Below are 57,671 nucleotides of genomic sequence, written 5' to 3'. Positions count from 1 at the left end.
ACTACCAAAACTGCTGACATCGGCAACCATACGTTTTGCTTTTAATTCCTCAACAGTGTCGAGTACTGTTGCTTCATCAAGTGACATAACAGGTTCACGGCTACTTTTTTGATTACATGCCGTGGTTAACGCATTAAGTGTCAATGGGTATTGATCTGGAGTTGTGATTTCTTTTTCAAGCATACAACCAATTACGCGAGCTTGATTTTGCGTTAAATTAATTTCCATGCCCATCTTTCACCCTTTATAAAACTAACTCATTAAAATTAGATAATATCGATATATTAACGACTACATTGAAGCTTTATTTTTGTTCTTAACAAGAGATTATCACGTTATATGCCAACAGCAAGCTGTAAAATTACAGTTTGTCTGCTTTTCAGACAACAATAACTTACTCTATTAACTCACAATATTAGTTTTCACTTTGATCAACAGGTAGATTAAGGTAATCCGCAGCAACATAATGATTACGCCCTTTTGCTTTCGCTTGATAAAGCAACTTATCTACTTCCTGATATAAATTCTCAATACTTTCTAAACCTGTAGGTATCCAAGAAATAGCACCTTGGCTCACGGTTAAAATTTTCGCTGTATCAGAATATTCATGTTTAATTGCTAAAGAGATAATCCCTTCTTTCAAGCGTTCACACTCTTTGATAGCTTGTTGACTATTACAATTACTTAGAAGGATAACGAACTCTTCACCACCATATCGTGCACAAATTTCTCCCGCACGGCTGAATTTAGTTTTCAACTGATATGCCAACAGCTTTAAGATAGTATCTCCTTCAATATGACCATAATGATCATTGAATGATTTGAAGTGATCGACATCAAGCATAATAATCGTTAACGGCAAACCATTTCGGCCATGTAGCGACACTAGCTCACTCAATTTTTGATCGAGATAACGACGATTGGCTAAAGTAGTAAGGCCATCTTCATTGACTTGCTGTGACAATAGATCATTTGCTTGCTGTAGCTGAATTGAGGTTTGTTTTAATTGGCGTCTCATGACCGATATACGTTGCATAGCTTTAATTTTAGCCGATAGCACCATGCTATTAACAGGCTTGATCAGATAATCATCACCACCTTTATCAATCGCCTCTGCGATGAGTTCAGGCTCTGAATGCGCACTGAGAAATATAATTGGTACCCATTCAGGAAAACACGCACGTATTTTCTGTGCAAGTTCAGTACCTTGCATATCTGGCATACAGATATCTAAAAGCACTAAATCGGGATCAAAGCTAGCATAACTGTTAAGTGCATCCTGTCCTGAAGAAAAAGCTTTAACCATATGACCCAGATTTTTCAACCTTAGTTCAAGATACAGTCGTTCAGATAAGACATCATCAACTAATAAAATGTTCATCGGCTTCATAAAGATACCTTAAGAGTATTTTTAGTCTAAGTTATTAAGCATTTTACATGCCTAATTTAATTTAGGCTTACAATGGATCAATAGTTGAGATGAAAACAAGCTTTTTAAGCATGATGGGACAATAATCACATCAAGGTAAAACATCGATTTATTACTGTTCTCTACATGATATATTGACATTTGACGTTAGAAATATAGGATTCTCCTCCTTAAACTTATGCTGTAGGAAAAAGCCATGTCTGAGATGAACAAAAACGATGATCAAATCGTTGAAGAAGAAACGTTAACGCTAGAAGACTGTTCACCAGAACTTCGTCAAGTTGTAAAATTTGAGAAAGTACCAGCAGAACTTATTGATATGCTAGTTAATGTCTACAAAGTTTCTGAGCCAAGTACACGCGAAGCATGGAATTCACTGCCTGCAAGTGCGCAAAATGTATTAGATAACTTCGAGCAATTTCATGCTCTAGTTGCACTAAGCCAAAGCTACTCAGGTGTTGATTTCCTAAGTGAAATGCAAGGTACAACGTTCCCTGAAGACATGAGTGCTGAAGAGCAAGCAGAATACAAAGCATCTGCACTTGATAAAGTTCTTCATAGCTGTGTGAAAGATATGTGTAAGCAACTTAAGAAAGCACGTCAAAATCCACCAATGAAACGTGAATTCAATATGATCTTTCAAAAGTAGTTATATTTTTATAACTATAGAACATAAGGAGTAGCATTTGCTGCTCCTTTTTTTGTTGGAAAAATGAAGTGCGAATGTAATCAAGATAACAAAGGAATAAGCATAACATCAATTTATAAAATGATATTCAACGCCTCAATTTGTCTTTTTGACTGCTGATATTGTTTTCATTTTACTAATCATACTCTACGGTTAAATCCCCTCTTAATTAAAAAGTTGCAACAATTTAAAATGCTCAATGCAAACTTAATGCAGCAGTTTTACATAACTTCGTGATATTATACAAAATTGAATGATTTCAATAGTTAGAGGTTCATGGATGCCAAATACTGAGCAGATAAGATTCCAGACAAATGTGTGTTATGTAGAGAGCCAAGGCGTTCTTAAAACACCAGAATCTACGCTCAAGTTAAACTTATCTGAGCAATACATTTTATCGTATCTCATAGATAATTATGGTAAACCCGTAACAAAAAATGAACTCTTAAATGTAGGTTGGCCCGATCGCATTGTAACTGAAGCTTCTTTATTTCAAGTCATTCGCGCTCTACGTGTGAAGCTGAATGAAGAAAAAAAAGGTGATGTAATAGAAACATTGCCACGTGTCGGTTATCAAATTCGAGAATTCACTCGAGAGACGGTTGATTTATCAGACTCTCAACGTTTATCTCCATTAAAGAAAATCGGAAAAAAAACAATCGCTCTTTCCGCCATTAGTTTAGTGGTGATCATAAGTGGAATCGCTTGGATGAAATATCCTTATTCTGGATCGCCAAAATACTATTTAATTGATAAAGATCGAGTTGGTAGCAATGATTTTACTTATATAGCGTCAAATGCTGAAGATCTCGCAGATCTACGGGGTAAAGTAAAAGAGATTATTAATCAACAAGTTAATAAGTTCGGTTCAATTACGACTAAAAATCAACGAGTCTACCTTTATAAGACAGATAGTTTTTATTCTGCGGCATGGTGCACTGTAGACAGCAATAAAGTTTGTAAAAAGAATAGTGATTTTAGCTATAAAATAGTACCAAATGAGTGGTCGACATTTGCTGATATTGTCGTTAACAATAAAAAGAACTATCACGGTACACCGATTATTCATACTGAGAATACGCAAGAACCAACGTCAATTGCCTATACGTCATATATTGATAAATCAGGTATTCAATCAAAGGTTACGCATCTCTTTCTTACTCCAACAAATAAAAACGGCATCTTTAATTATTCAATGATGTCTTTTATTCAAGAGAAAGAGAGTGGCATGTTTCACCCTCTCTCTATCAGCGCAGCCAAAGCAATATTGTATGATAAAGGTTCTCAGTTTTTGAAAACGGTAAAAATTGAACCTGAAATGTTTCACTGGTCTTATCAACCAAGTGTAAATTTTGATGAAAATAAATCACTCGCTTTAAAGCATAGTAGTTTAGTTGAACAAGGTTTTCAAAATAATAAACCTTTTTTTAGTTACTTAGTGTACGAGCAACCTCATCTAGTATTAATGCTTGATAATACAACAGGATTTGTCTGGAATAACACCAGTGAAGCAAATCCTTATGCGATTTTTTCATACTCTTCATCAAGCTCAACAAATAAATAATTAAATGCGCAGTACTCTGTACTGCGCATTTTTTATTATGAAGGTTTTACAATTAAGGTTATTCCTTCTACATCAACGACTACAACCTTCTGCCCTTCAACTAAATCAACGTCTGTTTTAACACTCCATGTGGTATCACCAAGTTGCAATCGGCCATTTCCAGCATTCATTGCTTTTTCTACTGTAATAATTTGACCAATCAATTGAGCGCCACGTTGATTTAATTTTGAAACAGAGGCATCCGTTTTGTCTTTTTTATGCTGGTATCTCCACCATAACCAAGTGGTAAATAGCGCAAATACTGCAAAACAAACCCACTGTAAGGGCCATGAAACAGGTAACATTATTAATAAGACGCCGACTAGAACAGCTGAAATACCAAGCCATAATAAATACCCAGCAGTGCCAAGTAGTTCAAGTAGCAATAACACTAAGCCTAATGCTATCCAATGCCAGAAATTCATTTGTTCTAGTAAGTCGATCATGCATTCCCACCTTTATCTGTTTTATTACCCCATAACTCGGCAATACCGGCAACAGAACCCATCAAGCCCGTGGTTTCTAATGGCATCATGATGACTTTACCATTCTCAGACTGCCCTATCGCTTTTAGTGCTTCCGTATAGCCTTGCGCGACAAAGTAATTAATTGCTTTAACATCACCATTCGCTATTGCATCTGATACCATTTTCGTTGCTTTGGCTTCAGCTTCGGCTTCACGTTCTCTCGCTTCTGCTTGCAGAATCACTGACTGTTTTTCACCTTCAGCTTTTAAAATTTCTGATTGCTTTTGTCCTTCAGCACGGAGAATTTGAGCTTGGCGCACACCTTCAGCTTCCAAAATTTCAGCACGTTTGTTTCGTTCAGCTTTCATCTGCGCGTTCATTGCTGCGGTTAAATCTGTAGGCGGTTGTACGTCTTTTATTTCAATACGAGTGATCTTAATACCCCACGGATTGGTTGCTTGATCGACAATTGTGAGTAGGCGGCTATTAATGGTATCTCGTTGCGATAACATTTCATCAAGCTCCATAGAGCCCAACACCGTACGCATATTCGTTAACGTTAGATTACGAATAGCGAGTTCAAGATCTGATACTTCATATGCTGCTTTTGCCGCATCGAACACTTGAATAAAACAAACTGCATCAATTGTTACTGAAGCATTATCACGAGAAATAACTTCTTGCGCAGGAATATCTAACACTCGCTCCATCATATTCACTTTATTACCGACTTTATCAATAAAAGGAATAATCAAATTTAGACCTGGACGAAGTGTTTTGGTATAGCGTCCAAAACGTTCTACTGTCCATTCAGATCCCTGAGTAACAGTTTTAACACAGGATGCAATAATGACTATCGCAACAAAAATAAATATAGCAATGGTGATTAACGAATCGTATGGCATAGCGTCTCTCCCTAATAAGCGTTAAAGCATTGTACCATCGGGGTAAGTAAATATGCATCAACACACAAGAAATGAGACATAGTTAAAACAGAACAGTAAATCGTAGTTGACCAGAAAAAGAAAACGCCAAATGAATAAACATTTGGCGTTTAATTAAGTACTTATTGTGTATTGGTGATTGCTACATAATTAGCATTTACGCATAGTTACATCTTCAAACTCACCATCAATCACTGTATGAGCTGATTGTTGACGGTAATCCGTGTCAACTTTGCGATCTCGTCCAGCAAAACCTTCACTAAAAGTACGCTCTTCAAATTGAACACCTTCTGATGCTAATTTGCGTTTAATAAATGGTTTTGCAATTAATGCCACGACGCCCATTAAAAGAGCCATTATCGCAGCAAAAGAAACAGTAAATAATCCAATAACTACAGCAACAAAACCAGTAAGTAAATTTTTCATGGCTAAGCCTCTCTCTATAAAATTTAGATAGAACAATAGTTAACTCACTTGTTACTATTTTCTTTCTAAACTGATCTGCACTCTCTCGTAGCAGTTATTTTTAGCTTACAACTAAATTAACTGACTGAAGATGAACCGAAGATGAACATATAACCTATTGTTCACAATCTACGTATTCTCTAACGAAAACTGAAACTTACAAAAGACCGTTAGTGATAATACAAACTATAAAGAGCCTGTTTCTATATAAGGTGGGAGGTAGGACTATGGAATACCTACAACAATGAGTCAGCTCCGATCTCATCGAACCTTAATCCCGCCATGTCGGCGATGTCCTAACTTAACGTCACCACAAGTTAGGTCAGCACAACCCGTGATAAGCCAGATTATAGTCGCTGATTACTATTATTCTCTGCACTCCCAGCTTCAAGCCGTCGCCTAGAACTTTAAAACTATAACACTTTAAAATTTATAAAAGCAATAATAAACAGCGAGTACGTGTTGTTTTACACAGCTTCCACTGATACTTCACACTGTATGCGGCTAATCTTATGATCTGCTAATAAAAAAAATGCATTTTGTGGTAAATCTTGCTCAAAGGTTTCACTGTAGCTCATGGCAGCATATACCCCTCTGAACACTGCACCTGTTAGACCATGTGAAACAACGATAAGATGATCAGGAATTAAGTCATCATGTAAAAAATCTTTAATTCGATGAACAACTGATTCATATGATTCACAATTTGGTGCTGAGAGATACCAATCACGATGATTCAATAGCTTCGGATTATTCTGAACTAAATCAGGAATAAAACATTTTTCCCAGTCACCTAAACTAAACTCTTTTAAGCGCTCATCAGTCGTTATTAAATTGCTATCTATTCCTAACTCTTCACAGACTATTTTGGCTGTTTCTATCGCTCTGCCAAGTGGACTGCAATAAACAGCCCAATGCTTTTTATTACCAATTTTTAGATTGATAGATGAGCCAATCATAGATGCTTGTTCTTTTCCTAATTCCGTCAAGCCTGAGTTACAATGTCCTTGTAAGCGTTGTTGAGCGTTAAACGTTGTTTGACCATGGCGTAATAGATAAATGCTTTTTGACATTGTATTCCCCTTGCGATAAGAAGAAATTACACCACTTACTACCTTACGACAAGTTGAATAGCCTTTTAATAGCAAAAAGGCATACATCAAGCCTTAACATAATGAACACAATGGGAATGGCTTGGTTTACAGGAACAAGAACGAATCAATAGTCTAACTGTTCTAAATTAAAAGTATCGTCTATATAGATCAAGACAACTCCTCCTTGAGGATAGTCACAACGCAGATTGCTAAATCGACTACGTGCATGTGTGCAGAAGGAGAAAGGAAAGAGAGGGAGAATAGTGAGTAAACCTTCTCCCATACATATGGTATAGCTATATATTTAGCGGCTCATCCAAATATCACTGAAGCGCTGTGTTGATATATGAAAAAACAAATCATCTTTTTGCTTATAAACATTAACAAATGTTTTTTCTATATCTACAAATTCTGTATTTCTAAATTGAGATACAACAAAGGTTAAATCATTATTAGTTTTAGGTGTATAAGCCCAGTAATTCAAATTGTCTTCATTTCTCTTACAATGCTTTTCCATCTCAATTTTCTTGCCATTAATGAGCATGGATACGGTACCATTAAGACCTTGAATATTGCATTGACTTAAAAAACGCTCAAAGCCATTATTGTTATACTTCGCTTTGTAGAGTTTAAAGAATAACTTTTTTCCACCGAGTTCTGGTGGCGTGATCAATGCAGATAAAACGTAATGTCCGTCAATACTTGATGAGTTCCAATCCTCTGCTTTCACATTTAATGAACACATCATCAGTAATAAAGATGCGATACATAACAGCTTACTCATATTATTCCTTTAACATCAATAACAGCCACAATAAAAGAAGAACGTTCTTTTTAATCAGTTTAACAGCAATGTTATGCGTCATCAAAAGAATCATTGGACCCATTAAAGCTAAACATGAAATTTTTATACATACTTTCTGTATTTTATTACCAACCTGTAAGGTAATTAATATTATGAATAGACATTGAACTGTATGAATCTGGGATTTATATCACTTTAATCTTCAGTTAATATTACCATTACATACTTAAATTTGCCCCTTATCGCAAAATGGTCAATTAAAATTTCATTTAATTTATGAGAGATTAACCGCACAAAATAACAACTAAGTAATCAAATTACTTGCTTAATTGTGAATCCTTTTCAGATTTCTCAATAGTATAACCCCATGTTAAGACTAGTAATATATTGACAAAGATAATACTAAATTCTCTATAAAAATAATTATTGTCAACTCCACTGCCTTTAAATGAAGGGATTTAATACCGCAGTTAAACCACTACTTGATGTTATATTTTTACATATATCCAATAAGTACCACGCCTGTCAATAAACTACATACTTAGCTTTTCCATTTTTTATGTCAATAGAATAAAAAAAGTACGTATTAAATATTATAAATACGTAGATTACTTGATATAACTTAATGATAGCGTTTGTATATACCGCGTATTCCAGTAATAGAAAACCAATATAATATATTAATAACTATCTTTCGGATTCGACTAACTAAAACCCTAAGTTATTTAAGTCTAAATACTGCTCTACTGCATCTGCAATTATGTTAATCCCATCTTCTTTCGTTTGTTGAAAATCAGAAGTTCGGATATCTGTTAAACCAGCCCAAGCTAAGATTTCATTACAAGCCGATTGCAGCTCAAAGATCCCATGTAAATACGTACCAAAAACTTGATTATCTACACCTAACATACCATCCACTCCATCGGTGAGTTTAATAGGCGCATCTTGCTCTGTTTCAACAGACGTAACCCCCGCATGGATCTCGTAGCCTGTGACAGCAACGGTATTATTCGCGGTTAATGTTAAAGAGCCAGAAACTTGCTTAAGTTGCTTATGCTGCTTAATTTCAGTCGTTATAGGTAAATACCCAAGCCCTTGTGTATTTCCACTTTTCCCTTCAATACCATAAGGATCTGAAATTGACTCTCCAAGCATTTGATAACCGCCACATATTCCCATCACTTTGCCACCGAAACGCAAATGACGTTGTATCTGTTTATCCCAATGTTGAGATCGTAGATAATCTAGATCGCTGCGCACACTTTTAGAACCCGGTAAAATAATTAAATCAGCAGGGGGGATCGCTTGTCCTTTACCAATAAATTGTAGGTTAACCTGTGGGTGCATCCGCAACGGATCAAAATCGGTATGATTACTTATACGTGGAAACACGGGCACTATAACCGTAATAGCATTATCTTCTGCATCGATTTGTTGAACGTTAATGGCATCTTCAGCCTCTAGCATTAGACCATGCAGATAAGGCAACACACCAATAACCGGTTTACCTGTTTTTTGCTCAAGCCAATCAAGCCCTGATTCTAATAATTTAATATCTCCTCTAAATCTATTTATAACAAAGCCTTTCACTCGCGCTTGTTCAGATTTAGATAACAGAGCTAATGTGCCATAGAGATGCGCAAATACTCCTCCTCTGTCTATATCAGCAACAATAATCACAGGGACATCCGCTTCTTCAGCAAAGCCCATGTTGGCAACATCATTTTCACGAAGATTTATTTCAGCAGGACTACCAGCGCCTTCTATGATTACCGCATCATATTCTTCCGTCAGCCGCTGGAAAGATTCTAATATAGGCTTCATAACAACTTTCTTATAGCTGTTATAGCCAATCGCATTCATATCTTCCAACACCTTACCCTGAACAATTACTTGGGCTCCAATATCCGTATTGGGTTTTAATAACACTGGATTCATATGAACGGTGGGCTCAATACCACAAGCGAAAGCTTGTACGGCTTGTGCTCGACCAATTTCGCCGCCATCTTTCGTTACAGCACTATTAAGCGCCATATTTTGTGATTTAAATGGCGCAACACGAATGCCTTTACGCGCAAGTACACGACATATTCCAGCGACAAGCACACTTTTCCCTGCATCTGATGTTGTGCCTTGAACCATTAATGTCCGTGTTGTATTCGCTATTTTATCCATGTTTTGTTTTATTAAATCCTGTAAAGATATTGCAATTAATCACAAAATGGCGGCCATTGTAGCTGAGGCCAATCTTGTTGATTATCATGATAGACAGTAATGCGCATTCTGGCGGCATAAGGTAAATGAATGCGATGAAGGTAGGTGTTATTACGTGGCATTTCTAGTAACAGACGTAACAGCTGACGCATAACGCCAGAATGCGTAACCAATAAGATTTTTTTTCCTTTATGCTGTGTTAATAAATCTTGCCAAGCTCGCTTTATCCGAATATCAAACTGCTCTAGCGTTTCGCCATTATGTGGCGCTGTTCCGTCTTCACAAACGTGCCAAGGATCGTGCCAATAATGGTCAATATTATCCCCAAGTTGTTCAACTAACTGCTGACGCGTTAACCCATCCCAATCTCCAAAATCCATTTCTCGCCAACTATCACTATGCAAAACATTAATCATGAATTTATGTGCCATAAAATCAGCAAATGAAGAGCAACGTTGTAATGAGGAGCTTACAATACAATCAAGGTCTTTGAGATTTTCGATGGCCACCTTCATTTGCTCAAAACCTTGTTCAGTTAGTACAAAATCAGTGTGGCCTCGTAAACAATTATCACCTTCAGGTAAACCATGCCGTAGAATATCTATTTGGGTTATCTTTGCCATTAGATCCTCACCCTTTTATACAACGCTTAACGTCGGGCCTTTTAATACTTGTGGTATACCAGCAGTTACAAATATTACCCGTGCAGATTGTTTCGCAATCGCTTGATGCAGCCAACCACTCTCATCGACAAATCGACGAGAAACTTCACCTAGCGGCACTATTCCTTGCCCTACTTCATTACTCACTAAAATGATATGCCCTTTTGCTTCACTAATAGCGTGTAGAAAGTCTGTTTTTGCCTGTTGCCATGAATGGTTACCAATAGGTTGAAATAAGCAGTTATTTAACCATAACGTTAAACAATCGATCAGTAAGCATGTCTGATTGTTACTATGTTCACGAATAATATTTGCCAAATCATAAGGCTCTTCAATCAGCATCCACTTAGAAGGACGTTGCTGTTTATGAATTAGAATGCGTTCAGCCATTTCATTATCACAAGCGGTTGCTGTTGCTACATATTTAACAACCAAGCCAGATTGTTCTGCGAGCTGTTCCGCTAAACGACTCTTACCAGAACGTGCACCACCCAAGATCAATTCTGTACCCAGCAACGGCTTTACATGCATAATAAACCTATTAATTATATAAAATACAGAATGTTAACTTATTAATACCATGCTGTATTGTGGCATTTCACAGTTATGAACATGGATAGAAAATATTTACAGTCACCAAATTTCAAACGGCAGCAATAGAAGCCAAAAGTGTCTTAATTTCAAGATTGCCTAGCAATAAAAATTCTCTTTCATTATGAGTAAATTTGATTTTTATTATTAAAGACTAATACTTAGACTATGAATTAAACAATCTATTAGGAAGAAATTATGGCTTCTCAACAAGTACGACTGGTTGATGTGTTGAGACTTCCAACGGTTTTGCTTTCCTTAGATTCAAGATCTCTCTACCAAATTATTACGGAAGCTCGATATTTATCATTACTAGGACAATTAAAAAAAACCTGTGAACGTAATGAAATTTGGCAAGATCTTCCTCTTTTCTTCCAGCAACAGCTAATTTCAGGCTTTCATAGTTATGAAAAACAAAAGCAATCATTAGAATTTGAACATCAGGAGTTAACCAAACAGTTTCAAGGTATATTACCGTCATGGCGCTATATTCGCGGTAGCGCATTACAACTTTCTGAAGTTGAGGCATTTTCAGGTAGGATTAAAAACAATATTGAGATATTAATTTCTAAGTCATTTGTAGAAGCTGTTTTACAACGGTTGTTAAATAATGGATGGCGTTATAAATATATAACCGACTACGAGGAAACTTTCTATTGTCGTTGGTCTCAGCAAACGACGCCGTTAGTTCATAAAGAAAGACGAACTGAGTTAGCTATTCATTATCATTTATTACCTAAAACACTAACCCATAAATTAAAAGAAGCACCTTTACTTCACCATCATATATCTCCCAGTATTGCCCTACCAGCAACGCTTTTATCTCCTGAGGCTATGGTACTTCATCAGGCTATTATGCTCTTTAATCAAGTTGATTTTCATCATGGCTTACGTGATATATACGACTTAAATTTACAATTTCAGCATTATGGACAACAGCGATTATTCTGGCATAACTTAATTCAACTTCACCAGCAAATTGGAAAAGATAACAGCCTGTATCTTGCACTTTCGTTATGTCAAAAATTATTCGATTTACCGATTCCTAGCAACATGCAAGAATATTTAAATCAATCACAATTCCAGCGTACAATTTTCTGGCTTTATAAAGATAGATTTACTGAAGTTATCAATCATGCTTTTCCAAAACACCAAAACTCTAATTACCATTTTGCAGTTAAATCATTACGCTTTCGTGGCCGTTTAAAACGTATGCCTATTTATGCAATTGTGCCGCACATTATTAAACGGAGTGTGCTTAATTTGATGCCACATGAGGAAGATGAAGAAATCATTTACTAATGCATTTCTCTTTAATCAAAAAACCTCTTAAGCACTTTCAACCAATAAGTAGCCTAGTGTGTTTAAGAGGCTTTATAGCGAAGATCTACTTTAGAACTTTAAGTATTTCTTCATTTTACCGACGCTTTTTTCGCCAAGCCCTGTGACCTTTTCTAAATCTTTACTACTTTTGAATTTTCCATTCTTTTTGCGGTAGTCAACAATCGCTTTTGCTTTTGCTTCACCAATACCAGGAAGTGATGCTGCAAGCTCTGAGGCTGAAGCAGTGTTCACATTAACGGCTTTAAGTTGCTTTTTAACTTCTGTTTTTGACTTTGTCGTGGACGCTTTTTTACTATCAGTTACTTTAGATGAAGATATCTTTTTTGCTTTATCTGCTTCTTTTTTCGCAGACTTCTTCACCTTGGTAATACAATCCATTTTTTTCTGCTTATCTGCCTTATATTTGGTTTCACATTTCTTGATAAGCTTAGTGGTATCGGTTGTAGCAGCCTGAGATGCAAATGGCACAATGAACGCAAGTGTTAATAATAATTTTTTAAACATTAGAAAACTCCTTTATAGATAATCCAGTGTAGATTAAAGACGATTGATACAAAAAAATAAAATAAAACATCATAAAGCGTTTAAACCATCGTTTTTATTCACCTTTACGGCTTAAACCATCAGTAAAGACTCTCACTTTCTTTTATTTATAGATTTATCCATATGTTTTTAAAGTGATTTTTATATCTAGTAAAGAAAACATAGCATGTAGTTTAATTTGTGTTCAATGTAGTGTTGGGTTATGCGATCTTGTTAGAATTATTACAATTATTCATTACTAAGTGGCTACCTTTGGCTATAAGATAGCTATCTTGTGGTCAGGTGAGCTAATAAATAACACCATACTATGATTCACGCTTCTTGCGTATAAAGGACTTTTGATGACAGACAACATGCTTTTTTATAAAACCTACCCGCACCCAAGCAGTAATGAATGGGTAGTGTTTGTGCATGGTGCCGGTGGCAGTTCAGCAATTTGGTACAAACAGATTAAAGCGTATAAACAACACTTTAATTTGTTACTTCTCGATCTACGTGGTCATGGTAAATCCAATAACATGTTCAAAGACATGATCGCTAATCCCTATACCTTTAAAAGTGTGACGAAAGATATCGTTCATGTACTTAATCACTTGAAGATTCAATCAGCACACTTTGTCGGAATATCTCTGGGCACAATCATTATTCGTAACTTAGCAGAGATAGCACCAGACAGAGTTAAAACGATGATTTTAGGTGGCGCAGTAACACGTTTAAACACTCGTTCTCAAATTTTAGTGAAACTAGGTAATATGTGTAAGCACATTATTCCTTATATGTGGTTATATCGTTTATTTGCCTATGTTGTTATGCCGCAAAAAAATCAACGCGAGTCTCGACATTTATTCGTCAGAGAAGCGAAAAAGTTGTGTCAAAATGAATTTAAGCGATGGTTTAAACTGGCAACAGAAGTAAACCCCATCATGAAGTACTTTAAAGAAAAAGAACTGTCGATACCGACATTGTATTTGATGGGGGCAAATGACTATATGTTTATCAAGCCAGTAAAAGAGATGGTTCAACGACATAAATTTAGTTTTTTGACTGAATTAAAAGATTGCGGGCACGTTTGCAACGTAGAAAGACCGGATGATTTTAATCAACACTCGATCGAATTTATTAAACAACATAAAGCCAGTTATACGGCTTAACATTCTATTGTAAAAAAGGCATAACGCTGCTTAATGATCTTTTTCTAGATCTTTAAGTGCACGTTATGCCATTTTTTTCTGTTTATTTATTAATTAGCGTTCAATGTGCTTAGCTAAGAAAGCTTCAAGTTGCTTGGTTACAAATTCAGGTTGTTCCAAGTTACTAATATGCCCAGCCTCTGGGATCAATACATATTCGCTATCTTTGATCTCATCATGCATCAACTGCGCTTCTAGTGGCGGACGTGGATTATCTTCCATACCTGATAAAATCAAAGTAGGTGCTTTAAGTTGCGCTATATCGTCAAACGTATCTCGACGACCAAACACCATTTTACCCACTTGTGCAATGGCTACTGCTTTATCACCTTTCAGAGATACTAAATGTTGTCTAAAACTATCAACAAGCTCTGGCGTATATTGCTCGGCTTGACGACGGAAAAATAAAGGAACAACACTATCAATAATTGCCTCAGGAATAGCCTGCTGCTCAATAATTGTATTTAACATTGCAAAGTATTTAGCATGTAATACTTCAGGCTCGTAACCTAAAAAAGTATCCATCAATACTAATGCTGTAACACGTTGAGGTACTTTTATGGCAAGCTCTGCTCCCCACATGCCTCCCACTGATAAACCAATAAGCGAAAAGTTATCTATCTTAAGGTGATCAAGTAGTGCAATAACATCATCAGCGTAATCACGCAGCGTACGTGTTTTTTCAGGTGCAGCATCAGCCTGACCATGTGCCCATAACTCAGGCACGATACAACGATAATGCTGACTCAATGCCTCTATTTGTGGTTGCCACATTTTGCTGTCCCACAAATAGCTATGGCCCAAAACGAGTACAGGGCCTCTACCTTGATCTAAATACGTTAATTTACGATCTTCAATTACATAACTTTGCATGCATATCCTTGTCATCATTTATACGTGTTTCACACGCTATCTTACTGCATCTACTTCAAATTGATATTTTTTATCGATCAAGGCAAGTCCCTTTCGATAAAAAATCCATGCGCTGATCCCTGCCGCAAAATTACCAAGCATTGCTCCAGTAAATAGACCTGGAAGACCTGCAAGTTGCGATCCTATCCATAAAATCGGTAGGAAACAGATAAACAAACGCCACGCTGAAATAAATAATGCGCGCATCGGCATTGCTAGCGCATTACAAATCGATACCATAATCATACAAACACCCAATGCGCCTAGACTAATAGGAACGCGTGTTAGGTGCATTAAAAGCACTTGCTGTACTTTGACATCAGATGACAATAATGAACTTAATGGTGACGACAGTAAGAAAATGATGATTGCTATAATAAATTGCCATGCAAGGACAAAAGAGACGGCAATGTTGATCAAAGTTTTGATCCCTTGAATATCTCGTTTACCTAACCGCTTTCCTACCATCTGAGGCATAGACATAGTCAAAGCCAATACAACGACGATAGAGAAAAATTCAATTCGCGACCCCAAAGCCCAAGCGCCGACTGTAGCGGCACCAAAACCTGCGACTAATTTCGTCGCTAACATAGAAGATACAGGAGGCAATAATTGACTCATCATGGCCGGTGCCATGATATGTCCAAGCTCTTTAATCGACTGAATAATATTCAAGCCAGCCCAATGAAAGCTTAACCATTTTTTTTTCATCACTAATGGGAAAACCACCAGCATACCAATAGTAAATGCAGTAATCGTTGCCCAAGCAGCACCATTAATACCCAGTCCAAATTTAAAGATGAACAACGGATCTAAAACAATATTCAATAAGCTTGTTACCATCATCATGGTACCCGGTAACAAAGTATTACCATTTGATCGACATAAGCTATAAGCAAAATACAACATCGAACCACACCATGCACTCATTAGCCAAATAGGCCAATAAGTATCAATGATAGGAAGTACATTTGCTGGCGCATCAAGTAAATGCATGATCACATCACGAAGTGACCAAATGACACCACAGAGTAAAGCGATACCAATACCGCCAACAAGCACAACTAAACCGCCGAGTTGTTGCGCTCTTACTTCTTCATTGGCACCTAACACTCGTGAAATCAATGCAGTAGTCGCGATACCTAAACCAACTTGAAGACCAATAACCACCATTTGCATTGGTAGTGTAAAGCCTTGAGCAGCGAGTGGAAGTACACCAAGCTGAGCGATAAAGGCACTATCTACAAGTTGAAAACTCATCAGCGATAACACACCGAATAACATCGGCCATGTCATTTTAAAGAGGTCTTGAGTTAAAGTTCGAGTATTAGAAGGTAGTTTCATAGATCACTTCTCTTACTGATATAAATAGTTATTACATAAAAACAAAAAATCCCCGCATGAGCGAGGATAGTTGTTCTAATTAAACAATTAGCGGATAACAAGTTTGACCAAATCGGCAGGTCGATAATAAACCGATTTTAGTACCTTACCTTGACGAATAATTTTTCCATCAAGATCTACATCTTGAGCACACTTAGCAATAATATAATCACCTTTGGTGCTAGCCGTTAGTGCAACGCCCTGCTTTGCATAAAACGCTTCAGTGTCTGCGTATTCCTCAGCATTACGGCACACTTTACTCATATTGCTAGAATGGACTTCATTCCAGCAAGCCATAAAATCAATACCTAGGCGAGCTGACATTTGCAACAGAATATCAATCAAATAACTAATACCGATATTATCTTCTACTTGTTTATCACCTAGATGAACTAAGCGCCCCATTAACACATAAACAGAGTCAACGATCGCATCCGCTTGCTCAACTAAAGAATCCGCTTCTGCTAGTTCTGTCATTTCTTCAACAGCAAGTGATGTATGTAAGGCGTCTGCTTGAATATCTAGTGTTTGAGGTGATTCGATATCAAGATCGAATGTAGAACGAAACTCTCTAATATCGCGGTAAAGATGATCAAAAAGAGGTTGGTCTAGCACTGACAGTCTCATTCGTTTTCCTTGTCTCAAATTATAATGGTCTAGTCATTAAAAATACGACGTAAATAGTAACGATAAATATTTTTAATCAGACAACCACAGAATACTAATCTAATCAGAGACTAGATACAAAACCAATTATGAAATCAGTTTTCGTTTGTTGCTAAAACCATCACTTCAAAGATATGCAACGTAACCCTTATGTCTTGTTAGTAGAGAAAAAATCATTGAATGTATGTGTACAAATGTAACAAAATGACATCATGATATTGCGATATTAACACTTGATTGTTCATTAAAATAGATGAAAATCAGTTTGTTAATTTACAACCCATGGTTATTTATTTTGGACTCTCATATGATTGCAGGACACCGTGGTGCACGCGCTGTTGCACCAGAAAATACATTGATTTCCATGAAAGCTGCCGCTGATGCAGGTGCAAAGTGGATTGAGACTGATACTCAACTTTGTGAAGATTTAGTGCCTGTTATTATCCATGATAAAAGCGTACGTCGATGTACGAATGGTTCAGGGAGTGTTCGTCATAAAACGCTACAGGAATTGAAACAACTTGACGCTGGCAGTTGGTTTTCACCAGAGTTTGCAGGAGAAACCATCCCTACGTTACATGAGCTACTTGCCGCTTGTGATGAATATGGCCTTAATCTTAACCTTGAAATAAAGGTACATTACGAAGAAGAAGTGGCCTTACAAGTAACAAAAACAATTGAAGCGATAAAAAATTATGGCTTTGATCCAGAACGTCTTATTTTATCTAGTTTTTCTTATAACGCGGTTCATCAATGCTTAGAGCAATGGCCTGAAGTACGCCGAGGGTTAATTATTGAAGATTGGGTACCTGATATTGAACGATTAGATGAAAAATTGAAGTTGTACAGTATCCATCTCGATCATCATCTTCTCAATGAAAAACTTGCAAAAGAAATTATCCAAGCCGGTAAAGTACTGCAAATTTGGACAATGAATGACCCTAAAAAAGTAGCTAAATTTACTCGCTGGGGCGTATCAACAATCATCACAGATGATCCTGCATTACTCATTTCAGTGCTTAACGACTAACATCTTTTCTGTATAAGCGCTTATTGGCAAGCGCTTATCTCCCCCTTACAAGCTAAGGGCTAAATTATAATTCAAGCTATATTTTTGATTATTTATATTCCGAAATAATACAAATAATTCTAATAGCAATCTGTATAAAATGTTTCAATATGTGTGGGTAATATTAATACTATATGAATGATATATTGATAGTGATTCTCTCTGTTTGAAAAATCGCTCTATATTATAAATAACCGTAACTGAATAATATTGTCAGAAAATAATCAGAATTGGGAGAAAAATCTTCATGTCAGTATATGACACTATATGTATTATGGCGGCAATTGCAGTCTTTATTTCAATAATTAACCATAAGATTGGACGTTTTCAAACAACCATTGCGATTACAGGTTGGTCTATCGCTATATCGCTTATTCTTTTAGCATTAACTAGCTTTGGTTATATTTCAATAGATAAAGAAAATGCGTTAATAGAGCTTATTCAACATATAAAATTTGAAGACTTCTTACTAAAAGGTGTGCTTGGTTTCTTATTATTTGCAGGTGCACTAAATATAGATTTAAACCATTTAAAAGACCAAAAATTTGAAATTACCTTTCTTGCTCTTGTCGGCACGCTATTTTCTACTTTTTTTATCGGCATTGTCATATGGTTAATATTCAATCTTATCGGTATTGACCTCAATTTTATTTATTGCTGTTTATTCGGCGCACTTATCTCTCCTACCGATCCAATTGCTGTATTAGCAATTGTGAAAAAATTAAAGGCGCCACAACGTATTTCAACTCAAATTGAAGGTGAATCATTATTTAATGATGGCGTAGGTTTAGTTATTTTCGTTACTATTTTTGAAGTCGCTTTTGGAAAAACAACGCCAACGGTATCTGGTACTGCACTACTTTTCATTCGTGAAGCCCTTGGCGGTATTGCTTTTGGTGCAGTGTTAGGCGGTATATTCCACTACCTAATTAAAGGTTCAAGCGATAATATGATGCGCTTAATATTAACCATGCTTATTCCTACCTTTGGTTATGTATTAGGTGAACATTTAGAAGTTTCAGCCCCTCTTGCAATGGTTGTTTCAGGGATCCTAATTGGCAATATCACGCGTAAATACATTTCAGAACAATCGGCAGACCAAATGGCACATTTATGGGAATTGGTCGATGAAATTTTAAATGCCGTATTATTCCTTCTTATCGGTTTTGTGATGATCACCTTTAGCTTCCACCGCATTGATATCATCGCGGTAATTATTGCAATCCCACTCGTATTATTAAGTCGTTATCTAAGTATTCGTCTCTCTTATATCGGTTTTACACGTTACCGCCAATACAACCCAGAGTCTGTTAAAATTCTTACATGGGGCGGCTTACGTGGTGGCTTAGCACTTGCTATGGCGATGGCTATCCCAGCCCATATTTACTTACCATCACATCCGGATGTCAGTGTTAAAGAAATCATTGTCTTAATGACTTACGCTATTGTGATCTTTTCAATATTGATCCAAGGCTCAACCATTACCCCAATGATCATGAAAGCAAAAGCGGTTGACAATAAACCATTCTAAGGAGAGAACATGTATTGGATCCATCACCATCACATTATTATTGCATTTGTTGGTCTAATTGCTGCCTTTGGTGCCGGCCTTATTGGGCTTTATAAGCAGAAATAAGAACAGCAAAACCAGAGACAAATCCATACAAAAGAGATAAAGAACCGTTATGTTTTTATCTCTTTTTTTATGATCAACGTCTAATTCGAGCAAGTATTGCATTGATCGTTACTTTTGAATAATTAACTACATTTTTACAATCAACCATTGTTAATAAAATCGCTTCCTTTATGATATTTTTAATCACTTTAAATAAGACATATATTAATGACCACCAGCAATGAGAGTTTAATTCCATTAGGCGCACGTTTTATGCTCCTTTCTGCCCTCGGTTTTGCCTTAATGTCTTCTACCGTTAAATACGTTAACCAAATAGGCATTCCAGTCTTTGAAATTGTTGCGGCGCGTGCTGTTGTTTCTCTTATCATTAGTTATTTAGATATTAAGCGTAAAGGCATTTCGGTCTGGGGGAATAATAAGCCATTATTAGTTGTTCGAGGTATTGTAGGTACTATTGGACTCTCATGTGTTTATTATGCTGTTACTACACTTCCCCTTGCCGAAGCTACCATTTTGCAATACACCAATCCCGTATTTACTGCTTTACTTGCCGTCATCTTCTTAAAAGAGCGCGTTCAATTTTCAACGCTAGTGTGCATTTTTTTGAGTATCTTAGGCTTATTTTTTATCGTTAATCCAACAACATTAACATCTGGAAGTTCTCACCTGCCCTTATTTAGCGTCATGATTGCATTAATCGGTGCTTTCGTTAGTGCTATTTCATATATTATTGTGAAAAAACTCAGTAGCACGGAAGATAGCTCCGTCATTATCTTTTACTTCCCGCTGATCACCTTACCATTAGCCCTACTTTTGATCGCTGATAACTTCGTTGTCCCTGATTTACCTACCACTATCTGCCTAATATTAGTCGGCATTTTTACACAAGTAGGACAAGTCGGCTTAACAAAAGCGATGCAAACTCAAACAGCAGGAAAAGCAACAGCTTACTCTTATGTTCAAATTGTCTTATCAATCATCCTTGGATTTATAATCTTCAAAGAAGTCCCATCTATTTGGACCTACCTCGGTGGTGTACTGATTATTTCGGGGGCTGTTGTGAATCTGTTTGGCCACAACATGATGAAAAAGATTAAACGCACCACGGTATAAGTATTGAAGAAACATAAAGAGTGATGGATTTTAACAATATCTTAATGATAATCTAATGAAAGAATTTTCATGATGAATTACGGTCAAGGAATGACCGTTTACAACATAATCTATCAATGTAGTACGCAGGAAGCGGTATGATCGAATGTTATAAAAATAGACTTTGGTATCAAGATTTTGCCATGAAAACCAACGGTATTGCGGTTGGTTGTAAAATGACAGTGATAAAATTAGACGATGATCGTTTGTTTATTCACTCCCCTGTTGAACTCGACAATGCATTGAAATCAACCATAGAGCAACTGGGTGAAATTGTCGCCGTTGTCACTCCCAATCAAAGCTATCATCACTATTTATCAGAGTGGTGGCTCGCTTATCCAGATGCCTATTTCTTTGCCGCTCCTGGTTTACAACAAAAACGTGGAGATCTAACGTTTGACGACGTATTACGCCAGTACACTCCCGCTTTATGGCAAGGACAACTATTACAAACCTTAATTAAGGGTAGTGACAACTTTGAAGAAATCGCCTTTTGTGATCCTTTATCAAAAACATTAATTTTGGGTGATTTACTTGCATGGATGGTTGATAAGAAGCACCCACTGAGTATAGGTTATGGGCTTCTAAACGGTTGCTATATTCACCCAGCCATGCCTTTCTATTTACGACTCAGTTTTACCGACCGCGTAAGATTACGCCAATCAATTCAAGAGATCTTAACATGGCCTTTTGACCGTATCATTTTTGCAAAAGGTAAAGTTATTGAGACAAACGGCAAACAGTTATTCTCAACCGCTTTTCACTGGTTATTCCACGCTTAGCAAAATAATGCTTATTTATTCATCTGTCTCACAGTAATTGTGAGACAGATCAATAAATACATTCACCTAAAGCGCATAGTATTCTGATTATTATCGCCATGCTTATCACTTTTTCAGATAAGTTTGATTCGGAACCATACTATGAATCCAATAAGAATTTATATTCGCGACATTTTAGGCCTTGGTGTTGTCGGTATGTTTATCTTAGCAATGCTTGGGATTATTTTTGCGGCTGTTGGAGCCATTCACTATATGACAGGGGCAACAGATTTAGTTGCTAAAGATCTTCATCTTGCGATGACCCACATTGTTTTTTTAGTCCCAGCATTGTTACTCGGCTATGCTATCAACCGACCAAAATGGATAGCGGAAACAACACAGTTTCGCTTAGTAAAAGCCAAGAAAGAGTCTGCATAAGCTTTAATAGAAAAAGAGCCTGACATCTAATTGTCAACATACACTGATATTGTTTCTTTTTTATCTTTGTGTGTGAGGCTCTTTTGCTAAACGCTAAAACTTCCCCTATTTCAACGTTATTACCAGAACTCTTACAACTTGAAACGTTAATTGAAAGGTTAAGCCAGTACAAATCCCCTGTTCCATTTCACTGTAATGTATTTGCCCACATCCCTTGCAATGATCATTTTCCTCAGCATAATAAAAATAGCTTACCACTCTATGCGATTCATCTTGGTACGCCTGATCCAAATGCACCATTAATGCTATTTGTAGGCGGTGTTCATGGTTTAGAACGGATTGGCACTCAAGTACTGCTGTCATATCTGCATACAATTATCGAACGTATGACATGGGATACCACGCTACATCATCTTTTACAGCAGATTCAAATCGTTTTTATTCCTTTAGTAAACCCTGTAGGGATGGCGAAAAATTACCGTTCAAATGGTAATCATGTTGATTTAATGCGAAATGCACCTTTAAACAGTCAAGAAAATACAGCTTTTTTAATTGGTGGACATCGCTTATCTCCTCGCATCCCTTGGTTTAGAGGAAACAACAGTCAACAAATGGAATTAGAAGCAGAAGCATTAACCCGTTACGTTACCGACTTAACAACATCTCGACCTGTAACACTGTCGTTAGATTGTCACTCCGGCTTTGGTTTAAAAGATAGAATTTGGTTTCCTTATGCCCATAGTGCAAAACGAGCCTTCCCTTATATTGGTGATGTTTACCATCTCCGACATAGATTTATGACGACTTACCCTAATCAAAATTATATTTTTGAGCCTCAGGCTTTGCACTATCTCTGTCATGGGGATTTATGGGATCACATCACCCTACAATGTTTAAAGCAACAACAGGCTATACTACCACTAACATTAGAAATGGGATCTTGGCGTTGGATAAAGAAAAATCCACTTCAAATTCGGCAAGCATTGGGTATTTTTAACCCCATGAAACCTCAACGTATACAACGCGTATTACAAAAACACATTGTGCTGATGGATTTCATGATCAATGCGACTGCAAACTACCCATCATGGTTCAATCACGCAGATAACCCTTACTACAAACAACAAGCATTATCTCGCTGGTATAAAAAACAACAATAAACTACTGTGGCTTTTAAATATGACCAAACAACACACTATTATATTATTGCGAGGATTATTCCGAGACCAATTTCATTGGGGGGACTTTCGGCAAACGCTGAAATCAAACTTTCCCCGCTCAAATATTGTTTGTCTTGATATTGCAGGCAATGGCACTCGTAATAACGAAAAAACACCATCGAGCCTTGAAGGCATTGCTCGAGATCTGCACCAACATTTCCATGCTTTACAGCCAGATCATCAAGCCGATATTATTGCAATTTCTATGGGAGGAATGATTGCTTTAAAGTGGATGACATTATTTCCAAATGATATTCGTAAAGCGATATTGATTAATACCAGTACCCAAAGCCTTTCTCCCTTTCATCAACGTTTACGTTGGCAGCGCTATATCGATATTTTCCAAATTTTATGGTTACCAAACTTAAAACAAGAAGAAAAAATCATTCATTTAACATCAAATAAACAATGGGATAGCGTTGAACTTATTGCTTTATCTCATCGCTGGGCTAACTGGAAAGAACAACATCCCATTTCATGCTCCAACATGTTTAATCAACTCAATGCTAGTCGTGAGTTTATATTACCGAATAAGCTATCTCAGCCAATTAGTTTACTTACAAGCGAGCAAGACAAGCTCGTAAATTACCAGTGCAGTATTGATTTAGCTAACTATTGGAATTTGCCTGTTCATATTCACCCCACAGCAGGTCACGATATACCGCTTGATGACCCACTGTGGGTTTGTGAGCACGCTAAACGTTTCTTATAATCTCACGTATTCTTTCATTATCAGTTTAATTACTTTGAAAATTGCTCACGTAGTAATTCAATCATTGCTCGTGTTTTTTTCGGAATAAAACGACGGGATGGATACACTAACGTCATAACAATATCTATTTCAAAGGTATCTGGAAGTACTGGAATTAAATCGCCGCTGGCAACTTTATCTTCAAATAAGACAACTGGCAGTATAGCGATTCCTCTACCTGATTCAGTTAAGTGATTAATTAAACCAAAATCTTCTGAAACCAAACGAACATTCATTCTTTCTGGCAATAACGTTGAGTTATATCGGCTCGTTAAAATCGGGTGTTGATAAAGCGCTTCCATCGTTGTTGGTAAACGGTATGATTCAAGATATTTAGGAGAACAATACAAACGGTTCGCTGAACTCAGAAACGTTTGTTGAACATAGTTTTCGTTAATCACATCAACAATGTTTGGCAATAGCTGTAAATCGATATTCTCTCTTTTTAAATCGATGCTTTCATACCGATGAATAATATCTAATGTTACATCTGGAAATTGTTCTGTGTATCGATCCAATATTTCAAGAAAAACAGAGGATGAAATAAAGGCTGCAGGAATCGCCATTTTAAGCACACCACTGAATGCTTGTTGCTGGCTTTTCACTAAATTCACCGCTTGGTCAACTTCACTTAATGGCTGGTTGATATATTGATAAAACAACCGTCCATTTTCAGTTAATTCAATTTGTCGTGTTGTTCTTATCAATAACTGACAACCAAGATCTTTTTCAAGTTGTTGTATTCTTCTGCTAATTTTAGAACGTTGTAATGAATGTGCTTTTGCCGCAACACTGATCCCACCATGTCTGACCGTTAACATAAATAAATAAATATCATCTAACGATGCTTTCATAACACATACAACCATTGTCCTAAAAATAGAACGCAAGTGTAATACTTATTAGTCTATTTAATCAAATACACACTCTTTATAATAATGTGATAAAGATCACTATAAAAAGAGACGCTCATGGCAAATGCTGACACAACATTCCGTCACTGGATGAAAGGATTAATCATCCTGTTTTTACTCTTCATGGGGTATATCATTGTTGCAGATAGGCATATTCCACTTACAACAGAAAGCCGTGTTCGTGGCTATGTCGTTCAAATTGCTCCAGAAGTCTCTGGCAATATCACCTCAGTTTCGATCACTAACAATCAGAAAGTAAAAAAAGGTGAGGTGTTATTAACTATAGATCCATCTAAGTATGAGCTTGCCGTTGACCGCGCAAAATTGGCATTACAACAATCTTTGGAACAAGAAAAATCTTTGTTAGCACAAGTTGAGGCAGCAAAAGCGAATGTTGCCACCAGCCAAGCCAATTATGACAACGCAAGAAATGAATATGGTCGTATAAATAAACTGGCGCAGAAGAAATTAGTCTCTGCGTCTATGCGTGATTCAGCATTCGCGAAAGATCGTAGTGCATTATCGACATTACATGCAGCACAACAGCAACTGTTAGCCGTTAAAGCTAAATTAGGAAATACAGTCGGTGAAACAACACCAGTCATGTCCGCGAAAAATGCTCTACAACAGGCAGAACTTGATTTAAAACATACTAAAATTATTGCACCAAGTAACGGCGTCATTACTAATCTACAAGTTGATGTAGGTACAATGGCTACAGCAAACAAACCTATGCTTACATTTATTCCAACAAGTTCTATGTGGGTTTCAGCTGATTATCGTGAAAAGTCTACAGCATTAATTAATAAAGACTCTGTTGCCTATGTCACCTACGATGCATTACCCGGTCAAGTTTTCAATTTCCATATCGCTAATCGAGACTTTGGTGTCGCCGCAGCACAAGAAACACCAAACGGTCAATTAAGTGCTGTTGAGGTTAATAACCGCTGGGTACGTGACGCACAGCGTGTGCGCGTTAATTTAACCAGTGATACGCCGTTACCACATCAATTGTTTATTGGCTCACGTGCTACTGTTGTTATTTATTCAGATAACAGCTTGTTATGGCAAGCCTTAGCGAGTATTCAAATTCACCTAGCGAGTTGGTTGCACTACATCTACTAACCGCAGTGCGATCAATCTTATGGTTGATCGCCCTTTCTTATCGCTTAAAAAAGGAGCTAATAATGAAAACAATGCGGATCTGGTTTGGATGTGTTTTAGGGCTCGCTATTAGTATGATTTTTGGTTGGTCTTATGGTTTTTTCGCTGCTTTACTGCCAATAATGGTATTAATGAAGGCAGAACGCTGGAATTTATCATTGCTTGTGCAACTGATTTTAGGAATTATCTGGGTTACAGTACAAGTGACTTTTATTTCAGGTTTCTTGCAACCCTACCCTGTTTTAATGACTATCGCTGTTGGTATTATGCTAATGGCAAAATGCAAAGCGATGATAAACCCTAAAACCTATTTATTTGGGTTCACTGGTTTGTTAGTTGGTTCAATCGCGCTTAACTTTGCGAGTTATACCGGATTTGATCTTGAAGAATTCAATATCACCTTGTGGATGAGTGGATTAATAACTGCACCTATTTGCGCCCTTGCGTATTTTCTTTTCCCTGAATCTGATAAAGAACAAACAGCACCTAGTATAAATAATGACACGCAGCGCGTTGATCGTATCGGGATGATCCGCCAAGCCGCACTGGGTTGGATAGTTGCAATGGTTGCTTTTCTTTTGTTTCAATTTGGGGATTTACGCGATTCATTATCCGCGCAAGCTTCTATTTTCATTGTGCTCGCGCCAATGACACTAATAGGCTCCATCGCTGTCGCTAAAATACGTATTACAGGGACATTTTTGGGGTGTTTAGCGGGTATGATTATCCAGTTAGGGCTTTATTCATGGGTTAATAACGGCATATTATTTCTGATGGCTTATGCGATAGCTGCAGGCTTTTTCTGTCACTGGATTGCACAAGGTACCATAAAATCAAGTATTGCTTTTTCTGCGATGTCGGCCTTAACCGTACCGCTTACAACATCATTAATACCCGAGCAAAAAGATGCCTTTTTCTCTATTTTATATCGCTTCAGCTCTATTTTCGTTGCAGTGATAGCAACTTCAATCGTAATTTGGATCACCCACCACTTTTTAATTCGGGTAATCAAAGCCCCTAATGAGCAATTTTAAAAACGATAAATAAACCAGCTAGTATCAATACTACGTTGGTTTTTCTCTATCATCTTGCGATTATCACTATGCTAAATCATCTTTAGTCACACTTACGCCTTTAATTTGCGCATAGACTTTATCGCCAATCTTTAACGCTAATTCATCAGCAGCCCATGTAGTAATATTTGCCCATAAATGCGTTTCACCAACACGCAATTTTACTTCGACACGTTCACCTTCAGCATAATGAATTTTGTCAATGCTTGCGGCTAAGATATTACGAATACTGGTTTGAGTGGGTTGTTCACGAGCAATAGATACATCATTTGAAAAAATACGTACCCTCACCCATTCACCTCGCTGCTGCTCTAATCGGCTGACCCATAAGAATGAATCATGACTTAACATTACCTGCGTTAATGCATATTTAGGATGATTATAATTAATCCGTGCACTGAGTAATGAACTTTGCTCTTTAACAGGTAACCAAGGGCGCATTTCAGGTGAACTCCACACTGAATTCACATGACCCGAAATTAATACCTTACCTTGGTTAAGCATCACCATAGAATCGGCAAGGCGTAAGATTTCATCAAGGCTATGGGTTACATAAATAATCGGTGTGTTCACACTCTTAGCTAAACGCTCAAGGTAAGGCATTAGCTCTTGTTTCCGCGGCATATCTAATGATGCTAATGGCTCATCCATCAGCAACATATCAGGTCTAGTTAATAACGCACGTCCAATCGCGACCCGCTGCTTTTCGCCACCGGAGAGTGACGAGGGATAACGGTGTAATAACGCTTCGATACCAAGCAGTTTTACGACATCATTAAAATGCGTTTCATCAGGCACTTTCACACCGTAGTTTAAGTTACCTTTGACGCTGTAATGAGGGAATAAACGCGCATCTTGAAATACATAACCAATTTTGCGTTTATCTGGCGAAAGAAATATCCGCTCTTCACTACTATAAAGGGTTCTATCACCAAGCTTAATAACCCCGTTATCTGGCTTTGTTAAGCCCGAAAGAACATTCACTAACGACGTTTTACCTGCTCCTGAACGACCAAAGATCGCAGTGATCCCTTTCATGGGCACATCGAGATCAACATCTAGCGACAAATCACCCAACTGTTGTTTAAATTTAATTTTTAATCGTTTATTAGTTGTCATTACATTACTTCCAACCGTTTTCTAGCAAGCCGTGTTAGCCACTCAGAAGCAAATAATGAAGACAAGGCAATCACGATCGCGACCACGCATAAACGGGCCGCTTCACTTTCAGCCCCTGGAGTTTCAATAAAGGAATACATTGCCAATGGAATCGTTTGAGTTTGACCAGGAATATTAGAAACAAAGGTAATCGTTGCACCAAATTCACCTAGAGCACGAGCAAAGGCTAAAATTGTGCCTGTTAAAATACCAGGGATCGTTAATGGTAACGTAATGGTTACAAATACACGTAGGGGGGATGCGCCTAGTGTACGAGCAGCTTGTTCGAGCTTTTTATCGACCCCTTCTAAGGCAAGGCGAATAGAACGCACCATTAATGGAAAAGAGACCACGGCAACCGCTAAAGCTGCCCCTCGCCAACTAAAGCTAAAACTAAAGCCAAACCACTCATAAAGCCATTTGCCTATAGCGCCTTGTCTTCCCATTGAAATTAACAATAAATAACCAATCACAACAGGAGGTAAAACAAGGGGTAAATGAATGAAACCATCTAATAATGATTTACCCCAAAAATCTCGACGAGCCAATAACCAAGCACAAGCAATACCCAAAGGAAGGCTAAATAGCACAGCAACACTTGAAATTTTAAGGCTTAATAATAACGCTTGTAATTCATAATCAGTGAGCAAAGCGAACAATCCTGTGTTTCAATCTAAACCCATGCTCTTTTCTGCATGAGATTCGTAATAATAGCGATAGCATAAGTAATCATTGCATCATAGTCAGTAACGATGTGTATAAAACTTCGTAGTTGCTCTATAAATAAACAAAAAAGCACGGAGCGAAGTGCTCAGTGCCTCGTTTTATCTATAACGTCGTTTAACCATAATATGATTGATTTATTACCTAACTTTTTGTCTTAATTAACAAAACCAAAACCATATTGTTTAAAAATAGCTTTGGCTTCGTCATGCTGTAAGTATTCATAAAACGCTTTTGCCGCAGGCGTCGCATTACCTTTGACTAATGCCATTGGATACGTAATTGGCTTATGTGAATCAGCAGGGAAAGTCGCAACGATTTTTACTTTTTTAGAAATCTCTGCATCGGTTTTATATACAATTCCAAGTTTCGCTTCGCCGCGTTCAACTAACACTAATGCCGAGCGTACGTTATTCGCCATTGCCAATAAGGGCTCTGCTTGCTGCCATAATTTTAGATACTCTAACGATTGCTTAGCGTAACGTCCTGCTGGAACATTTGCCGGATTACCCACCGCTAAACGTGTACCGTCTAAGGCTTTAGATAAATCCCAGCTTGCTGTCAGCTTGATATTATTTTGTGGATAATCAGTAGGCGAAACCATCACTAAACTGTTTTTTAGAACATCGACACGGCTATTATCAATGACCGCGCCCTGCTGCTCTACATAATCCATCCACTTTTCGTTAGCTGATAAATAAATATTTGCAGGTGCACCAAGTGCAACTTGCCGCGCTAGCGCTGAAGATGAAGCGAATGAAAGCGTGGTTTTAACCCCAGTCTCCTTTTGATATTTAGCTGCAATGTCATTTAACGCATTGGTTAATGACGAAGCCGCAAATACCGTAATGTTGCTATCAGCAGCAAAAGATGAAAAAGAGAGTGTTGAGAGTAACGCTGCTGTTGCGAAAGCTAATTTACGTGTCATGACGATGCTCCTAATATTTCGATGTATAGTAAACTACATATCGGTTATTTCAAGTATTATCTGTGTCATAGAAATTTAGTGTTTAAACTACAATATATCTGTCTTCAACATCACTTTTTATTGTCATCTGAAAAGTAATTAATTCTCTCACCTTCCAATAGCAAACGATTACATGCCTTTTATTATCGCTGACAAGCATAAAACACCCCGGACATAGCGATTTTGATCACAATTAAAAGTAATAACTGAAATTATTATTTTCAATAAAAAATTACTCAGTATTATCTGCGAAAAATACCTTCCTTCGGTGATACTCGATGTTAAAGAAAACATTACTTGCTGCATCATTAGCAACTTTATCTCTTCCAAGCGCTTCTGCTTTTGCGATCGAAAATGTTGATCTATTAATCAAGAATGGTCAAATACTGACCATGGATCGTGAAAAAACGATTTTTGATAACGGTTTAATTGCAATTAAAGATAATAAAATTGTCGCTGTTACTGATGGCTCAGACATTAATGAGTATAAATCAGTAAAAACAATCGATGCTGATGGCGATATTGTGATGCCAGGTCTTATTAATACCCACACTCATGCATCTATGACTGTTTTCCGTTCATTAGCAGATGATGTACCAGATCGTCTTCACCGTTACATTTTCCCATTAGAAAAAAAGCTGGTATCACGTGAAATGGTACGTATCGGTGCTCAATTAGGTAACGTTGAAATGGTGAAAGGTGGCGTAACAACTTACGCTGACATGTATTACTTTGAAGACGAAGTAGCTAAAACCGTAGATCAAATTGGTATGCGTGCGATTTTAGGTGAAACCATTATTCAATTCCCTGTAGCAAGTGCTAAAACACCGGAAGATGGCATTAAATACGCAGAAAAACTGATTAATGAATATAAAGATCACCCACGTATCACAATGGCATTTGCGCCACATGGCCCATACACCAACTCAACAGAAACTCTGCAAACTATTGCCAAACTTTCGATGAAATACGATGTTCCAGTGATGATGCACTTAGCTGAATCAGATCGTGAGCGCGAGGTTATTGCAAAACGTTCTGGTGGCCTATCTCCTGTAAAATACATGGAGTCTATTGGCGCACTAAACGAGAACTTAGTCGCAGCACACGTTATTGATGCAAACGCAGAAGATATCGCTATCTTGAAAAAGTACGATGTGGGTATTGCACATAATATGAGTGCAAACATTAAATCAGCAAAAGGTGTATCACCAGCATTACAAATGTTTAATGACGGCTTACGTATCGGCTTAGGCACTGATGGTCCAATGTCAGGCAATACGCTAAGTACTATCGATGAGTTTAACCAAGTTGCAAAAGTACATAAGTTAGTTAATAAAGATCGTGCAGCCATGCCACCTAAAAATGTAATTGAAATGGCAACGATCGGTGCTGCTCGTGCACTCCATATGGAAGATAAAGTTGGCTCTTTAGAAGTCGGTAAGTTGGCAGATGTGATCGTTATTGATACCAAAGCGCCAAATATGGTACCTGTCTATAATCCATATTCAGCACTGGTTTACTCTGCTTACGCAACGAACGTAAAGCATACGATTGTTGACGGTAAAGTGATTATGGAAAACAGAAACGTACTGACTGTTAATGAAGATAACATTCGTAAAGAGGCGCTGCAGTTTGCAGATAAAGTACGTCAAACCGTTATTGAAAGCGGTGAAATCGTACAGTAATTAACATCTTTTATCTCATCTTATAGGGCAGTATCAGCTGCCCTATTGCAATTCTTAGTATAAAAGTGGCTAACGCTTAATGTTTTCAAGATAGTATCCATAAAGCTGCTCGACATCACCGCTACACATAACTTGCATCGCTTGTTTCAGTTGCTGCTCTGACCAATTCCACCACTGCATTTCAGTCAACATCTCAATTTGCTTTGCCGTGAATCGCTGTTTCACCACATGATTATTCGCTACAACCACGCTATAAGGCTCAACATCTTTGGTGATCACCGCCCTTGATCCAATTACAGCACCATTACCAATTTTTACTCCAGGCATGATCATCGCTTCAGAGCCAATCCATACATCATTGCCAATCACGGTATCGCCTGCTCGCTTAAAACCACTGGGCACATCTTCACCAAAATCATTACCAAAGGGAAAGGTTGAAATCCAATCGATACGATGTCCTTGATTACCCGCCATCATAAAAGTCGCGCCAGAAGCAATAGAGCAAAATTTACCAATGATCAGCTTATCCACTTCGCCAAACATACCGCTTTGCCAAACCTCTTTGGTTGGCTTATCGCCAAGCAAATAGCGTACTGCTTGATCTTCAAAAGATTTATCGTGGTAATAACCAGAATAATAACTGTAATCACCAACTTCTATGTTGGGGTTAGTAATCGTGTCTTTTAATTTTTGGCTTTCAAGCCATGTTTCAAACTGCATATTAAACGTCCTGTTGATTGATTGCAGTTAGTCTAATTGTTCTTTATTCTTACCAGAAGTGACCATTAAGAGATTAATAATTACCATATGGAAATAAAGTGGCTAAGTTACGTACCCATCTATTTGGCGTTATGTGAAGAAAAAAGCATTGCAAAAGCAGCGCTAAGATTGAATTGCTCAAGCGCGCATATCAGTCGACAGTTGCGCCAACTCGAAGCACTACTCGATACTCAGCTTATACAGCGAACAACTCGCCAATTTAACCTCACCTATGATGGGCTTGAATTTTATAAGCAAGTAAAAGCACTGTTTGCTCATGCAGAAGCCATAAACGAAGGATTAGATGTCACTAATTCGGTTTATGGCAAACTTCGTATCGCAGCGTCTGCTTCTTTTGGCTCGATGCTATTAAGTGAACATCTTGCCGATTTCAATTTGAGTCATCCAAACATTGAATTAGAAGTCGCTTTTACTGAAACCCCATTAGATCTAATAGAGCAAGGTTTTGATGTCGCCATTTATTTCACCGAGACGCCACCAGAAGGCTATGTCGGTCATTATATCCGCCACCTTCAGTGCCAACCCTTCGCTCATGAAAGCTACTTAGCAGATCATCCAGCGATTACTCATCCATTGGATTTGCGCGATCATCACCACATTATTTATAGAAATAGCGAATTCACGCTCGATAAGTGGTGCTTTATTAATCAAACAACACAAGAAAAGACAAATATTATCCTTAAACCTGCCATGAGTTTTAGCCTAGTCACCGTCATGACCGAAGCTATGATCAAAGGCTGTGGTATTGCTATGCTTGATGAAATGGCGCTCAGTCACTTAGATAGTGATAAACGAACACATATTATTAATATCTTACCTGATTGGTTTACACCTAATCGTTTGCCTTTATATATCCTTTATCCTAAACGTAAACATCTTGCCCAACGTACAAGTCTATTTGTTAATTTTATTCGTCAAAAATTTGATAAAACAAATGAGAATTAAAAATAGATTGAAAGAAATAAAAAGAAGAATACGGCCTTTAAAATACTAATATTGGCCTGACAACGCTTAATCACCCATATTCTATTCGTAAAAAGCATAGGATATAATTAAGAAGATTTGTATAGTGATTATAAAAAGTGAATACAATAGCTGCTCAATGCTGTTGCTTCGCAATACACCTGAGTGATAAATAACTTTTACCCTACTTATTTATCTTTTCAAAAATATATTCAATTTTCTCACATAATCATTAACTGCAAATAACCAAGCAATCTTGCTGCCCAGTAAATAAATAACAATAGAGGCAATTAATGGTTACTATTAATATTGATGGCAATAGCTATCAAGTCGACAAAGATCAAAACTTATTAGAAGCAGCAAAACAATGCGGTATTGAGATCCCATCACTCTGCGACATAGACACATTCACAGATGAATGCGCACTTTGTGATGTTGAAATCGCAGGTAAAGGGATTGTGAAAGCGTGCAAAGTTAAACCTACTGATGGAATGGTCGTCACTACTTCATCGCAATTATTGTCAAATATTCGAAAGTGCAACTTAGAGCGAATTTTACAACGCGCAAATACCAACTGCAGCGTACCGCCTTGTCAGATTGCCTGTCCTGCAAGCGTTGATATCCAATCCTATTTATACTTTATCGCTCACAATGAACACTTAAAAGCCATTGAAGTGATAAAGAAAACATTGCCTATGCCGCTTTCTATTGGTCGGGTTTGCCCTGCTTTCTGTGAAGCAAAATGCCAGCGTAACTTAGTCGATGAACCACTCGCGATCCGTCAATTGAAACGTTACGCCGCTGACATTGACCTTGAAAAACTAAATAACTACACCCCAATCAAAAAAGACGATAAAGGTAAACGTATTGCCATTGTGGGTGCAGGACCTGGCGGTTTAAGTTGTGGTTATTTCCTTAGCAATGAAGGTTACAACGTCACTGTGTATGAGGCGATGCCACAAGCCGGTGGATGGCTACGTTACGGTATTCCTGAGTATCGTTTACCTAAAGATATTCTAGATAAAGAGATCGATATTATGTGTCGTAACGGCATGAGTATCGAAACCAATAAAAAGTTAGGTGAAGACTTTACCCTCTCTTCGCTCAGTGAAGAATTTGATGCTGTTTGTTTAGCGATTGGTGCATCACAAGCCAGTGAGATGAAGTATACCGGTAGTGATTTAGCAGGCTGTTATCTTGGTGTTGATTTCTTAAAAGATCAGACACTCGATAAACAATATACTATTGGTAAAAAAGTCGCGGTCATTGGCGGTGGTAACACTGCAATTGACTGCGCCCGCTCTGCATTACGTTTAGGCGCAGATACCACACTTATTTATCGCCGTACGCGTGATGAAATGCCAGCTGAAACCTATGAAATTGAAGAAGCAGAGCACGAAGGTGTTAAATTTCACTTTCTAACCAATCCTGCTGAAAATATTGCAGATGACAATGGTCATGTTTGTCAGATAAAACTTGAAAAAATGGCATTGGGCGAACCTGATGCCTCTGGTCGTTGCTCACCAAAAGCAACCGGCGAATATGTTGTTGAAGACTTTGATACCGTTATCGCTGCTGTCTCGCAAAAAACCGATACCAGCTTTATTGCTAACGAAGATATCGAACTTTCATTTAGTCGCTGGAACACCATCAATGTTGATGAAACAACGATGCACTCTGGGGTTAAAAATATCTTCGGTATTGGTGATTTTCGTCGAGGGCCAGCAACAGCGATTGAAGCGATTGCTGATGGGCGAAAAGCGGCAAAAGGGATTGATGAGTTCTTTGGTGGTACCATGGAAAAACTCTATACCGAGTCATTCCGATCTCGCAATGTTGAAAGAAGTCATCTTATTCAGCCTGAACATATTGAAAAGTTAAAACGTGTTATGGCAAGTATTGCCACTGGAGATAACGCTAAGCAAACCGAACAGATGTTAAATCACGCCCTAGCTAAAGTGTTACGCGCTAAAATGCCAGAGCTAACACTGGCACAGCGTCATTTGAGCTTCAATGAAGTTGAAACGGGGCTATCACAGCAAGCCGCTATTGATGAAGCTAACCGTTGTTTAAGTTGTGGTTGTGATGAAGGCAACGACTGTAAACTTCGTCACTATGCAACAGATTATAAAGTTGATCGTAAATTGTTTATCAACCGTGCCGTACCTTTAGCGAACTAAAAAATCACGGTCAACAATGACGTTTTATATCGTCTTTGTTGACCGATTTTCATTAAGACGCTAGCTGAAAATCACCTAGCAGCGCGTTATAAACATCTTTGTTATGTAACACCCCAACCAATTGATTATTTTCAACCATGAGTAATGGTTTATTATTCAGTCGCTTCAGCTCAATGGCATCTCGCATACTAATATCAGGGCTGACCATCACTATAGTGGAATCATTTATATGGCTTGGAATAGCATCTGTAATTTGCCATGAAAGGCAATCAACATTAACTTCATTCACGATAGACAACGTATCCTCATTTTGGGCGATCCAAAGCTCATCAGCATCACACACTTTATAAGTATTTCCCCGTTGCTCTAACGCGGTTAATGGCGTCATTAATGAGCGTCCTTTCAAGACATTTAACGGATTAGTATGTGCGACAAAATCACGCACATACTCTGTTTTCGGATTGAGCACGATTTCTTCCGGTTTTCCGTGTTGAATCAGCTCTCCTGATTCCATAATCGCGATATTATTACCGATTTTAAGTGCTTCATCTAAATCATGACTGACAAACAAAATCGTTTTATTTAGTTTGCTTTGTAGTGCTAATAATTCATCTTGTAACTGCGCACGGATTAACGGATCAAGTGCTGAAAAAGGCTCATCCATCAGTAAAATATCGGTATCCATAACAAATGCACGTGCAAGACCCACCCGTTGCTGCATCCCGCCCGATAACTCTGATGGGTATTTATCTTCCCATTCAGCCAGCCCCACCATTTCTAACTGCTCTCTAGCGCGCTGATGGCGTTCTTTCTTTGGGACATTTTGCATTTCAAGTCCAAAAGCAACGTTATCTAACACGGTTAGCCATGGCATTAAGGCAAATTTTTGAAATACCATTGAAACGCGATGAGTACGAAGATGCTGTAACTGGGCTTTTGAGCAGTTCGCTAAATCTACGGTTTGTTCACCATCTTTAATCAATAGTTCGCCACGACTTATATCATTCAATCCATTAACTGCGCGTAATAGACTTGATTTCCCCGAACCAGACAACCCCATTAGTACGCAAATCTCGCCTTCTTTGATTTGCAGGCTAACGTTATTTACTCCAACCACCTGGTTTGTTTCATCAATAATTTGTTGACGGCTTTTTCCTTGATCTAATAACGCTAAGGCTTGTTGCTGTTTATCGCCAAACACCACATCCAGATTGTTAATCGTTATTGCATTCATGATCACAGCTCCTTCTGTGCTGGGGTTTTACATAATCGGTCTAAAATAATCGCGACCAATACAATCGCAAGTCCCGCTTCGAATCCTTGTGAAATATTCACGGTATTTAATGCACGTACAACGGGTTTACCTAATCCATCCGCGCCGACTAACGCGGCGATAACCACCATAGACAAAGACAACATAATGCATTGGGTGATACCCGCCATGATACTTGGCATCGCCGCGGGTAACTCGACTTTTAACAATAGCTTCATCCGACTTGCACCAAACGCTTTACCTGCTTCAATTAAATCTTCAGGCACTTTCGTGATACCTAAATACGTGAGTCGTATTGGCGCTGCAATAGCAAAAATAATGGTAGAGATAAGCCCGGGCACAATACCTAGTCCAAACAAAACCAGCGTTGGAATTAAATAGACAAACGTCGGCACCGTTTGCATTAAATCTAAAATAGGACGCATCAAGGTATACAACCACGGACGATGCGCAGACATGATCCCGATTGGGACACCAATAAGCACTGAAATACTTGTGGCAGCAAAGACCAACACAAAGGTTTCTAGCATTTCCTGCCAGTAGCCTAAATTTAAAATAACTAATAATGCTGCAACAACGAAAACCACTAATGAAATTTTACGGTGTAAATACCATGCTAACGCCGCGGTGATTAAAATAGGCAGTGCTGGCGGCATCCACTTAAATACATCAACTAAAAATAGAATTACGGTTTCTAAGAAAAATGAAATGGCATCAAATAACCCTGCTGCATTGATAGTTAACCAATCAACACCTGCTTCCATCCATTGACCCAAAGGGATTTTATTATCCGTAATGAAATTCACACTTTTGCCTTTTATTTGATAAGACGATGCTTACCACCTTATTTTTATGAAGTTTTACAATAGCTAATAACAAAGAAGTACCTGCGCTAATAAACGAGAAGTGATTATTAACGCAGTATTTTAAGAAAGGATTAAGATTGCTTTAAGTAATCCAACACCGCTGTAGCGGCAACGTTACCTTCGCGAGTTTTGACGTCTTTCAGCCATGCTTCCACTTGCTGTGGATTTTCACTCAGCCATTGACGTGCTGCTTTTTCAGGTTGAACCTTTTGATTAAGGATCGCTTCCATTAAGCTATTTTCCATTTCTAAGCTAAATGAAAGATTTTTCAGAAGCTGTCCAACGTTTGGACACTCGGTTAAATAGTTACTGCGAACATTGGTGTAGACATTGGCACCACCATAGTTAGGTCCAAAAAAGTCATCACCACCAGCAAGGTATTCCATTTCAACGTTGCTATTCATTGGGTGTGGTGCCCAACCTAAATAAACAATCCACTGATCACGGCGTACAGAGCGAGAAACTTGCGAAACCATCCCAGCTTCACTTGATTCCACTAAACTAAAGTCTTTTAAACCAAACGCATTCGTATCAATCATTGATTGAATCAAACGGTTACCATCATTACCAGGTTCAATACCGTAAATACGGCCTTTAAATTTATCCGCATGTTTTGCCAAATCGGCAAAGCTCTTAACACCTGCGTCATAAACATATTTAGGTACAGCTAACGTATATTTTGCACCTTCTAAATTCGCTTTTACTGTTTCAACCGTTTTGGCTTCACGATATTTCGCAATATCGCCTTCCATGGTCGGCATCCAATTACCTAAAAAGACATCAATATCACCATTCGCCATTGATGAGTACGTCACGGGCACTGACAATAAATCAGTTTTAGTGTTGTAACCCATTCCTTTTAAAAGCTCAGAAGTTACCGCTGTGGTTGCCGTAATATCCGTCCAGCCTACATCAGCAAAACGTACCGTATCACATTGGTTAGCATAGCTATTAAAAGCGACTGAGCTTAACGCTAAGGCAAGAAGTGTTTTTTTAGTAACAGACATAATTATTCCTTTGTCTTTTTATTTATCATTATTAAGTACGTATCTCCCACGTACTTATTGTGAATTGTTTCGTTGGGTCGTTTCCCAATTAGGGGCAATCCATACAGGTACATTGCCTGCAGGAAGCGGGGTTCTCTGTAAAATAAAATCAGCGGCTCGCTCAGCAACCATGATTGTTGGCGCATTAAGGTTACCGTTCGGAATCGTCGGGAATATGGAAGAATCAACAACACGTAAGTTTTCAATACCGCGAACACGACACTGTGAATCTAAAACCGCCATCACATCGTTATCATCGCCCATTTTACAGGTACAAGATGGATGATAAGCGCTCTCTACATTTTCTTTTACCCACTGATCAATAGCCTGATCAGATGTGACATCTGCTCCCGGTTGAATTTCATCACCACGGTATTGATCCAATGCTGATTGCGCCATAATTTCACGGGTTAAACGAATACAATCGCGCCAATCCTGCTTATCTTGCTCGGTAGAGATGTAATTAAATTCAATTTTAGGTTTCGCGTGTGGATCATTAGAAACAACTTCTACCGACCCTCTGCTTTGTGGCTTATTAGGCCCCACATGCACTTGGAAGCCATGACCATCAAATGCAGCACGGCCATCGTAACGCATCGCTGCAGGTAGGAAGTGATATTGAATATTTGGCCACTTTAACCCTTTACGTGAGCGAATAAAGGCACAAGATTCAAAGTGGTTAGTCGCACCTAAACCTGTACGAGTTAGTAGCCATTGCGCGCCAATTTTACCTTTGCTGACTAAATCTAATTTACTGTTTAAGGTAATGGCTTCATTACAGTGGTATTGGAAGTAAACTTCTAAGTGATCTTGTAAATTAGCCCCCACCCCTGGAAGATCGTGCACAAGGTTAATCTTCGCGTTCTCTAATACTGCAGCAGGTCCAATGCCAGACAATTGTAATAACTGGACTGAACCAATGGATCCAGCACTAGATATCACTTCTTTTGTTGCAAATACTTGAGATAGCTTACCTGACTGTTCAAATTCAACGCCTACCGCTTTTTTGCCATCGAGTAAAACTTTGCGTGCCACAATGCCTTTTTTCAACGTCAGGTTTGAGCGTTTTAATGCTCGACGTAAATAAGCGTTAGATGTCGATGCACGCACACCTTTATCAACTGTCATATGCATGGCACCAAACCCTTCTTGTTGGTAACCATTGTAATCATCAGTTTCGGGATAACCGGCTTCTTTACCTGCATCAATAAAGGCTTGGTAAAGTGGATTGAGTGCCATGTCATTACCATTACAAGTCCCAACTGGACCTTTGCTACCGCGGTAAGCGTTACCACCTTTTATCCATGTTTCAGCACGACGAAAATACGGTAAACAAGCTTGGTAATTCCAGCCTGTTGCGCCTTCTTGTTCCCATTCGTCATAATCACATGCGTGCCCACGTACATACACCATGCCGTTGATAGATGAACTACCGCCTAATACTTTGCCTCGTGGACAATGTAATTTACGCCCGTCTAAGCCTTGTTCTGCTTGAGTTTCAAACTGCCATGCATATTTGTCACTGTTCATTGGGTAAGACAATGCCGTTGGCATTTGAATAAAAATACTGCGATCACTACCGCCAGCTTCTAGCAATAACACATCATATTCACCGCTTTCACTTAAACGGTCAGCTAAGACACACCCTGCCGAACCCGCGCCAACAATAATGTAGTCATAGTGTTGGGGGTTATTTTGCTGCTTATTTTGATCCATCAAAATCGACTCCATCCGTTAAGCATAAGGACTTTGGTAATCGCCCAATTCAATAAGTACACTTTTGGTTTGGGTATAATGTTGTAAGGTTTCTATTCCGTTTTCGCGTCCAATCCCTGATTGCTTATAACCACCCACAGGCATTTGCGCAGGAGAATCCCCCCATGTATTAACCCAACAGATCCCTGCTTGTAATTGATGGATAACACGGTGGGCTTTCGCTAAGTTTTGGGTAAACACACCCGCAGCTAAACCATAGTGAGTATTATTGGCGCGAGCGATAACATCGGTTTCATCGCTAAACTTAATTACCGACATCACAGGCCCAAAAATTTCATTTTGAACATGAGACATCGATTCATCACAATCAATAAAAACGGTAGGTTGAACGAAATTACCTTGTGCTAACCCATTATCAGTACATTGGTATCCGCCAGTCAGCAAGGTGGCACCACTTTGTTTAGCGGCATCAATGGCTGATAACACTTTTGATAAATGTGATGTTGAAATCAATGCGCCAATTTGAGTCTCCATATTCATAGGATCACCAACGATTAATAACTCAGTTCGACGCTTAAGTTGCTCTATAAAGGTGTCATAAATAGCCTCATGAACATAAACACGTGTGCCATGTGTACATACTTCACCTTGGGTATAGAAGTTAGCCACCATTGCCGCAGAAACAGCATGATCGACATTAGCGTCATCAAAAATGATCATTGGCGATTTGCCACCTAATTCCATCGTGACCGACTTTAAGGTTTGAGCACTATCAGCCATTACCGCTTTACCTGTGCCGGTTTCACCTGTAAATGACACTTTAGCGATCTCAGGGTGTGCCGTTAGCATCTGCCCTACTCGGTAATCACCTTGTACAACGTTAAATACGCCATCAGGTAGACCTGCTTCAGTAAAAATCTCAGCAAGTTTTAGAACCGAAAGCGGTGTTTCTTCTGATGGCTTGAAAATCATGGCATTACCGGCTGCAAGCGCAGGCGCTGATTTCCACATCGCAATTTGGATCGGATAATTCCACGCACCAATACCTGCACAAATGCCCAATGGTTCTCGACGCGTATAAAAGAACTGATTTTCACTTAAAGGTTGCTGCTCACCTTGAAGCCCAGGTGCTAACCCGGCAAAGTACTCAATAACATCCGCACCCGTTTCTATATCAACCGCTATCGCTTCTTGTAACGGTTTACCAGTATCTGTGACTTCCAATACCGCTAATTCATCATTGCGTTCTCGCAGTAACGCAACAGCACGTAATAAAATACGGCTACGTTCAGTTGGCGTCATAGCCGACCATGTAGCAAAGCCTTTTTTAGCAGCACTAATGGCTAACTCAAGATCCGCTTGAGAAGCTTGTCCAATGGTTGCTATCGGTTGACCATTAGCTGGATTAAACGTTGTAAATTGAATATCAGAAGATGCAGCAACATAGTTACCATCGATATATAGTGATTTCATATCCATTTGAAACTCTTAGAATTTATAATTTTGAATAAAAAGACAATTGCTTTTCTAAATAATCATTAATGATCATGCGTGCATTACTCGCATCAATACCTCTAGGGTTTAATGTCCCGCGCAACCAAATACCATCAATTAATGAAGCGATACCATGGGCAACTAATTCAGCTTGAGAAGATGGTAATAACCCTTTAAGTTCAATCTTTAAATGTGATAGCAAACGTTTTTCATTAACTTGCTGTAGGCGACCCAACTGTGCGTCATGCATAGCGTAAGACCAAAATGCTAACCATGTTTTCGCTACTTTATTTTCAGCTTGATAACCATCAAAATTGCTCATGATAATGGCATTAATTCGAGCTTGATGATCATTGCGGGGGATTTGGCTTAATGATGTTGTAACACTCATTGACAAACGACGTAAAATTTCACGCATGGTCTCTTCTAATAAACCATGCTTACCACCAAAATAGTGATTGATAATACCCGTTGACACCCCTGCCTCTTTACTGATCAAAGAGATACTTGCTGCATGTAAGCCAACTCGTTCAATCACTGCCATCGTGGCATTTACAAGCTGTGGTTTACGAATATCAGGCATTCCAACCTTTGGCATAATGCTCCCATTTATTTTTATTGAACGATCAATTAAGTATAAATGTGACATATTTTTTACATTAAATCAAAATAAAACCAAAATCACAGTTTAAAAAACCATCAAAACAAAGAAAATCGCTAGATTATCAACACAATATCGAATGTAACAAAATATTAACAGCGAGTGTATAAATTAAAAAGTGATACATACTAGTCGAATAACCGAGACATATTACGAGCAATTATTAAACGTTAAGAAATGATATGTAACGAGAGAAATGAAATATTAGTAAGGTGAGCTCTATAGCATAAACTCAATTTGTTTTTTTTATTTAGTTATTTTGGTTTATAGTATTCAAGCTAATAACTAGAAGTTCATAGACAATGAGTATAAAAAATAGAATTAATAATGTTTACCGTTACTTTGAGCCTAATTTAATCATTATAGGCTATCTTGGTAGCATTGGTTTTCCACTATACTTCTTTGTTTGGCATTATCTTTTTCCTCAACCTTATGAGAACTTTTTACTCAGGTTATTTTGTGGCAGTTTGTTTATCCCATTCATTTTAAAAGATCATCTTCCTTATTGGTTTTTACGTTATAAGGCGATTCATTTCATTGCTACAATCACCATAGGACTGCCTTTCTTTTTCAGCTTTATGCTGATTATGAATGATTGGTCTATCCCTTGGGTCATGTCTTTCATGGCTGCACTATTTCTATCAATATTATTGATTTACGATGCTTATATTATCAGCGTAATCTCCATTATTGGTATATCATTAGGCGTATTATTTTCTTATGGCTTCCATCCGATAAACAGTGATAATTTTCATTGGGGCTATATTGCAGTTATTAGTTTTTCATATGTGACAGGTATTGCTTCACATTATAGAAATCACATTCATTACGAAGATCAATTACTTTTTGCTCGTAGCTTTAGTGCCGGTATTGCCCATGAGATGAGAAACCCTTTTAGTTCTCTTTACTCTTCCATGGAACTCATGCTTGATATTCTTCGCCAAAAAAATGATAACCAAAAAGATAATGCTAATGAGCTAAAATCTATCATTAGAAGTAATATGACTGTTATTAATAATAGTAATGAAACAATTAACTTACTATTAAGCTCTATTAATGAACACGCTATTTCAAAAAATACATTTCAAGAATATTCTATTGTTAATATTATTAAAAGCTCTGTAGAAAGCTATGGCTATCAATCTTCACAAGATAGAAGTTTAGTTTCAGTTAATTTCAATAAAGACACAAATTATTTTGGTAGTGATATTTTATTTCGTTATGTCATTTTCAATCTTATGAAAAATGCATTTTATTACAAAGAAAAGAATAATTTCAGTATTGATATTAATATCGATATTAATAAAAACAATAATATTATAAAAATAAGAGACACAGGTATTGGTATTCCAAAGAATAATCTTGATGCTATTTTTGATGATTTCTTTACACATGGTAAAAAAAATAGCTCAGGTTTAGGTTTGCCTTTTTGTAAAAAAGTGATCACAGCATTTGGTGGGGTAATCAGCTGTCAATCCAAGTTAGGTGAATGGACTGAGTTCACTATACTTTTACCTAAAATCGATTCAAAATCAGTCAATAAGCTAAAGTATGAGTTAATGTCTAAAAAACGCCTATTATACATAGGTGATAACAACAGTGATGTTTTTGAACTTCAGAAAAACTCCTTTTCTCATGGCTACAATTTTAACACGATTAGCCCATTTAAATTAATTGACATGTCTCTTGATCAAGTAGATATGATTATTGTTAATCTGGATAGTTACACTGAACATGATTATTACTTCTCTAAGTTACAAGATAAACTCGCATTATTAACAACGAAAGTCTTGTATTTATACCGTGAACCTAAAGCAATAAATTTAATATTAAATGAAAAAATTAACTACAAACTAATCAATGCTAGTAAAATTGAGAATGATTTCACTGATCATATCTGTCGATTCTTTTTTATTCACTTTAATAATCCAAAAAGTACACCACGCTCTACAACAGAGACAAAAAGTATTCTACTTGTAGACGATAATATGTCATTACGCATGTATACAGGAATACTCCTGCAACGCAGTGGCTTTCATGTTATTCATGCCGAGAATGGTATTAATGCACTAAAAAGTCTTGAGCTAAGTCAAGTAGATCTTATTATGATAGATTTAGAAATGCCTTTAATGGGAGGCTTAGAAGCAACAAAACAAATTCGTTCAAATAAAAGATATGAATCACATAAAAATACCCCCATTATTTGTTTCTCAGCCTCACTTGATGAAAAACAACAGCAAGAGCTTAGCAAAGTCGGTATGAATGGATTTATTTTCAAACCTGCAACTAAAGAGCAAATATTTTCCAGTATTGAGCGCTTTATTAACTAGAATACACTTACCCACTATCGTTTACGTAAACGTAAACGTAAAGCAATAATGGGTAAGAATTTATTCTATTACTTTAACGATAGCTCCTCTCGCATCTCTCGACACACAGTAAGTAACGTCGATATTTGTTCGTCACTCACATCACTATTTAAAGAAAAGCGGATCACATTTTTATTTTTAGGGGTCGCTGGTGAGCAGAACACAGAACCAAATACATCTCGAGATTCTAAATAATCACGGATCACTTCTGTATCTTCATCATTACCACTTTCAAGTGCAATAATTTGTGACTGGCTCTTAATCTTATAACCAAGATTAACTAAACCACTACGTAATTTCTCAGACTGAATAAACAGCTGGCTACGCTTATCGTCTGCATCTTTAATGACATCCAATGTCGCTTTTAAGATTTCTAGCTCATGATTTAACAGTGCTGAACTGAAAATGGCAGGATATGCCGTAAATGGGAACGATTTCGCTACATCTTTACTGCATAAAATCGCTCCTGCTCGGTAAGCGAAGGCTTTTGCTAAACTCGCCGTTAAGAAATCAACTTGATCGGTTAAGCCTAATTCAGCGACTAATCCTGAACCATTTTTACCGTGTGTGCCCAGCGAGTGAGATTCATCTACCAATAAGGCGCAACCATAACGATTAGCTATTTCAACTAAATCATGCAATGGTGCAACTGTACCGATTGTACTGTACACCGAATCAACCATGATTAACCCAGGACCTTCACGTTTAATTTGCTTTTCAAGATGACGCATATTGTTATGCAGAAATGTTTGAATATTTCCCTCTGCACGTTTTGCTCCATCCCATAACGACATATGAGCAAAGAAATCGATATAGATCGGTGTACCTTTAGGGATCAGAGTTTGAATTAATCCGACATTTGCCGCCCAGCCCGACTGGGACAGCACACATTTTTCAAAACCTGTTAACGCAGCTAATTGTTCTTCAAATGTATCGCCACTTTCAGCTTGATGCTGGAAGACCGCAGACATCACTACTTCATGTTTATGATCTGTGATGGCTTTTAAGTGCTTCTGACGAATATATTCATGCCCTGTGATGGCGAGATAATCATTACTTTGTAATGTAATTGAAGTATCGGAGGGAATTTTACCTAATACTAAGTGCTTTTTATTTTTTCGGGAGTAAATATCTGCCTCTAGATGGGCATCAATTTTTTTTTATAAAGTTTGGAAGTGATTTTACGTTAATATTTTTCATTTTTATTACTCTTACTTTTGTTAATAGGAGTAACAATATTAACAATAATACTTCCCTCATTCTAAATAATAATATTATTAATCATTTTTTTCATAAAAAATTAACATTAATCTCACTAACTAATTTGTTTAAATTTACAAATACTCATATTTAAATAACTGCATTTTATCTGTAAAATATCACTTCTTTATTTATAAATTAGTTAATAATATGACATACAACGCTGCTATTTTCGACATGGATGGTTTATTACTCGATACAGAGCGTGTCTGTATGGATATATTTAAACAAACCTGTCAGGACTTTAACCTTCCCTACCTTGAACAGACCTACTTAAATATCATTGGACGCAATGAGGCTGGCGTTGAAGATCTATTACGAGTCAGTTATGGCGAAACCATGGACTACCCTGTATTTCGCAAGCAATGGAAACAGGCTTACTTAAACATTGTTGAAAATGAAGCTATTCCTGTAAAAGATGGTGTTATTGATCTACTTAATTGGTTACAAACACAGAATATACCTATGGTTGTAGCAACCTCCACCAATCGGCAATTAGCATTAAAAAAATTAGCCATGGCTGGTTTAAGTGGCTATTTTTCAGCGGTGACAGCTGGTGATGAAGTGACAAATGGCAAACCTGATCCTGAGATTTACTTGCTTGCAGCAAAGCGTTTAAACGTGACCCCTAGTATGTGTATTGCTTTTGAAGATTCAAATAATGGTGTTAAAGCTGCAGTTTCAGCTGGTATGCAAACATTTCAGGTAATTGATTTAGTGCAGCCCAGTGATGAAGTTGAAGCATTAGGCCATGGGATATATACATCAATGAATGAAGTACTTGCAAAACTTAAGCAGTAACTCATCATTGATATAGACATGGGCAATCACCATCCAGCTGTGATGCCCTTTTCTTATATTGACTATACCTATAACTCAGCACCCAATTTTTCACGACAATGTGGCTCAGAAAAGTCTAATACAGGCCCATTAGGAATAATACGCGTAGGGTTAATGGTTTCATGGCTGCCATAGTAATGGGCTTTGATATAATCAATATTAACCGTGTCAGCAATACCGGGGGCTTGGTATAAATCGCGTAAATATCCCCAAATGTTTGGGTAATCAACTAACCGTTTAAGATTACATTTAAAGTGTCCAACGTATACTGCATCAAATCGCACTAACGTGGTAAATAAACGCCAATCTGCTTCTGTTATTTTATCACCAAGTAAGTATCGATTTTCCGTTAACCGCGCTTCAATCGCATCTAACGCATTAAACAGTGTCACAACGGCTTCATCATAAGCTTCTTGAGTAGTTGCAAACCCAGCGCGGTATACTCCATTGTTTATGTTCACATATACAAAATCATTTAAAGTATCAATTTCTGTTTGTAGTGCCTCTGGGTAAAAATCAAGGCTATTTGCGCCAACGTTATCAAAGGCGCTATTAAACATACGAATAATTTCTGCTGATTCATTGGTTACTATGGTTTGATTTTGTTTATCCCATAGCACAGGTACCGTAACTCGCCCTGTATAGTGAGGATCCGCATGGGTGTAAATCTGATGCATAAACTCTGCATTAATGATGGGATCGGCAACAACACCGTCACCCAATGCGAAATTCCATCCGCCCTCGCCCATGAAAGCATTAACTACTGACATTGAAATCAAGGGCTCTAACCCTTTTAATTTACGATAAATGATAGCTCTATGCGCCCAAGGGCAAGCAAGGGAAACGTATAAGTGATAACGATGAGGTTCAGCTTTAAAACCCGCTTCCCCAGAAGGCCCCGCTTGACCATCTTTCGTTACCCAATGACGAAAGCTTGAAGCTTTACGTTCAAACTTGCCTCCTGTCGATTTAGTGTCGTACCAATCAGTGTGCCATTTCCCATCCACTAATAATCCCATACTTCCTCTCATCAATGTTCATTCTTATTAATCAACCTAATACATAAACGCCTATTTTCAAACTTTAACGATTCACTGAGCGTGATTGATCAATCTAATTGGCGTCCTGCTCTATTTCTTTACAAAACATTGAGGTATATAACAATAATAAATAGTTAAAATAATTACTTACGTCTTTATCGCATCTTGAAGTTACATCGCTGGGTATTGTTGTGATAATTTGCTCACATCGCGCATTTAAAAATACATACAAAGGCAGATTATGTTTAAAAAATTAAAAGCCTCATTAGGTATTGGCTCTGCAAAAGTAGACACTATTTTGCATAATCCTTCACTTTATCAGGGAGAGATATTAGTAGGAAATGTGCATATTAAAGGTGGAGATGTAGAACAAGTCATTGATGCTATTTCATTAAAGCTTTGTACTGAAATGAAAGTAGAACTAGAAAATGGCCACAGCTATCAAACCTTTGTATTAGGAACGATAAAAATTAATCAACCTTTTACGATTCATGCCAGTGAGGAGCAATCGCTGCCTTTTGAATTTAAACTGCATGATGAAACACCTATCACCCAACTTAACACTCAAAATAACCAATCGAAAGTATGGTTAGAAACAACGTTAGATATTGATTTCGCTATTGATCCTTCTGATCGTGATTTTATCGAGGTAAAACCTCTCCCAGCTATCGCTAGTGTCATTGCGAGCATTGAGAATGCAGGCTTTCATTTAATCAAAGCTGATGTGGAAAAAGGCTTTCTACAAGGCGGACACTTTGCTTCACAATCGGGCTGTTATCAAGAAATCGAATTTCGTAATAGCGGATTTTTTAACAGCAAAGAAATTGAATTATCTTTTATTTTAGATGGCGCTGTCATTCACTGTCTTGCTGAAATTGATCGTTCTATGTCTACCCGAGGCGATCAATACACCTCTTTCAGTATTAGTCGAAATGCATCAGCCTCCGACATTAGTTATCAATTAGATACGCTGTTAAGAATGTAGATTAAGTATAATGTAGGCAGTACAAACTGCCTCGTTATCAAAGGGGATGTTTACGAAGTTGAGGTTATCTTTAACGTCAGCGACTCATTAAAATATTTAATTGAAAGTTAGATCCCCTTTTAATACTCTTTATCACTAAAAGTTATTAAAATTAGTGCATTACGCTACTTTTTTAGCTAGCTTAGCTACCCGCTGATTCCATTTCGATTTTTTATCTTCAGTCGCATTAATTATTGGGCCAATATAGGTTTTAGATACTTTTTCAAAGCCACTAAAACCTAAAATAGTACGCTTCATTTGCTTGTAAATAGGATCGCCATAAATCCAACGATAATAAAATGGAGGTGAGTCCATCGTAACTATCAGCTCAGCTGTTCTCCCTTTTAATAATCGCTGTGGTGTTAAGCTTTTAGCTTCAAATTTAAACGCAAAATTGGGAAGAAATGTTCTATCAATCAACCCTTTTAATTTTGCAGGCATCCCTCCCCACCACAGAGGAAAAATAAATACCACGTGGTCTGCCCATAGAAGTGATGATTGGAAATGCTGTAGATCAGGCTCTAGCGGCTGTACTGCTTCATAGCCACTTACTAAATTGATATCAAAATCCATCATACTTAAATTTAACAGCCTGACATCATTCTTCTCGCTAGCTGTGATATAGCTCTGCGCTAGTTCATGACAATAACTCTTAGCCTTTGGATTTCCATTAATAACGAATACGTTCTTACACATAGATGCCTCTCCCTTTTTAAGCTCAGCTTACACCTTGCCCTATAGGGAAGAGTCAATTAGTTTCTAAACATTTTTCCTCTGAAATTCATCGTATCGAGAAAGATAAAGTGAACTCAATGTACGAAATGTAAAATAGTTTTTGAAAACATATAAATAGCCAGTCTCTCTGCTAAAGAGCTTAGACTAGGTTAATAAATTAATTAATGATAAAGGTATAGTTAACTCTCCACCTAAACAAATAACTTAATATTAAAAGTTATAGATGGAGAATTACGTTAGTTTGTTAAATATAAGTTTCAATAAAAATATAGTTTTTATACTTTATTATTTCGGGTCAAGGCCAAGTGCTTTAAGTACTTTAATAAAGTTATCACGACGACCTTCTATTTCGTCTACTTCACCAGTTTCACAATGATCGGAAGGACATCCTCTATTTACAATGCCAGATACAGCATCAATAAAGTTATTTCCAACAAGGCCATCATCTACATATTTTTTCAACTCATCGTAATAATTCCAACTTTCATATGGGCCACCCGGATTGCTATAGGCTTGAACGGATGTCATCCAGAAAAATAAACCAGCTATCCATTTTAATTCTGGATATTCTTCAGTTGTACATATTAGTTGAGGATTAGAGCAAAGGTCCAACTTGGCATATATTGGATCACTAGGAGGCGCAATAACTACAATATCGCCATCGATAGTAGTACCAAATGTACTTGGGTCAACATGGCTTCTACCTAAAAAGTGATTTAAGGTACCAAAATTTCTTCGACCAGTTGTTTGAATTACACCTCTTCCCCACCAAGCGCACCCCTCAACAGATGTCTCAGAACTGCCATCCCATACGAATTTACCATCTTTCTGGCCTACATATACATTGCATGAATCACGCTCCCATGCTTGTTTGGTATGATCGATTTCAACTGGTGGTGAGTCACACCAAGAATTTGACAAATCCCATCGACCAACAGAGCCATTTACTAATAAGCCTGCAGCCTCGAGAACAGAATCAGGTGCGGCAAATATAGGACTAGGTGCGCCATACCACTTAGCGTGAGTCGTTGCTGTAACTTCTATTTTAGGTGTTCGTGGACAAGAATAAGGATGATCAAGATTCGTATTTTTATCAACACCGTAGTCAGCATATTTTTGTCCTAACTGACCACATGATGCACTCATGGGATAATCAACAGGAGCACCGTATTTTATTTGAGCCCAATTATTTTCATCACAAGCATCATATTGTATGGTTTCTTGCATAGATTGTGCTAAAAATGCAGCAATTGCTACTTTGGCATATTGAATATTTTTCTCATCTATTGCATCAATATCAGTAAGCCAAAATTTAGTACCAGAGACACCAATGTTATGCATTGTATGAAGAGCAGTTAAAAAGTCATCCCATTTGTATACATTTGAAGGCTCCCAACCGTTATTCGGCGTCTCGTAAAGAAGAACTTGATTGTTCATTTTCGTTGTAACGCTTATTAATTCGTCATTTAACGAAGTAATATTTGTTAATGTGCTATCCGAAATTGACATACCACCTCCCGAATTGTAGAGAGGCAATTTATTTTGTAAGTAAGATTCTATTTTATTCTGCAAAGCCATATCTACAGTATCAAACTGAATCGAAAATATATTATGGTATGCTGCGTGTCGAAGCTTTCTATCTGCTGAAGTCAAACCTAAAAAGTAATTACCAGCTTGGTTACTTGGTATCGAAGCTAGCATAGCAGGGACATTCAGAGTATCTGTGACTTGTTTAATAAATCGAAGAGCATTATCCCACTGGTCGTTATCTAATGCTGGAGTCATTGATGATTTACTAAATGCAACAAAATGAGCAGAGTACTCACCACTATAAAGTTCGTAATCTGTAAGCAAATTAACTACCGGTAATGAAGCCATGTTCCAAACTGAACGATAACCACCAGAGTGTTGATCATAGGCAAAATCACCAATTATCACCTGCCACCCAATATTTGCATCAGGAAGTAATTGACTAATTAGTAAATTATGTGCTTTAAGTAAACCTTTGACATCATCTGATAATGAATTTAGTAATGAGCTATCTAAAGGAATATTATTTACTGCAATAGCGTTAGTCAGAGCTAAATTTACAGGAATATTATCTAATGTTGAAAGTTCGTCCTGATAATTCATATCAAACATATCACTGGAAAGCAAAATAGTAATATTGCTTTCTTCATTAAGTAATAATTGTTCAGCCAAAGATTTAAAATGATCGGTTAAGTGATTACTATCTGTAAGTTGGTTTAAAACTGGTAATTCGAATCTAACAGTACTTGGTATATTTTCTGAAAGATTTAAATTTGGTGCCGATATAGAAAGATAATTTGGCCAATGTCGCATGTTAAGATCAATAGGATCTTTGGGGTTTGGCATTTTTAGAGAAGTATGTGACGAGGGCTCTACGCCGTCACATCGTAAATGTAATGTCCATGATTCATCACTACCTGGTATTGTGTTTGTCCACCATGATGCTTTGTAAGCAATATCATCATAAACTACGATATCTCCACCATCAGCATGATCATTTGCAGGCCAGTTCGGGTAAATATTGAAAGATTGACACAGTGCATTTGTAGGAGTGTTCAAATCATTATCATCACTTACGTCTCCATTGTCTATACTATCTGAATCATCAACGCCATCACCTACACCTGCAGTGTCTGTACCATCTGAATCATCAACGCCATCACCTACACCTGCAGTGTCTGTACCATCTGAATCATCAACGCCATCACCTACATCTGCAGTGTCTGTACCATCTGAATCACCAACGGCATCACCATCACCTACAGTCTCTGTATCTTTTGAGTCATCATTAACAATAGGGCTATCGCCATCCTCCAAAATAACTACATCAGGATATTTGTCCTTAACACACTTTTCGTACCCACCTATATCAAACGTTGTGTAAGCTGTTTGATAGTTAACTAATTTACATTTATATGGGCTTGACCAATCTTGCTCCCAATAAATAGGAACAGAGCCGGAACCACCGGTAACATCAGAGAATTGAGCCATATTTTTACAACCAAGCACCTCATCGGCTGGAGTTGTCACTGATAAGTAATTAGCAAATTCGTTATAATAATTTATACGATTTTGAGCTCTCGCATCTTCGTTACCAGAGCCGCATTCAAGCCCACCATTTATTATGTGAATGGTCATACCGAAACCGTTATTTAAACCTGCATCGATATCAGCTTGATTAGGTGTCCAAGAGCCATCAATGACACTCAACATTGATGGTTTAGGTGGCTGTGGATACACATAAAAAAAGATAGCGGAAGCGATATTAAGCCATGTATCAGCAACCATCTCTGGATTATTAAGCAATATAGACACATCACCGTACATCGCGTTAGAGAAAGGTCCGTAGTTATAGTTGTAACTTAATTGTTTAGCCCCACGACCAAAATAGGACTTGTAGTCACCGTTTTCAAACTTACCACACGGCCACACTCGACTGGCAAAATCGCTAGAAACATCACAATTGCCGTTGTATCCATCTCGTGAGGTTTCAGTCCATCCCATCTCTCGAACGTAGTGCAAGCCTTGTTTCCATGTATCACCATCATATTCAGAGTTTTTACCGGTTTCCTGCACAAAATGAGCAAACATAGTTGCGAGTGACTTACGACAAATAGCGTCGCTATCACGTCCATCGGTGTAGGTATCACACAATGCAGGGAACTTAGCGACAGCCTTTAAGAAGTTAGTATAAGAGTATTCAGGCGCAGCGTGAGAAAACAATTCATCCCAATTACTTTGATTAAACATGCTTTCAACACGCTTGACGTTATCAGGGTTAGTTGTATTTAGTGGGGAGACTGCCTCAACAATAGTATTATCCCGTGTTCTGAGTAGGCTTTTAGCAGCATTAATACTTTCTTTGTATGCACTTTCTGCATTCGTTTGATGTTGATTGAGCTCTGAACGATAAATAATGTGAGAATCAGGAACCACATTTTGATCTAGATCTGGTGCTGGAGTTGTATCTGTTCCAGTTCCAATGTCTACGATTATACCATCCACTACACGAACAGTTTGCCCTGGCGAAGGAAGGCTAACGGCTGCATTGAGGATAGTAGCAATGCTACTACCTGAACCACTACCAGATGAGAAATTATTGAGTCCACTATAAAGCTCTGCACACAAATTCTCTTCGTCATCTTTAAATGGAATACCGCAGGCGGAGTAGGTTATCGCACGCTCAGATGGCACATCACCATTAAGGCCAAATCCATCTTGCATTGCGGTAACAATGCGACCATCATCTTGCTCAATAGTCCAAACGAAAGCGCCCGCTAACCCCAAAACATCAGCCAACTTTGCTTTCATATAGGCGGTTCGTGGCGTGTCTATCGAAATGTAATCGCCAGTGACTTTATTGAAATATACATCAGCGTGAGCTTCAAAATCGCTATAAAGTGCAAAATCGCCACGCCCCTGTAGATCTTCACCAGCTACATTGCGCCAAAGATCGTAGCCTTCCACTACTCCACTTTCAAACGTACCTGACGATGGTGATGTAGAGGTTTTCGTCCCGCCAAGCGCACCTTGCTGATTGATGGTTAAATCAAGAGATTTAAAACCTCGACCGTAATTGGCAATCCCCATCAATAAACGATCACGCTTAAAACCGGCTTGCTCAAATAACTTGATAGCGGCATTGACACTCCACCGTGTATCATCGTCATTAGGTATTCCCCCTGTTAGTGAAGAGGACGGCATCACACTCGTTTGATGACCAATTTTATCATCCCATGCGCCGAAGTAGTCGTAATTCATCATATAAATGTAATCAAGACAGCCTTGGTCATAAATGGTTTTATAATATGCGCCGATATGATCAATATATGTTTTCGTTGCCCCTACCGCACTAGATACTTCAATGTCATCACCAAGGCCTGCCTTCACAGCACAGACCAAGTCCTTAAAATATTGACCATCATTTGATGTGAATTTACCCGAAGCACCACCATGACCAGGAAATTCCCAGTCGATATCAAAACCAGTAAAGCCATATTTATCTTGTAATTCTTTTAATGAATTAACGAAGGTTGCAATATGTACCGGATTGGCTGCCATGCGATGGAATGGCTCTGACATAGTCCAGCCACCAATACTGGCTGAGATGCTAATGTTAGGGACTCGTTTTTTAATGTAATCGAGCTGTTCAATAATCCCCTTACTAAAACCATCAACATAAGGGTTACCCTTTTGGCGAGAACTGACGCTTAAACCAAAGTCTGCCCATGGATCTAAAAAGACCACCTCAAAATCTTTTTTACCTTCCGCGGCACACTGCGCTCGAATTTTTCCAGAAAGCGAACCTTGATCACCACAAATAGCTAAAAATGCAAAAACCAGTTTGTTATAGGGAAAGGTATCATCTTTTAGTAAGCGTTCAACGTCAAAACCACGACCATATACACTCCAATCAGATAGATAACCTGCAACGACTTTACCTTTAAAATCACTCGGTGAAGTAAACGTCATATTCTTTGGAGTTTTACTTTGAGTCACACCACTGCCTTTCACCAACGCAGCAGGAATATCTGTGGGTGTATTGTCGACCACAATAGACTCGTTACCTGAATCGACAGTCTCATTATCATCAATGATAACTGCAGGGGTTATACCAACACTATTAATATTAGAAAGATCTTCTACACTGGTTGCATTTTCGTTAGCTATCAACTGACAAGGGTAATTAGTGCTATCAAGCGTTAAAGTACAGCTATCACTCGATATTGCGCCATAAGTGCCCTTACCTTGAACACTGGCACCAATTGAATTTTCAATATTAGGAGTCAAAACGCCATTCCAGCTTTTGTTGCTAACATTGATAAACGATTGTCCACCCACCGTTTGTAATCCCCCTCCGTGTGACCACATGCTAATATCATTCACATCAGCAGGCTTTAAAAACGTCAAAGTCCAAGAAGAGGTCGCCACTGGCGATATGAATTTGATCACACCATTAAACCCCGTTGACCAAGGTGAGCCAGATTTTTCTAAGGTAATGTCGATAACTGTATTTTGGTCATCGACAATTGGTTCTCGGCCAAGATTTGCCCCACTCTCGTTAACGTCATCGGTGATATCACCATCTTCAACAACTTCTTCACTATCGACACTAATCACAAAAGAACTGCCACCAACGTAAGTTGATAATGTGTCATCGTATTTGATGATGCAGCTATCATTTTCATAGCGGCAGCGGGTTAAGTCATTTACCTCCGATGCAATGCCTTTACCATTAAAACCAATGACTCGGTGTTCATCTTTTTGCAAAGGCTGGGCGTAATGAGGGATCGTAAACGTGTATTTGGTTTTATTATTATCTATTTTTTTCTCTTGAAGCTCAGCGCCCCAAGCACCGCTCATGCTCAGCTTTTCTGAAATCATCGTTATGGATTTATTTGCCACATCTAAAGGGGTGTCGGTAAGGTTTATCAATTTGATCTTACCGCTGTATCCAGCCCATGAATCACCTGGCTGGCCCCAAGAAGCATCATATGAAAAGAGTACCACCACAGGGCCGGCTTCTTTAATACTTGCTGTAAAGTCAAAATCGGCGGTTGGGCTAGTTTTCAATTCATCAAGAGCAAAGCCCGCCTGTGTTAGTTTATCTATTAATGTCTCATTAATAGTAAATTCAGTTTCAACCCCTAGCTCGATCACTTTCTCTTTGACTTTATCACTTGCAAAATCAACAGCACAATTTGAATCATTACAATCAAACGTGACTGCTTCAATTAGTTCATCATGACCACTTGATTCTACAAAGAAATCACCAAACAACAGAGAGTCAATATCAAGCGAAGAGCCTAACGCCTCTGCAACAGGATTGAGTATGGCTACAACACTACTGGCAACTTGATCGTACTCTCGCCTCATAGAAGCTAAATCTAATGCTGTTTCACTTTTAAGCAGGCTTTTTGCGATGAGATTGGTGAAAGGCGTTATCTTTACTGATTTATCAAAGTCTTGCCCAAAAATAATTGACTCGATAACAACAGTATCAGGTGATTCTAAATCTTTAACTTGTGCAAGGAACACTCTTGAACTCGTATCCGTCGACATTGGGATTGAAACTTCAAACTTACTCGACTCATCTAGCGTTATTGTTTCTAATAATTTCGGTTGAGAGCTATTAGTTGGATCGAGTTCAAACAAATCCAAAGAATGTCCTTTTAAACCAGCACCAACTGCCGCAGTACCAGAGACGGTTGCTTTACCTGATTGAGTTGCATCTGTTCCTGTATCAATAACTGAGGCGCTATTGTCATCAATTCCTGTGTCTATAACTGACACGCTATTGTTATCAGTTACTGTATCTGTAACGCTATTGTCATTATTACAAGCAGTTATAAAAAATACCAATATGAATATATTAAGAGAAATATACTGTTTCATGAGCCACTCACGTCATATTTCAGAATAAAGAAATAATATTCTTATTGATAGTATACTCACACTATTAGATGAAATGTGAAAATCTCGGAAATATAAACACATATTCGCAACATTTTTACTAAGATCTTTTGTTTTTAACAGCTCTATGAAAGTAGTGATATCTGTAGTGGTCAACAAATACTAGCCACGGTTTTAGAGGTTAACCAATATAATCGTTCTGATTCATTCGGTGTTAATCCGCCATTATATTGATGTGGTCGTAATTGGCTGTAATAACCAATAATATAT

47 protein-coding genes and 1 pseudogene (1 of these 48 running past the window's edge) are annotated in these 57,671 nt (G+C 37.9%); 19 read left to right on the top strand and 29 right to left on the bottom strand.

The features are described 5' to 3' along the window. Positions 1-228, bottom strand: the 5' end (the start) of a protein-coding gene (locus C9J40_RS13240) for a YceH family protein (protein ID WP_199187080.1). The gene continues 432 nt to the left of window position 1, outside the view; only the first 228 of its 660 coding nucleotides appear in the window; it begins with the start codon at positions 226-228; its stop codon lies beyond the left edge, outside the window. Between the two features lie 187 nt (positions 229-415). Continuing rightward, complete coding sequence (locus tag C9J40_RS13235; protein WP_107208536.1) at positions 416-1,390, bottom strand: diguanylate cyclase; 975 nt, start codon at positions 1,388-1,390, stop codon at positions 416-418. Positions 1,391-1,625: 235 nt separating this feature from the next. Here C9J40_RS13235 and C9J40_RS13230 point away from each other — a divergent pair, with 235 nt between their 5' ends. Next, complete coding sequence (locus C9J40_RS13230) at positions 1,626-2,078, top strand: DUF3069 domain-containing protein (protein ID WP_107208535.1); 453 nt, start codon at positions 1,626-1,628, stop codon at positions 2,076-2,078. A gap of 319 nt (positions 2,079-2,397) precedes the next feature. Next, on the top strand, positions 2,398-3,681 hold the full coding sequence (locus tag C9J40_RS13225; RefSeq protein ID WP_107247163.1) for a winged helix-turn-helix domain-containing protein: 1,284 nt from the start codon (positions 2,398-2,400) through the stop codon (positions 3,679-3,681). A 35-nt stretch (positions 3,682-3,716) separates the two neighbouring features. Here C9J40_RS13225 and C9J40_RS13220 read toward each other — a convergent pair whose 3' ends face one another. The 8 genes from C9J40_RS13220 to cobU form a co-directional block, all read right to left on the bottom strand. Further along, entirely contained in the window at positions 3,717-4,166 is a 450-nt protein-coding gene (locus C9J40_RS13220; protein ID WP_107208533.1) for an NfeD family protein, read from the bottom strand. After that, positions 4,163-5,092 (bottom strand): SPFH domain-containing protein, encoded by a 930-nt coding sequence (locus tag C9J40_RS13215; RefSeq protein ID WP_107208532.1) that lies wholly within the window; start codon positions 5,090-5,092, stop codon positions 4,163-4,165. Before C9J40_RS13215 ends, C9J40_RS13220 begins: the two co-directional genes overlap by 4 nt. Positions 5,093-5,281: 189 nt before the next feature. After that, entirely contained in the window at positions 5,282-5,557 is a 276-nt protein-coding gene (locus C9J40_RS13210) for a hypothetical protein (RefSeq protein WP_105062330.1), read from the bottom strand. Between the two features lie 506 nt (positions 5,558-6,063). After that, positions 6,064-6,669: a histidine phosphatase family protein gene (locus C9J40_RS13205; protein WP_107208531.1), complete on the bottom strand. Its 606-nt coding sequence runs from the start codon at positions 6,667-6,669 to the stop codon at positions 6,064-6,066. Between the two features lie 325 nt (positions 6,670-6,994). Then, the gene (locus tag C9J40_RS13200; protein WP_107247162.1) at positions 6,995-7,474 is read right to left on the bottom strand and encodes a hypothetical protein; all 480 of its coding nucleotides are present in this window, start codon (positions 7,472-7,474) and stop codon (positions 6,995-6,997) included. Positions 7,475-8,203: 729 nt separating this feature from the next. Beyond that, entirely contained in the window at positions 8,204-9,670 is a 1,467-nt protein-coding gene (locus tag C9J40_RS13195) for a cobyric acid synthase (RefSeq protein ID WP_107247161.1), read from the bottom strand. A gap of 35 nt (positions 9,671-9,705) precedes the next feature. Continuing rightward, on the bottom strand, positions 9,706-10,332 hold the full coding sequence (locus C9J40_RS13190) for a histidine phosphatase family protein (protein WP_107247160.1): 627 nt from the start codon (positions 10,330-10,332) through the stop codon (positions 9,706-9,708). Between the two features lie 15 nt (positions 10,333-10,347). Next, on the bottom strand, positions 10,348-10,902 hold the full coding sequence (cobU, locus tag C9J40_RS13185; RefSeq protein ID WP_107208527.1) for a bifunctional adenosylcobinamide kinase/adenosylcobinamide-phosphate guanylyltransferase: 555 nt from the start codon (positions 10,900-10,902) through the stop codon (positions 10,348-10,350). A 258-nt stretch (positions 10,903-11,160) separates the two neighbouring features. On the opposite strand from cobU, the gene C9J40_RS13180 reads away from it, so the two are divergent. Further along, positions 11,161-12,264, top strand: a complete 1,104-nt coding sequence (locus C9J40_RS13180) for a nucleotidyltransferase family protein (RefSeq protein ID WP_107247159.1) — start codon at positions 11,161-11,163, stop codon at positions 12,262-12,264. A 90-nt stretch (positions 12,265-12,354) separates the two neighbouring features. On the opposite strand, the gene C9J40_RS13175 is transcribed toward C9J40_RS13180, so the two are convergent. Then, positions 12,355-12,810, bottom strand: coding sequence for a helix-hairpin-helix domain-containing protein (locus C9J40_RS13175; protein WP_107208525.1), 456 nt, complete (start codon positions 12,808-12,810; stop codon positions 12,355-12,357). 380 nt (positions 12,811-13,190) lie between these two features. Between C9J40_RS13175 and C9J40_RS13170 the strand changes: the two genes are divergently transcribed. Further along, entirely contained in the window at positions 13,191-14,000 is an 810-nt protein-coding gene (locus C9J40_RS13170) for an alpha/beta fold hydrolase (protein WP_107208524.1), read from the top strand. A gap of 93 nt (positions 14,001-14,093) precedes the next feature. On the opposite strand, the gene C9J40_RS13165 is transcribed toward C9J40_RS13170, so the two are convergent. From C9J40_RS13165 to C9J40_RS13155, 3 genes are all read right to left on the bottom strand, one after another. After that, complete coding sequence (locus C9J40_RS13165) at positions 14,094-14,912, bottom strand: alpha/beta fold hydrolase (RefSeq protein WP_107208523.1); 819 nt, start codon at positions 14,910-14,912, stop codon at positions 14,094-14,096. A 36-nt stretch (positions 14,913-14,948) separates the two neighbouring features. Beyond that, positions 14,949-16,295 carry an MATE family efflux transporter gene (locus tag C9J40_RS13160; protein ID WP_107208522.1) on the bottom strand — a complete coding sequence of 449 codons (1,347 nt, stop codon included), beginning with the start codon at positions 16,293-16,295 and terminating at the stop codon, positions 14,949-14,951. Positions 16,296-16,382: 87 nt separating this feature from the next. Continuing rightward, positions 16,383-16,961: a nucleoside triphosphate pyrophosphohydrolase family protein gene (locus C9J40_RS13155; RefSeq protein ID WP_107247158.1), complete on the bottom strand. Its 579-nt coding sequence runs from the start codon at positions 16,959-16,961 to the stop codon at positions 16,383-16,385. Between the two features lie 346 nt (positions 16,962-17,307). On the opposite strand from C9J40_RS13155, the gene C9J40_RS13150 reads away from it, so the two are divergent. From C9J40_RS13150 to C9J40_RS13120, 7 genes are all read left to right on the top strand, one after another. Beyond that, on the top strand, positions 17,308-18,030 hold the full coding sequence (locus tag C9J40_RS13150; protein WP_107208520.1) for a glycerophosphodiester phosphodiesterase family protein: 723 nt from the start codon (positions 17,308-17,310) through the stop codon (positions 18,028-18,030). A gap of 286 nt (positions 18,031-18,316) precedes the next feature. Continuing rightward, the gene (locus C9J40_RS13145) at positions 18,317-19,600 is read left to right on the top strand and encodes a sodium:proton antiporter (RefSeq protein ID WP_199187082.1); all 1,284 of its coding nucleotides are present in this window, start codon (positions 18,317-18,319) and stop codon (positions 19,598-19,600) included. 312 nt (positions 19,601-19,912) lie between these two features. Further along, positions 19,913-20,818, top strand: a complete 906-nt coding sequence (locus C9J40_RS13140) for a DMT family transporter (RefSeq protein WP_107208519.1) — start codon at positions 19,913-19,915, stop codon at positions 20,816-20,818. Positions 20,819-20,955: 137 nt separating this feature from the next. Further along, on the top strand, positions 20,956-21,639 hold the full coding sequence (locus C9J40_RS13135) for a DUF4336 domain-containing protein (RefSeq protein WP_107208518.1): 684 nt from the start codon (positions 20,956-20,958) through the stop codon (positions 21,637-21,639). 141 nt (positions 21,640-21,780) lie between these two features. Continuing rightward, the gene (locus tag C9J40_RS13130) at positions 21,781-22,056 is read left to right on the top strand and encodes a hypothetical protein (protein WP_107247157.1); all 276 of its coding nucleotides are present in this window, start codon (positions 21,781-21,783) and stop codon (positions 22,054-22,056) included. A gap of 83 nt (positions 22,057-22,139) precedes the next feature. After that, positions 22,140-23,216 carry a DUF2817 domain-containing protein gene (locus C9J40_RS13125; RefSeq protein ID WP_107247156.1) on the top strand — a complete coding sequence of 359 codons (1,077 nt, stop codon included), beginning with the start codon at positions 22,140-22,142 and terminating at the stop codon, positions 23,214-23,216. Positions 23,217-23,235: 19 nt separating this feature from the next. Beyond that, a complete protein-coding gene (locus C9J40_RS13120; RefSeq protein ID WP_107247155.1) occupies positions 23,236-23,988 on the top strand; it encodes an alpha/beta fold hydrolase in 753 nt (250 codons plus the stop codon). Between the two features lie 29 nt (positions 23,989-24,017). Here the strand turns inward: C9J40_RS13120 and C9J40_RS13115 are convergent, their stop codons facing one another. Beyond that, positions 24,018-24,881, bottom strand: coding sequence for a LysR family transcriptional regulator (locus C9J40_RS13115; protein WP_107208514.1), 864 nt, complete (start codon positions 24,879-24,881; stop codon positions 24,018-24,020). A 117-nt stretch (positions 24,882-24,998) separates the two neighbouring features. On the opposite strand from C9J40_RS13115, the gene C9J40_RS13110 reads away from it, so the two are divergent. Both C9J40_RS13110 and C9J40_RS13105 read left to right on the top strand, forming a co-directional pair. Beyond that, positions 24,999-26,066 (top strand): HlyD family secretion protein, encoded by a 1,068-nt coding sequence (locus C9J40_RS13110; RefSeq protein WP_107247154.1) that lies wholly within the window; start codon positions 24,999-25,001, stop codon positions 26,064-26,066. A 62-nt stretch (positions 26,067-26,128) separates the two neighbouring features. Continuing rightward, positions 26,129-27,139 (top strand): DUF2955 domain-containing protein, encoded by a 1,011-nt coding sequence (locus C9J40_RS13105; RefSeq protein WP_107247153.1) that lies wholly within the window; start codon positions 26,129-26,131, stop codon positions 27,137-27,139. Between the two features lie 66 nt (positions 27,140-27,205). On the opposite strand, the gene modC is transcribed toward C9J40_RS13105, so the two are convergent. The 3 genes from modC to modA form a co-directional block, all read right to left on the bottom strand. Then, a complete protein-coding gene (modC, locus tag C9J40_RS13100; RefSeq protein ID WP_107208511.1) occupies positions 27,206-28,297 on the bottom strand; it encodes a molybdenum ABC transporter ATP-binding protein ModC in 1,092 nt (363 codons plus the stop codon). Next, positions 28,297-28,986, bottom strand: coding sequence for a molybdate ABC transporter permease subunit (gene modB, locus C9J40_RS13095; RefSeq protein WP_107208510.1), 690 nt, complete (start codon positions 28,984-28,986; stop codon positions 28,297-28,299). Before modB ends, modC begins: the two co-directional genes overlap by 1 nt. 230 nt (positions 28,987-29,216) lie before the next feature. Continuing rightward, positions 29,217-29,987, bottom strand: a complete 771-nt coding sequence (modA, locus tag C9J40_RS13090) for a molybdate ABC transporter substrate-binding protein (RefSeq protein WP_107247152.1) — start codon at positions 29,985-29,987, stop codon at positions 29,217-29,219. Between the two features lie 317 nt (positions 29,988-30,304). Here modA and C9J40_RS13085 point away from each other — a divergent pair, with 317 nt between their 5' ends. Further along, positions 30,305-31,711 (top strand): amidohydrolase, encoded by a 1,407-nt coding sequence (locus tag C9J40_RS13085; protein WP_107247151.1) that lies wholly within the window; start codon positions 30,305-30,307, stop codon positions 31,709-31,711. A gap of 69 nt (positions 31,712-31,780) precedes the next feature. On the opposite strand, the gene C9J40_RS13080 is transcribed toward C9J40_RS13085, so the two are convergent. After that, on the bottom strand, positions 31,781-32,431 hold the full coding sequence (locus C9J40_RS13080) for a CatB-related O-acetyltransferase (RefSeq protein ID WP_107208507.1): 651 nt from the start codon (positions 32,429-32,431) through the stop codon (positions 31,781-31,783). 87 nt (positions 32,432-32,518) lie between these two features. Here C9J40_RS13080 and C9J40_RS13075 point away from each other — a divergent pair, with 87 nt between their 5' ends. Both C9J40_RS13075 and C9J40_RS13070 read left to right on the top strand, forming a co-directional pair. After that, positions 32,519-33,436: a LysR family transcriptional regulator gene (locus C9J40_RS13075; RefSeq protein WP_107247150.1), complete on the top strand. Its 918-nt coding sequence runs from the start codon at positions 32,519-32,521 to the stop codon at positions 33,434-33,436. 311 nt (positions 33,437-33,747) lie between these two features. Then, a complete protein-coding gene (locus tag C9J40_RS13070) occupies positions 33,748-35,634 on the top strand; it encodes an FAD-dependent oxidoreductase (RefSeq protein WP_107247149.1) in 1,887 nt (628 codons plus the stop codon). 52 nt (positions 35,635-35,686) lie between these two features. Here C9J40_RS13070 and choV read toward each other — a convergent pair whose 3' ends face one another. From choV to betI, 6 genes are all read right to left on the bottom strand, one after another. Continuing rightward, positions 35,687-36,868, bottom strand: coding sequence for a choline ABC transporter ATP-binding protein (choV, locus tag C9J40_RS13065; protein ID WP_107247148.1), 1,182 nt, complete (start codon positions 36,866-36,868; stop codon positions 35,687-35,689). Between the two features lie 2 nt (positions 36,869-36,870). Next, positions 36,871-37,713 (bottom strand): choline ABC transporter permease subunit, encoded by an 843-nt coding sequence (gene choW / locus C9J40_RS13060; RefSeq protein ID WP_006645056.1) that lies wholly within the window; start codon positions 37,711-37,713, stop codon positions 36,871-36,873. A gap of 131 nt (positions 37,714-37,844) precedes the next feature. Further along, complete coding sequence (locus C9J40_RS13055) at positions 37,845-38,780, bottom strand: choline ABC transporter substrate-binding protein (RefSeq protein ID WP_107247147.1); 936 nt, start codon at positions 38,778-38,780, stop codon at positions 37,845-37,847. A 54-nt stretch (positions 38,781-38,834) separates the two neighbouring features. Beyond that, positions 38,835-40,535: a choline dehydrogenase gene (betA, locus tag C9J40_RS13050; protein ID WP_107247146.1), complete on the bottom strand. Its 1,701-nt coding sequence runs from the start codon at positions 40,533-40,535 to the stop codon at positions 38,835-38,837. Between the two features lie 18 nt (positions 40,536-40,553). Next, a complete protein-coding gene (gene betB, locus C9J40_RS13045) occupies positions 40,554-42,014 on the bottom strand; it encodes a betaine-aldehyde dehydrogenase (protein ID WP_107247145.1) in 1,461 nt (486 codons plus the stop codon). 16 nt (positions 42,015-42,030) lie between these two features. Then, a complete protein-coding gene (gene betI, locus C9J40_RS13040; RefSeq protein WP_107208501.1) occupies positions 42,031-42,627 on the bottom strand; it encodes a transcriptional regulator BetI in 597 nt (198 codons plus the stop codon). Positions 42,628-42,992: 365 nt separating this feature from the next. Between betI and C9J40_RS13035 the strand changes: the two genes are divergently transcribed. Beyond that, a complete protein-coding gene (locus tag C9J40_RS13035) occupies positions 42,993-45,020 on the top strand; it encodes a hybrid sensor histidine kinase/response regulator (RefSeq protein WP_107247143.1) in 2,028 nt (675 codons plus the stop codon). 68 nt (positions 45,021-45,088) lie between these two features. Here the strand turns inward: C9J40_RS13035 and cqsA are convergent. Then, positions 45,089-46,259 (bottom strand): annotated as a pseudogene (cqsA, locus tag C9J40_RS13030) (alpha-hydroxyketone-type quorum-sensing autoinducer synthase). A 210-nt stretch (positions 46,260-46,469) separates the two neighbouring features. On the opposite strand from cqsA, the gene C9J40_RS13025 reads away from it, so the two are divergent. Continuing rightward, positions 46,470-47,120 carry an HAD family phosphatase gene (locus C9J40_RS13025; RefSeq protein WP_107247140.1) on the top strand — a complete coding sequence of 217 codons (651 nt, stop codon included), beginning with the start codon at positions 46,470-46,472 and terminating at the stop codon, positions 47,118-47,120. A gap of 68 nt (positions 47,121-47,188) precedes the next feature. Here C9J40_RS13025 and C9J40_RS13020 read toward each other — a convergent pair whose 3' ends face one another. Continuing rightward, complete coding sequence (locus C9J40_RS13020; protein WP_107247138.1) at positions 47,189-48,178, bottom strand: glutathione S-transferase family protein; 990 nt, start codon at positions 48,176-48,178, stop codon at positions 47,189-47,191. Between the two features lie 262 nt (positions 48,179-48,440). Here C9J40_RS13020 and C9J40_RS13015 point away from each other — a divergent pair, with 262 nt between their 5' ends. Further along, on the top strand, positions 48,441-49,184 hold the full coding sequence (locus tag C9J40_RS13015; protein ID WP_107247137.1) for a sporulation protein: 744 nt from the start codon (positions 48,441-48,443) through the stop codon (positions 49,182-49,184). Between the two features lie 159 nt (positions 49,185-49,343). Here the strand turns inward: C9J40_RS13015 and C9J40_RS13010 are convergent, their stop codons facing one another. Together C9J40_RS13010 and C9J40_RS22160 are read right to left on the bottom strand one after the other, a co-directional pair. Beyond that, entirely contained in the window at positions 49,344-49,919 is a 576-nt protein-coding gene (locus C9J40_RS13010) for an NAD(P)H-dependent oxidoreductase (RefSeq protein ID WP_107247135.1), read from the bottom strand. A 324-nt stretch (positions 49,920-50,243) separates the two neighbouring features. Further along, positions 50,244-57,281 (bottom strand): glycosyl hydrolase family 18 protein, encoded by a 7,038-nt coding sequence (locus tag C9J40_RS22160; RefSeq protein ID WP_199188094.1) that lies wholly within the window; start codon positions 57,279-57,281, stop codon positions 50,244-50,246. Between the last annotated feature and the right edge of the window lie 390 nt (positions 57,282-57,671).

Source organism: Photobacterium sp. GB-72 (assembly GCF_003026095.1).
Taxonomy (GTDB): domain Bacteria; phylum Pseudomonadota; class Gammaproteobacteria; order Enterobacterales; family Vibrionaceae; genus Photobacterium.
This window is presented reverse-complemented; position numbering and strand designations above follow the sequence as displayed.

Coding starts and splice junctions, on each gene's coding strand:
- betA (WP_107247146.1), bottom strand. CDS start 40,535: ATGGATCAAAATAAGCAGCAAAATAACCCCCAACACTATGACTACATT.
- C9J40_RS13235 (WP_107208536.1), bottom strand. CDS start 1,390: ATGAAGCCGATGAACATTTTATTAGTTGATGATGTCTTATCTGAACGA.
- C9J40_RS13220 (WP_107208533.1), bottom strand. CDS start 4,166: ATGATCGACTTACTAGAACAAATGAATTTCTGGCATTGGATAGCATTA.
- C9J40_RS13020 (WP_107247138.1), bottom strand. CDS start 48,178: ATGGGATTATTAGTGGATGGGAAATGGCACACTGATTGGTACGACACT.
- C9J40_RS13075 (WP_107247150.1), top strand. CDS start 32,519: ATGGAAATAAAGTGGCTAAGTTACGTACCCATCTATTTGGCGTTATGT.
- betB (WP_107247145.1), bottom strand. CDS start 42,014: ATGGATATGAAATCACTATATATCGATGGTAACTATGTTGCTGCATCT.
- C9J40_RS13160 (WP_107208522.1), bottom strand. CDS start 16,295: ATGAAACTACCTTCTAATACTCGAACTTTAACTCAAGACCTCTTTAAA.
- C9J40_RS13150 (WP_107208520.1), top strand. CDS start 17,308: ATGATTGCAGGACACCGTGGTGCACGCGCTGTTGCACCAGAAAATACA.
- C9J40_RS13230 (WP_107208535.1), top strand. CDS start 1,626: ATGTCTGAGATGAACAAAAACGATGATCAAATCGTTGAAGAAGAAACG.
- C9J40_RS13215 (WP_107208532.1), bottom strand. CDS start 5,092: ATGCCATACGATTCGTTAATCACCATTGCTATATTTATTTTTGTTGCG.
- choV (WP_107247148.1), bottom strand. CDS start 36,868: ATGAATGCAATAACGATTAACAATCTGGATGTGGTGTTTGGCGATAAA.
- C9J40_RS13175 (WP_107208525.1), bottom strand. CDS start 12,810: ATGTTTAAAAAATTATTATTAACACTTGCGTTCATTGTGCCATTTGCA.
- C9J40_RS13025 (WP_107247140.1), top strand. CDS start 46,470: ATGACATACAACGCTGCTATTTTCGACATGGATGGTTTATTACTCGAT.
- C9J40_RS13080 (WP_107208507.1), bottom strand. CDS start 32,431: ATGCAGTTTGAAACATGGCTTGAAAGCCAAAAATTAAAAGACACGATT.
- C9J40_RS13055 (WP_107247147.1), bottom strand. CDS start 38,780: ATGTCTGTTACTAAAAAAACACTTCTTGCCTTAGCGTTAAGCTCAGTC.
- modC (WP_107208511.1), bottom strand. CDS start 28,297: ATGACAACTAATAAACGATTAAAAATTAAATTTAAACAACAGTTGGGT.
- C9J40_RS13085 (WP_107247151.1), top strand. CDS start 30,305: ATGTTAAAGAAAACATTACTTGCTGCATCATTAGCAACTTTATCTCTT.
- C9J40_RS13145 (WP_199187082.1), top strand. CDS start 18,317: ATGTCAGTATATGACACTATATGTATTATGGCGGCAATTGCAGTCTTT.
- C9J40_RS13225 (WP_107247163.1), top strand. CDS start 2,398: ATGCCAAATACTGAGCAGATAAGATTCCAGACAAATGTGTGTTATGTA.
- C9J40_RS13110 (WP_107247154.1), top strand. CDS start 24,999: ATGGCAAATGCTGACACAACATTCCGTCACTGGATGAAAGGATTAATC.
- C9J40_RS13015 (WP_107247137.1), top strand. CDS start 48,441: ATGTTTAAAAAATTAAAAGCCTCATTAGGTATTGGCTCTGCAAAAGTA.
- C9J40_RS13115 (WP_107208514.1), bottom strand. CDS start 24,881: ATGAAAGCATCGTTAGATGATATTTATTTATTTATGTTAACGGTCAGA.
- C9J40_RS13200 (WP_107247162.1), bottom strand. CDS start 7,474: ATGAGTAAGCTGTTATGTATCGCATCTTTATTACTGATGATGTGTTCA.
- C9J40_RS13105 (WP_107247153.1), top strand. CDS start 26,129: ATGAAAACAATGCGGATCTGGTTTGGATGTGTTTTAGGGCTCGCTATT.
- modA (WP_107247152.1), bottom strand. CDS start 29,987: ATGACACGTAAATTAGCTTTCGCAACAGCAGCGTTACTCTCAACACTC.
- betI (WP_107208501.1), bottom strand. CDS start 42,627: ATGCCAAAGGTTGGAATGCCTGATATTCGTAAACCACAGCTTGTAAAT.
- C9J40_RS13205 (WP_107208531.1), bottom strand. CDS start 6,669: ATGTCAAAAAGCATTTATCTATTACGCCATGGTCAAACAACGTTTAAC.
- C9J40_RS13165 (WP_107208523.1), bottom strand. CDS start 14,912: ATGCAAAGTTATGTAATTGAAGATCGTAAATTAACGTATTTAGATCAA.
- C9J40_RS13155 (WP_107247158.1), bottom strand. CDS start 16,961: ATGAGACTGTCAGTGCTAGACCAACCTCTTTTTGATCATCTTTACCGC.
- C9J40_RS13210 (WP_105062330.1), bottom strand. CDS start 5,557: ATGAAAAATTTACTTACTGGTTTTGTTGCTGTAGTTATTGGATTATTT.
- C9J40_RS13130 (WP_107247157.1), top strand. CDS start 21,781: ATGAATCCAATAAGAATTTATATTCGCGACATTTTAGGCCTTGGTGTT.
- C9J40_RS13070 (WP_107247149.1), top strand. CDS start 33,748: ATGGTTACTATTAATATTGATGGCAATAGCTATCAAGTCGACAAAGAT.
- C9J40_RS13140 (WP_107208519.1), top strand. CDS start 19,913: ATGACCACCAGCAATGAGAGTTTAATTCCATTAGGCGCACGTTTTATG.
- cobU (WP_107208527.1), bottom strand. CDS start 10,902: ATGCATGTAAAGCCGTTGCTGGGTACAGAATTGATCTTGGGTGGTGCA.
- C9J40_RS13120 (WP_107247155.1), top strand. CDS start 23,236: ATGACCAAACAACACACTATTATATTATTGCGAGGATTATTCCGAGAC.
- C9J40_RS13035 (WP_107247143.1), top strand. CDS start 42,993: ATGAGTATAAAAAATAGAATTAATAATGTTTACCGTTACTTTGAGCCT.
- C9J40_RS13195 (WP_107247161.1), bottom strand. CDS start 9,670: ATGGATAAAATAGCGAATACAACACGGACATTAATGGTTCAAGGCACA.
- C9J40_RS13190 (WP_107247160.1), bottom strand. CDS start 10,332: ATGGCAAAGATAACCCAAATAGATATTCTACGGCATGGTTTACCTGAA.
- C9J40_RS13010 (WP_107247135.1), bottom strand. CDS start 49,919: ATGTGTAAGAACGTATTCGTTATTAATGGAAATCCAAAGGCTAAGAGT.
- C9J40_RS13135 (WP_107208518.1), top strand. CDS start 20,956: ATGATCGAATGTTATAAAAATAGACTTTGGTATCAAGATTTTGCCATG.
- C9J40_RS13170 (WP_107208524.1), top strand. CDS start 13,191: ATGACAGACAACATGCTTTTTTATAAAACCTACCCGCACCCAAGCAGT.
- C9J40_RS13180 (WP_107247159.1), top strand. CDS start 11,161: ATGGCTTCTCAACAAGTACGACTGGTTGATGTGTTGAGACTTCCAACG.